This is a genomic window from Pseudomonas fluorescens (assembly GCF_018614775.1).
GTDB lineage: Bacteria > Pseudomonadota > Gammaproteobacteria > Pseudomonadales > Pseudomonadaceae > Aquipseudomonas > Aquipseudomonas fluorescens_BY.
The window spans coordinates 1-56935 of sequence record NZ_JAGGOF010000107.1 but is presented as its reverse complement, the minus strand read 5'-3'; the positions used below and the strand labels follow the sequence as shown (position 1 = coordinate 56935).

Annotated in this window: 55 protein-coding genes and 1 pseudogene; 32 read left to right on the top strand and 24 right to left on the bottom strand. The window is 58.4% G+C overall.

The window, feature by feature from the left end:
• Nucleotides 1-445: 445 nt before the first annotated feature.
• Nucleotides 446-1693, top strand: a complete 1248-nt coding sequence (locus tag J7E36_RS23785) for a ribonucleotide-diphosphate reductase subunit beta (protein WP_215008547.1) — start codon at nt 446-448, stop codon at nt 1691-1693.
• Nucleotides 1694-1772: 79 nt separating this feature from the next.
• Here J7E36_RS23785 and J7E36_RS23780 read toward each other — a convergent pair whose 3' ends face one another.
• Entirely contained in the window at nt 1773-3500 is a 1728-nt protein-coding gene (locus tag J7E36_RS23780; protein ID WP_331275358.1) for a DNA cytosine methyltransferase, read from the bottom strand.
• Here J7E36_RS23780 and J7E36_RS23775 point away from each other — a divergent pair.
• From J7E36_RS23775 to J7E36_RS23740, 8 genes are all read left to right on the top strand, one after another.
• Complete coding sequence (locus J7E36_RS23775) at nt 3466-3948, top strand: very short patch repair endonuclease (protein ID WP_215008545.1); 483 nt, start codon at nt 3466-3468, stop codon at nt 3946-3948. The genes J7E36_RS23780 and J7E36_RS23775 overlap by 35 nt on opposite strands.
• Nucleotides 3949-4224: 276 nt before the next feature.
• Nucleotides 4225-7035 (top strand): Z1 domain-containing protein, encoded by a 2811-nt coding sequence (locus J7E36_RS23770; protein ID WP_215008543.1) that lies wholly within the window; start codon nt 4225-4227, stop codon nt 7033-7035.
• Nucleotides 7036-7038: 3 nt separating this feature from the next.
• Nucleotides 7039-9099 carry a hypothetical protein gene (locus J7E36_RS23765; protein WP_215008541.1) on the top strand — a complete coding sequence of 687 codons (2061 nt, stop codon included), beginning with the start codon at nt 7039-7041 and terminating at the stop codon, nt 9097-9099.
• Nucleotides 9092-10063 carry a hypothetical protein gene (locus J7E36_RS23760; protein WP_215008539.1) on the top strand — a complete coding sequence of 324 codons (972 nt, stop codon included), beginning with the start codon at nt 9092-9094 and terminating at the stop codon, nt 10061-10063. Before J7E36_RS23765 ends, J7E36_RS23760 begins: the two co-directional genes overlap by 8 nt.
• Nucleotides 10064-10762: a hypothetical protein gene (locus tag J7E36_RS23755; RefSeq protein WP_215008537.1), complete on the top strand. Its 699-nt coding sequence runs from the start codon at nt 10064-10066 to the stop codon at nt 10760-10762.
• Nucleotides 10763-11674 carry a PD-(D/E)XK motif protein gene (locus J7E36_RS23750; protein WP_215008535.1) on the top strand — a complete coding sequence of 304 codons (912 nt, stop codon included), beginning with the start codon at nt 10763-10765 and terminating at the stop codon, nt 11672-11674.
• Nucleotides 11675-12131: 457 nt separating this feature from the next.
• Nucleotides 12132-12647, top strand: coding sequence for a BRO-N domain-containing protein (locus tag J7E36_RS23745; protein WP_215008533.1), 516 nt, complete (start codon nt 12132-12134; stop codon nt 12645-12647).
• A gap of 288 nt (nt 12648-12935) precedes the next feature.
• On the top strand, nt 12936-13796 hold the full coding sequence (locus J7E36_RS23740) for a DUF5677 domain-containing protein (protein WP_331275357.1): 861 nt from the start codon (nt 12936-12938) through the stop codon (nt 13794-13796).
• A 98-nt stretch (nt 13797-13894) separates the two neighbouring features.
• Here J7E36_RS23740 and J7E36_RS23735 read toward each other — a convergent pair whose 3' ends face one another.
• The 4 genes from J7E36_RS23735 to J7E36_RS23720 form a co-directional block, all read right to left on the bottom strand.
• Nucleotides 13895-14254: a helix-turn-helix domain-containing protein gene (locus J7E36_RS23735; RefSeq protein WP_215008529.1), complete on the bottom strand. Its 360-nt coding sequence runs from the start codon at nt 14252-14254 to the stop codon at nt 13895-13897.
• A complete protein-coding gene (locus J7E36_RS23730) occupies nt 14251-15567 on the bottom strand; it encodes a type II toxin-antitoxin system HipA family toxin (protein WP_215008556.1) in 1317 nt (438 codons plus the stop codon). Before J7E36_RS23730 ends, J7E36_RS23735 begins: the two co-directional genes overlap by 4 nt.
• A gap of 222 nt (nt 15568-15789) precedes the next feature.
• Nucleotides 15790-16161 carry a type II toxin-antitoxin system VapC family toxin gene (locus tag J7E36_RS23725; protein WP_231286376.1) on the bottom strand — a complete coding sequence of 124 codons (372 nt, stop codon included), beginning with the start codon at nt 16159-16161 and terminating at the stop codon, nt 15790-15792.
• 11 nt (nt 16162-16172) lie between these two features.
• Nucleotides 16173-16418 (bottom strand): type II toxin-antitoxin system Phd/YefM family antitoxin, encoded by a 246-nt coding sequence (locus tag J7E36_RS23720; protein ID WP_215008525.1) that lies wholly within the window; start codon nt 16416-16418, stop codon nt 16173-16175.
• Between the two features lie 206 nt (nt 16419-16624).
• Between J7E36_RS23720 and J7E36_RS23715 the strand changes: the two are divergent.
• Both J7E36_RS23715 and J7E36_RS23710 read left to right on the top strand, forming a co-directional pair.
• Nucleotides 16625-17613, top strand: a pseudogene (locus tag J7E36_RS23715) (hypothetical protein).
• Nucleotides 17614-17740: 127 nt separating this feature from the next.
• On the top strand, nt 17741-18058 hold the full coding sequence (locus tag J7E36_RS23710) for a helix-turn-helix domain-containing protein (protein ID WP_215008523.1): 318 nt from the start codon (nt 17741-17743) through the stop codon (nt 18056-18058).
• A gap of 18 nt (nt 18059-18076) precedes the next feature.
• On the opposite strand, the gene J7E36_RS23705 is transcribed toward J7E36_RS23710, so the two are convergent.
• Nucleotides 18077-19135, bottom strand: coding sequence for an MBL fold metallo-hydrolase (locus tag J7E36_RS23705; protein ID WP_215008521.1), 1059 nt, complete (start codon nt 19133-19135; stop codon nt 18077-18079).
• Between the two features lie 186 nt (nt 19136-19321).
• On the opposite strand from J7E36_RS23705, the gene J7E36_RS23700 reads away from it, so the two are divergent.
• On the top strand, nt 19322-19930 hold the full coding sequence (locus tag J7E36_RS23700) for a TetR/AcrR family transcriptional regulator (RefSeq protein ID WP_215008519.1): 609 nt from the start codon (nt 19322-19324) through the stop codon (nt 19928-19930).
• A gap of 74 nt (nt 19931-20004) precedes the next feature.
• On the opposite strand, the gene J7E36_RS23695 is transcribed toward J7E36_RS23700, so the two are convergent.
• Both J7E36_RS23695 and J7E36_RS23690 read right to left on the bottom strand, forming a co-directional pair.
• Nucleotides 20005-20526 carry a DUF1003 domain-containing protein gene (locus J7E36_RS23695; RefSeq protein ID WP_231286375.1) on the bottom strand — a complete coding sequence of 174 codons (522 nt, stop codon included), beginning with the start codon at nt 20524-20526 and terminating at the stop codon, nt 20005-20007.
• Nucleotides 20527-20631: 105 nt separating this feature from the next.
• Entirely contained in the window at nt 20632-21579 is a 948-nt protein-coding gene (locus J7E36_RS23690; protein ID WP_215008515.1) for a LysR family transcriptional regulator, read from the bottom strand.
• Nucleotides 21580-21593: 14 nt separating this feature from the next.
• Between J7E36_RS23690 and J7E36_RS23685 the strand changes: the two genes are divergently transcribed.
• Entirely contained in the window at nt 21594-22304 is a 711-nt protein-coding gene (locus J7E36_RS23685; RefSeq protein ID WP_215008513.1) for a CTP synthase C-terminal region-related (seleno)protein, read from the top strand.
• Nucleotides 22305-22590: 286 nt separating this feature from the next.
• Here the strand turns inward: J7E36_RS23685 and J7E36_RS23680 are convergent, their stop codons facing one another.
• Nucleotides 22591-22917 (bottom strand): DUF2025 family protein, encoded by a 327-nt coding sequence (locus J7E36_RS23680; protein WP_215008511.1) that lies wholly within the window; start codon nt 22915-22917, stop codon nt 22591-22593.
• A gap of 231 nt (nt 22918-23148) precedes the next feature.
• Here J7E36_RS23680 and J7E36_RS23675 point away from each other — a divergent pair, with 231 nt between their 5' ends.
• The 3 genes from J7E36_RS23675 to J7E36_RS23665 all read left to right on the top strand — a co-directional run bounded on the left by J7E36_RS23675 (nt 23149) and on the right by J7E36_RS23665 (nt 25912).
• Nucleotides 23149-24276: a glycerophosphodiester phosphodiesterase gene (locus tag J7E36_RS23675; protein WP_215008509.1), complete on the top strand. Its 1128-nt coding sequence runs from the start codon at nt 23149-23151 to the stop codon at nt 24274-24276.
• Between the two features lie 139 nt (nt 24277-24415).
• Entirely contained in the window at nt 24416-24721 is a 306-nt protein-coding gene (locus tag J7E36_RS23670; RefSeq protein WP_215008507.1) for a PepSY domain-containing protein, read from the top strand.
• A gap of 168 nt (nt 24722-24889) precedes the next feature.
• Nucleotides 24890-25912: a transporter gene (locus tag J7E36_RS23665; protein ID WP_215008505.1), complete on the top strand. Its 1023-nt coding sequence runs from the start codon at nt 24890-24892 to the stop codon at nt 25910-25912.
• Between the two features lie 52 nt (nt 25913-25964).
• Here the strand turns inward: J7E36_RS23665 and J7E36_RS23660 are convergent, their stop codons facing one another.
• On the bottom strand, nt 25965-27590 hold the full coding sequence (locus J7E36_RS23660; RefSeq protein WP_215008503.1) for a methyl-accepting chemotaxis protein: 1626 nt from the start codon (nt 27588-27590) through the stop codon (nt 25965-25967).
• 336 nt (nt 27591-27926) lie between these two features.
• Between J7E36_RS23660 and J7E36_RS23655 the strand changes: the two genes are divergently transcribed.
• The 3 genes from J7E36_RS23655 (at nt 27927) to J7E36_RS23645 (ending at nt 29640) form a co-directional block, all read left to right on the top strand.
• Nucleotides 27927-28070 carry a hypothetical protein gene (locus tag J7E36_RS23655; RefSeq protein ID WP_215008501.1) on the top strand — a complete coding sequence of 48 codons (144 nt, stop codon included), beginning with the start codon at nt 27927-27929 and terminating at the stop codon, nt 28068-28070.
• Between the two features lie 36 nt (nt 28071-28106).
• Complete coding sequence (locus tag J7E36_RS23650) at nt 28107-28337, top strand: hypothetical protein (RefSeq protein WP_215008499.1); 231 nt, start codon at nt 28107-28109, stop codon at nt 28335-28337.
• A 103-nt stretch (nt 28338-28440) separates the two neighbouring features.
• Complete coding sequence (locus J7E36_RS23645; RefSeq protein ID WP_215008497.1) at nt 28441-29640, top strand: MFS transporter; 1200 nt, start codon at nt 28441-28443, stop codon at nt 29638-29640.
• Here the strand turns inward: J7E36_RS23645 and arfB are convergent.
• From arfB to J7E36_RS23630, 3 genes are all read right to left on the bottom strand, one after another.
• On the bottom strand, nt 29637-30050 hold the full coding sequence (arfB, locus tag J7E36_RS23640) for an alternative ribosome rescue aminoacyl-tRNA hydrolase ArfB (RefSeq protein WP_215008495.1): 414 nt from the start codon (nt 30048-30050) through the stop codon (nt 29637-29639). The genes J7E36_RS23645 and arfB overlap by 4 nt on opposite strands.
• 218 nt (nt 30051-30268) lie before the next feature.
• On the bottom strand, nt 30269-31681 hold the full coding sequence (locus J7E36_RS23635; RefSeq protein WP_215008493.1) for an amino acid permease: 1413 nt from the start codon (nt 31679-31681) through the stop codon (nt 30269-30271).
• 313 nt (nt 31682-31994) lie between these two features.
• Nucleotides 31995-32315, bottom strand: a complete 321-nt coding sequence (locus J7E36_RS23630) for a hypothetical protein (RefSeq protein ID WP_215008491.1) — start codon at nt 32313-32315, stop codon at nt 31995-31997.
• Nucleotide 32316: 1 nt separating this feature from the next.
• Between J7E36_RS23630 and J7E36_RS23625 the strand changes: the two genes are divergently transcribed.
• Together J7E36_RS23625 and J7E36_RS23620 are read left to right on the top strand one after the other, a co-directional pair.
• Complete coding sequence (locus tag J7E36_RS23625) at nt 32317-32454, top strand: hypothetical protein (RefSeq protein ID WP_003178782.1); 138 nt, start codon at nt 32317-32319, stop codon at nt 32452-32454.
• Between the two features lie 92 nt (nt 32455-32546).
• A complete protein-coding gene (locus J7E36_RS23620) occupies nt 32547-33512 on the top strand; it encodes a leucyl aminopeptidase (RefSeq protein WP_215008489.1) in 966 nt (321 codons plus the stop codon).
• A gap of 271 nt (nt 33513-33783) precedes the next feature.
• Here the strand turns inward: J7E36_RS23620 and rluB are convergent, their stop codons facing one another.
• The 5 genes from rluB to J7E36_RS23595 all read right to left on the bottom strand — a co-directional run bounded on the left by rluB (nt 33784) and on the right by J7E36_RS23595 (nt 38593).
• Nucleotides 33784-35019: a 23S rRNA pseudouridine(2605) synthase RluB gene (gene rluB, locus J7E36_RS23615; protein ID WP_215008487.1), complete on the bottom strand. Its 1236-nt coding sequence runs from the start codon at nt 35017-35019 to the stop codon at nt 33784-33786.
• Nucleotides 35020-35305: 286 nt separating this feature from the next.
• Complete coding sequence (scpB, locus tag J7E36_RS23610) at nt 35306-36244, bottom strand: SMC-Scp complex subunit ScpB (RefSeq protein ID WP_215008485.1); 939 nt, start codon at nt 36242-36244, stop codon at nt 35306-35308.
• Between the two features lie 11 nt (nt 36245-36255).
• Entirely contained in the window at nt 36256-36954 is a 699-nt protein-coding gene (locus tag J7E36_RS23605; RefSeq protein ID WP_215008554.1) for a segregation and condensation protein A, read from the bottom strand.
• A 132-nt stretch (nt 36955-37086) separates the two neighbouring features.
• A complete protein-coding gene (locus tag J7E36_RS23600) occupies nt 37087-37716 on the bottom strand; it encodes an L-threonylcarbamoyladenylate synthase (RefSeq protein WP_215008483.1) in 630 nt (209 codons plus the stop codon).
• 13 nt (nt 37717-37729) lie between these two features.
• Entirely contained in the window at nt 37730-38593 is an 864-nt protein-coding gene (locus J7E36_RS23595) for a PHP domain-containing protein (protein WP_215008481.1), read from the bottom strand.
• An 87-nt stretch (nt 38594-38680) separates the two neighbouring features.
• Between J7E36_RS23595 and J7E36_RS23590 the strand changes: the two genes are divergently transcribed.
• The 11 genes from J7E36_RS23590 to J7E36_RS23540 all read left to right on the top strand — a co-directional run bounded on the left by J7E36_RS23590 (nt 38681) and on the right by J7E36_RS23540 (nt 51057).
• A complete protein-coding gene (locus J7E36_RS23590) occupies nt 38681-39277 on the top strand; it encodes a septation protein A (protein WP_215008479.1) in 597 nt (198 codons plus the stop codon).
• A 1-nt stretch (nt 39278) separates the two neighbouring features.
• On the top strand, nt 39279-39578 hold the full coding sequence (locus tag J7E36_RS23585) for a YciI family protein (protein WP_215008477.1): 300 nt from the start codon (nt 39279-39281) through the stop codon (nt 39576-39578).
• Nucleotides 39579-39685: 107 nt separating this feature from the next.
• Complete coding sequence (locus J7E36_RS23580) at nt 39686-40096, top strand: translation initiation factor 2 (protein WP_215008475.1); 411 nt, start codon at nt 39686-39688, stop codon at nt 40094-40096.
• A 7-nt stretch (nt 40097-40103) separates the two neighbouring features.
• Complete coding sequence (locus J7E36_RS23575) at nt 40104-40781, top strand: response regulator transcription factor (RefSeq protein ID WP_215008473.1); 678 nt, start codon at nt 40104-40106, stop codon at nt 40779-40781.
• A 199-nt stretch (nt 40782-40980) separates the two neighbouring features.
• A complete protein-coding gene (locus tag J7E36_RS23570; protein WP_215008471.1) occupies nt 40981-41418 on the top strand; it encodes a Spy/CpxP family protein refolding chaperone in 438 nt (145 codons plus the stop codon).
• A gap of 66 nt (nt 41419-41484) precedes the next feature.
• A complete protein-coding gene (locus J7E36_RS23565) occupies nt 41485-42825 on the top strand; it encodes a sensor histidine kinase (RefSeq protein WP_215008469.1) in 1341 nt (446 codons plus the stop codon).
• Nucleotides 42826-43096: 271 nt separating this feature from the next.
• Entirely contained in the window at nt 43097-44524 is a 1428-nt protein-coding gene (locus J7E36_RS23560) for a di-heme oxidoredictase family protein (RefSeq protein ID WP_215008467.1), read from the top strand.
• Between the two features lie 26 nt (nt 44525-44550).
• Nucleotides 44551-45615 carry an imelysin family protein gene (locus J7E36_RS23555; protein WP_215008465.1) on the top strand — a complete coding sequence of 355 codons (1065 nt, stop codon included), beginning with the start codon at nt 44551-44553 and terminating at the stop codon, nt 45613-45615.
• A gap of 2 nt (nt 45616-45617) precedes the next feature.
• Entirely contained in the window at nt 45618-46715 is a 1098-nt protein-coding gene (locus J7E36_RS23550; RefSeq protein ID WP_215008463.1) for a DUF1513 domain-containing protein, read from the top strand.
• 153 nt (nt 46716-46868) lie between these two features.
• Nucleotides 46869-48017, top strand: coding sequence for an efflux RND transporter periplasmic adaptor subunit (locus J7E36_RS23545; RefSeq protein WP_215008461.1), 1149 nt, complete (start codon nt 46869-46871; stop codon nt 48015-48017).
• Nucleotides 48018-48030: 13 nt separating this feature from the next.
• The gene (locus J7E36_RS23540; protein WP_215008459.1) at nt 48031-51057 is read left to right on the top strand and encodes a multidrug efflux RND transporter permease subunit; all 3027 of its coding nucleotides are present in this window, start codon (nt 48031-48033) and stop codon (nt 51055-51057) included.
• Nucleotides 51058-51191: 134 nt separating this feature from the next.
• On the opposite strand, the gene J7E36_RS23535 is transcribed toward J7E36_RS23540, so the two are convergent.
• The 6 genes from J7E36_RS23535 to J7E36_RS23510 all read right to left on the bottom strand — a co-directional run.
• Complete coding sequence (locus J7E36_RS23535; protein WP_215008457.1) at nt 51192-51464, bottom strand: hypothetical protein; 273 nt, start codon at nt 51462-51464, stop codon at nt 51192-51194.
• Between the two features lie 2 nt (nt 51465-51466).
• Nucleotides 51467-51730, bottom strand: a complete 264-nt coding sequence (locus J7E36_RS23530; protein ID WP_215008454.1) for a PAAR domain-containing protein — start codon at nt 51728-51730, stop codon at nt 51467-51469.
• A 95-nt stretch (nt 51731-51825) separates the two neighbouring features.
• Nucleotides 51826-53106: an SEL1-like repeat protein gene (locus tag J7E36_RS23525; protein WP_231286374.1), complete on the bottom strand. Its 1281-nt coding sequence runs from the start codon at nt 53104-53106 to the stop codon at nt 51826-51828.
• Entirely contained in the window at nt 53103-54380 is a 1278-nt protein-coding gene (locus J7E36_RS23520; RefSeq protein ID WP_331275355.1) for an SEL1-like repeat protein, read from the bottom strand. Before J7E36_RS23520 ends, J7E36_RS23525 begins: the two co-directional genes overlap by 4 nt.
• On the bottom strand, nt 54380-56275 hold the full coding sequence (locus tag J7E36_RS23515; RefSeq protein WP_215008452.1) for a phospholipase D-like domain-containing protein: 1896 nt from the start codon (nt 56273-56275) through the stop codon (nt 54380-54382). The genes J7E36_RS23520 and J7E36_RS23515 overlap by 1 nt, the downstream gene beginning before the upstream one ends.
• On the bottom strand, nt 56272-56935 hold a 664-nt coding region (locus J7E36_RS23510; protein ID WP_215008450.1), incomplete at its 5' end, for a DUF2345 domain-containing protein. The genes J7E36_RS23515 and J7E36_RS23510, both read right to left, overlap by 4 nt.

The following is a 56935-nucleotide window of genomic DNA, read 5'->3' as shown; positions in this document are numbered from 1 at the left end:
CTGGTTGTGTCTGAAGACCTTAAAACCCCTTGCAAAACACAACATGTAGTGTAGAAACGCAAAAACAGCTCATTTTTTGATCAAAAAAACCCCGCATCCGAATCCTGCAAAAAAAATCTTCTACGGCCAAAGCCTTGTAAATCCTCGCTCCCACGCGGATATGCCACCGGCCACCTCCCCCGTGGGCGATTTCGCCGCACCACGTAGGCAAAAAAGTCCTTATAATGCCGCCTTAAACGGGCCTGCAATATTCCCTTACAGGGATCCGCCAGCCTGAAGCCCACGCCGAGGCCAATCGCCGCCTCGCGTTCACAGCCGCTTCAGCATGACCCGTACATTTTTCTGTTTATTGCCTGCGTCAGCTGCAACGAACGATTTTCCAAGATCCACCGCCGCCAGCAGGCCTTCACCAGGCTTCTGGCCCTCACGCAGGAGACGACACGTCATGCTGAGCTGGGACGAATTCGACAAAGAAGACGGCGAAGTCGCTGTAAAAGGCGCCAACGCCGGCCACGCTTCTGAAGCCAACATGGACCGCCTCGACAGCGCCGGCGGTGCCGCCGCGCTCGAAGCCCGCGCCGTGACGGCCAGCGACTCGGCCGCGATCATTCGCGCCAAGGCCGCCCTAGACAAACTCGACGTCGCCGAAGGCCTCGCCGAACTCGAAGGCGCCGCCGCCCGTGTCGCCGTCGATGAAAAGCGCATGATCAACTGCCGCGCCGACCTCAACCAGCTCGTGCCATTCAAATACGACTGGGCCTGGCAGAAGTACCTGGACGGCTGCGCAAACCACTGGATGCCGCAAGAAGTCAACATGACCGCCGACATCGCCCTCTGGAAAAACCCGGAAGGCCTGACCGACGACGAGCGCCGCATCGTCATGCGCAACCTGGGTTTCTTCTCCACCGCCGACTCCCTGGTTGCCAACAACCTGGTCCTGGCCGTGTACCGCCTGATCACCAACCCGGAGTGCCGCCAGTACATCCTGCGCCAGGCCTTCGAAGAGGCGATCCACACCCACGCCTACCAGTACTGCATCGAATCGCTGGCCATGGATGAAGGCGAAATCTTCAACATGTACCACGAGATCCCATCGGTCGCGAAAAAAGCCGCCTGGGGCCTGAAATACACCCGCTCGATCTCCGATCCGAAGTTCGAAACCGGCACCCCGGACACCGATAAAGAGCTGCTGCGCAACCTGATCGCCTACTACTGCGTCCTGGAGGGCATCTTCTTCTATTGCGGCTTCACCCAGATCCTCTCCATGGGCCGCCGCAACAAAATGACCGGCGTCGCCGAACAGTTCCAATACATCCTGCGCGACGAATCCATGCACCTGAACTTCGGCATCGACGTGATCAACCAGATCAAAATCGAAAACCCGCACCTGTGGGACGCCGAAATGAAGGAAGAAGCGACCCAGATGATCCTGCAAGGCACTCAGCTGGAAATCGAATACGCCCGCGACACCATGCCCCGCGGCGTGCTGGGCATGAACGCGGCGATGATGGAGGACTACCTCAAGTTCATCGCTAACCGTCGGTTGTCGCAGATTGGGTTGAAGGAAGAGTACCCAGGGACGACGAACCCGTTCCCTTGGATGAGCGAGATCATGGACTTGAAGAAAGAGAAGAATTTCTTTGAGACTCGGGTGATTGAGTATCAAACCGGTGGTGCGCTTAGCTGGGATTGATTCTTGGTTTACGAAAAAGGGCCGCTCATTGAAGCGGCCTTTTTTTGAAACTTTAAACCCACTAACCAGCTTGTACAGTTCAGGCGGTAGCAGTCAGGACCGTCGATGTAGCTCTGCTTTCCCGCAGTTCATCCTTCTCCTTCGCCTGAATTTTCTGACAGGCTACCGCATACACAACTGAAGCAATTTTATTTGCCAGCAGTGGCGGCACAGCATTTCCAACCTGATGGAACTGCTGGGTTCGGTTACCTTGAAAAAAGTAGTTGTCTGGAAACGTCTGAAGACGAGCAGCCTCTCTAACTGTCAGGCTTCGGCACTGCTTAGGATCGTAGTGGATGAAATAATGACCATCTTTGGATATATGACTTGTGATTGTCGTTGAAGGAAGATCCTCCAATTGCACTCGGAAGCGATCACTGAACTTACCGCTTTCCCAATTCTTATGAGCAGGTGCGAGGCCCGAAAGCGAAAATTGCAGATGCCCTTTCGGAGACGTTTTGTAGGCCCGAGCATACACACTGGCAAACATGTATCTACGCAGATCTGAAGGCATATGCCCTCGGGCATCGTGATTCAGCCAATACGCCAGATTGTCATCACGATACCATTGGTCCAGAACATCATCTCTCGTTTTCCCGTCACCTTGGCGGCGAGGGACTCGAAGCGCGCCAACGTCGAGGGAGCCCGACAATAGAGAATCACGAGCGATCCGCATCGCAGAATCGAGCTTTGGCTCGACCCGAACATCGACTTCCGATCTGAGCTCATCGAGCTGATTTGCAACCTCTTTGTACCAAGCCTCACCGTCATCACGCTGCTTAGTCAAGCGGCTACGCAGTTCTGGTAGATCGCCAAGGACTTGCTTTGTGCTGACTCGCTCATTTACCTCGGGAATACTTCCGTGCTCAGGAACATTTCCCTGTTCGTCCAAAGCAATACCCAAAAGAATGACCCGATGCCTCGCCTGAGGAATGCCATGCTCTTCTGCCTTGATGATGAAACCGCGAGGATCTACCTTGCTCACATCATCATCAGGGCCGAACGACTGACCGGTGACCAAGGAGCAGATGCGGTACCTTGTACCCGGCGAGGGGTCACCGAGGGCTTTGTTAGGGTCAGTAAGATCCTGCAATATCTGCGTGAAAATACTCGCACCCGCGACCTTCGAAGACAGAATACCTTTTACGTTTTCCATCACGAAAACTGTCGGTTTTCTCTCCTTGATGATTCTCAGGTATTCCTTGTAGAGAAAATGCCGGTGATCGTTCTCAGCGTTGTAATCGGCTTTAGCTTGATTGCGTGCCCGCCCGACAATTGAATAGGCTTGGCAAGGAGGACCACCAATCAGCACCCAGGGACGATCCTGAAGGCGAGCCTCAAGAATATCATCAAGCTCTTGATCACCCTTTTCTGAACCCAAGGTGATGCATCTAGCCTCTTTTTCGGCCTCGTCCCATAGGATTTTGCTCATATCGCTGAACGGCTGATCACTACGACCATTGCAAAAATCGTAGTAATCGCACAATCGGTCAGGCTTTTTACGCTTGAGAAGCCTGTAGAACGCTCTCAGTTGGAGCGTTTGGCGAGCAATTGGGTCCATTTCAGCAGAGACCACAATTTCGAACCGAGTTCCGTTACCGAACGAAGCGAACCCCTCGCCGAGGCCTCCAGGGCCCGCAAAGAGATCGACGATTTGGATCGGCCTTGAAAGCTCGGTATCACATTCGCTGGCGGTATCTCGGCCTAACGGTAAATTCATCTGGGATTCAGTCATGGACATAGTCAGTAAAGAAGTCAGGTCGCGCATGATGGCCGGCATTCGTGGTAGCAACACGTCTCCCGAGATGAAGGTCCGAAAGCTGCTTCATCGGCATGGCTTCAGGTATCGACTACATTCTCGAAAACTTCCAGGTCGGCCGGACCTAGTGCTTCCTCGCTACAACGTCTGTATTTTCGTCCACGGGTGCTTCTGGCACAGACACCGTGGATGCAGATATGCCACAACCCCTCGAACCCGCGAAGAGTTCTGGCGATTAAAATTCGACCAGAATGTTAAACGGGACCTGAGAAACAAGACCGAACTGTTCGAACAGGGATGGCGCGTCTTCGAGCTTTGGGAGTGCGGTATCCGTGGACCTGAGGCAGAAATGGACTGGCTTCTGGAGGCTGTGCCGGATTGTAATCAAAAATACGTCTCCTGGCCCGACATTCCTACGTATGGAGCGGCCTGTGAGCTCTCAATGCCCGATCGTTAGAAACCCGTGAGTTTTTGCCAAACTCAAGCTGAATATACAAGTCGGCGTCGGTCTTTAAAAGTAACGTATCCTATCGAAGGCTCCCGACGGTCAGACCCTTACAATTACCCCAGAAATCAAGCCTACCAATGCAGGCGATCGATTTGCTCATCACGCCAATTTGGCCAATCGCGAATTCCACCGCTTTGCATAGCTACCGGCCCTATGCCACCATTCAGCGCATACTACAGTGCCTTGAGACGCCCTGACCATAAATTGCCAAAAGAAAGGAAGCTAATGACCGACTTCAATATTGATCCTGCATATGATCCCTGCCGATCCTTTATCGAAAGGTGGCGCCAGCGAGGCAAAAGCTGGGAGGATCTCTACCACTTAGGAAAGACTTCCGGAGATTTGGATAGGTGGTTTCAGGATCAAGAGGACCTGCAAGGTTGGCCATCGTTCGGTGTCAAGCCTGAAGCACGTTTACAGTGCTGGCACGACATTATCAAGGCAAAGCAGCTCGCTGAGCAAAGGTCCGTAGTCGCTACTCGACCGCTAGTGGTAGTAGGGGCCGAGGAAGCAGAGCCAGGCGTACAAGTACCCAGCGACCCACATAGTGCATGGCAGCTTTATCAAACACACCTTCATAATCAAGCGTGGGGAAAAACCGCAATTAAAAACATCGAGAACTCGGCCCTTAGAGTTCTTCGCTATCTTCGAATGGACACCAGCGATCGGCGACCTGTAAAGGGTTTAGTAGTGGGTCATGTGCAATCTGGAAAAACTGCGAATATGGCAGGTCTGATTTCCATGGCTGCCGATCATCGTTGGAATCTATTCGTCGTATTGACAGGAACCTTGGAGAATCTGCGGATCCAGACAGGTAAGCGCTTGATCAAGGATCTCTTCCGTCCAGGAAACTTGAACTGGAAATCGATCGATCATCCCTCCAAGGCCAGCCCCTACGGGAACAGAGCCGAAAACATGCAGTTTGAACCGGGGAGACCGGATCGACACATGATCGTTTGCCTGAAAAATCCATCTCGCCTAAAACATCTCATTGAGTGGATCGAAGCTCACAAGGTCGCAATGAAGCAGATGCGATTGGTAATAATCGATGATGAAGCTGATCAAGCTGGTATCAATACCGGACAGGTCTCTAAAGAAGAACGCTCAAAAATAAACAAACTCATTCTTCGACTTGTTCACTTGCCGCTGCAGAGTGTCAATTACGTGGCATACACAGCAACTCCGGCAGCAAACTTCCTAAACGAAGGGCCTGGAAAAACACTCTATCCTGAGGACTTTATAGTAGCGCTTGAGCAAGCAAATGAGCATTTTGGACCCGTTCAGATCTTTGGCCACCTAGAAGCACACCGGGAGCCGCTTGGTATTGTCTATGACGTACCGAAAGATGACTTGGAAAAAATAGGAGAGTTGCATCACTCAGAGCAAACCAAGCTACCTGGCACGCTTGAGCAAAGCTTGCTGTGGTTCCTTTGTTGCGTAGCGGTAATTCGTGTATCTGGGGCGTGCAAGCCTGTCAGTATGCTTGTGCATACCAGTTCAAAACAGTTGCACCATAAAAATATGGAGAAAGCAGTACGGAAATACTTAAAAGCTTGTGCAGGGACATATATTGCTAATGAGGCTGATTTCCGATCTCAATGTGAGCTGATTTGGACCGCAGTAACCTCTGATCTGGACAAAGTTGATTTCGCGGATAGATTTCCAAACTACGGCCGGCTTGACAAGCTCAACGAACTCCCACCATTCGACATTATATTTCCGGAAATCAAGACTCTTCTTTCGAAAGTCACCGCAATTGAGTTGGATGATCAACAGGACCGGACTTATCACCAAGGAATCCATATTTGCGTAGATAACTGCGCAAATAACGGAGTGAGTGATGAGAATGAAGTTCGGCGTCTTTTTTATCCGGAAAACCCAGATGACCTTGATTTTTCACCTGCTTTCATTGTGATTGGAGGAGGCACCCTATCACGAGGATTGACCATTGAAAATTTGGTCAGCACTTTCTTCCTACGAGCTTCCGCTCAAGCTGATTCTCTGATGCAAATGGGGCGATGGTTCGGATACAGACGAGGGTATGAACTCTTGCCCCGGATATGGATGCCGAGCGAAACCAAGGAAAAGTATGAGTTCATGACGATCGCCGAAGAAGACCTACGCGACGATCTAGAGAAATTCATGCATGGTGGAACCCGACCTTCCGAATTCGGCCCTCGAGTGCGCGTGCATCCTAGGATGGCTTGGCTCAGACCCACCGCCCCAAACAGGATGCAACAGACTATCACGGCGGACTTCGATTTTTCCGGCATCAACCGTCAAACGACTCTTTTTCACGACGGAGCCGACGCTAAAACCATTCTGAATAAAAACCTCACTCTTACGGAAACTTTCATTAAAGGTCTAGGCAAAGACGGTGAAAAGGGCAATTGGAACAGTCTCGTCTGGAGAGGTGTAGGTGTTGACACTGTGGCTAGCTTCTTAAATAGTTTTGAGTTTCACTCAGGAAATCAGTTTTTCTCAGATATATACCCATTTTTGACATGGCTAGAAGAACACGCGATTAATGCTGGCTACGACAAGTGGAACGTGGTGGTCGCGGGAAACTCCGGAAGCAAGAAGGTCTGGGAACTCCCTGGAGGAACACCTGGCTTAGTGAACCGTAGTCGCATCGCAACGGTTCGTTCGGATGACGGAGTATCTATCGGCGCGCTACGGGATCCAAGAGACCTGCTGGCGGATGCCAAGTTTTCCGAAAAAACCAATACATCAAGCTCCAATTTCGATAATAGTGAGATTGATAATTTGAGAGCTATGGGCGGGGTCGGTCGTATCCCGCAGCTTCTTATCTACCTTATCGATAGCGACAGTAGGTATAGCCGTAATGCATCCTCGTCAAAACCCAATAAACGTCGTGACTCACTCCACGCCAAATCCGACATCGTAGGCATCAGCCTATGGCTCCCCGGAGGCGAGGTAAAAAGCAGGTCCTACATAACGCATCTCACGGTAAGAATACCGCCTTCACTTGTCGCGACAGACGACGACTTGGCTGACACTGGAGCCGAGGCGTAGCAGATGAAATACTATGGCCTTCCACTGCAACCAATGCAGGAATCTGGGGCATTTCTTCTCCGGGCGATGCAGAACGAAGAAATGCCTCGGCTCGACCTGCTCGTTCGAGAGTCAGTTCAGAACTCGCTAGATGCGGGAAGTAAAAGAGTTAATGGAGAACCGATATGCGTAGATATAAATCTGCATGAATGCTCTACCGAAACCCTTGCATCAATATTCAACCAAGGTATTAATTCATCGGCGCTGTATCATCGATACCCTCACAAAACGACAACTCTTGAAATTCGTGATTCTCTAACAGAAGGTCTGACCGGACCATTAACCTTCGGCGCGACTTGGGATAATGCATCTCATGGTAATCTTCTAAAGCTGGTGTTCGAAATTGGTCGAACACGGAGTGATAACACTGCCGGCGGATCTTGGGGGCTTGGTAAAACCTGTTACTTTCAAATGGGCGCGGGCTTAGTTATCTACTATAGCCGCATCAAATTTGGTGATGGTTTTCAAGAGCGTCTAGTCGCCAGCTTAGTAGAAGATGAAACGCAGCCTGATCGACTACAACAGACAAGCCGAACCGGAATCGCATGGTGGGGAGCCGAAGAAGAACTACGCCCCATAACGTCATCCGAGGAAATTCATCGCATTCTTGATCAACTCAGCATCGAGCCCTTTTGCGGAGAAGAGACGGGAACTTCCGTTCTCATACCATTTCTTAGAAAAGATCTAATCCCAGCATTTGACAGAGAAAATGGACCGCGTCCGTGGTGGTACCAAAATTACGAGTCATACCTCCGCATCGCCTTGCAACGATGGTTCTGCGTACGCATAGACAATCCATCCTTTACAGGAGGACCCTATCTTTCCGTAAAGGTTAATGGCCAACCCATCCTCGAACGACAGATGCTACCTATTTTTCGCGTGACACAATCGCTCTACAATCGCGCATTATCCGAAGATGCGCCCACGAACGACTACTTTACCCAGCAAGGCGTTCAATCAGCGGACGTGATTCGAAAACATATTTCTCTGCGCAAGGAGTTTCTCAACGGGGGTTCTGCCGGCCTACTAATGGCGACGGTATTGAGTCAGGAACAGCTGGGTATGGGCGCACCTCACAACATCCCAAGTCCCAGCTTATGCGTGCTCGGATGCTTGGAACATTCGGCTCCGTTCCGTCCCATTGTGACTTTTATGCGGAAGCCCGGGATGAGCATATGTTGGGATGATAGTACAGAGAACCGAGGCTGGGCGGGAGGATTCTCGGGCTCGCCAGACGGGTTGTATATGATTGCCTTATTCGTTCCCCAGCATGACAGACTTCTGCTTATTTCAAATCAAAATGATCACATTAGAGCAGAGTTGTCCTTGGAAGGATATTTGCGGCGCTGCGAGCGGGCCGACCATGCCACATGGGTTGATATCAATGGTATGAGAATTATTGAAAAGATCCGTACTGCATGCGGCAAAACCCTTAAAGACTTCGGCCTGCGACCTCCGGCGAACATAAGGATTAAGCCATCAATTCGTATGGCAAGAAATCTTGCCGACCTCCTACTCCCTGCGCGCGGGTTTGGTTCAGATGGCAGAGGAGGAAAGACCGCGCCTTATGCAAGGCATGTAGGTCAAGAGAGTAAGCTGTCTCGAACCTTACCACTCGCTCCCGTCCTTGATATTCATGAGGTAGCATATGCAGCAGGTAGTCTATCGATCAATTGGACGCTTTTATGGGGAACGGAAAATCAAGAATCCCCAAGGGAATTTTTTATTGAAGTAGATTCAGAGTCTGGCCCTATATCAAGAGATACATGGAAAGAAAGTGGCCTAGGTCCTTTTCCCTTCCATCTATCGGCAGCCCGTCTGGCATCGCCCACTGATAGTGCAACCAAACTTAAATTTACCGATACAAAAGACATGGATAAACTGCTCATTTATAAAAATCACCCCGAGCAGACTTCAATACTGAAAGGCCATCTCGTGATAGAGATCGTTAACGATGCGGGAAGGACATTGCGTCCGATACTTCGCGTAAAAATATCAAGGGAGTCGGAGGTAGGCTGTGAGTAGTTCATTGTCACCCTACCGCACATTACCGACCAACTTTTCTGAAAATCACCAACTGAATACTCGCTACGAATTTACATATGGTAGCGGATGCAATCCTGGCGCCAAGTTGGTTTCCGAAAACCAATATACACTTGGCACCGATAGTGACTGGAGTGCGGACACGCATGACCTTGTTGTTCGCTGTATTATTGAAAGCACTCAAACGCTAAAACCATTATTCGAGGAGGAGGGCCTAATTGCAAGCGATGGTGAGCTGATTTTGGCCTTAGAGTGGGCGTCGGCCGACTCCTGTTGGCGTACTCTTAGTGAACCGTTTGTCCTAACAAAAAAAGACATCTCCTTGTCATTGGGTGAAGATACAGCTGAAATTAACTTACATCTGCCTATCGGCAGCATACGAGGAAATGGGCTGGTAACCATTCAACTGATATTGGGCGATCCTGGGAGCTCCTGCAGCGTTATTGGGCTGGCAAGCCAACGCGGTTCTCGCTTGGGATCACTGGCTCCATCAGTTGAAATAGCCATTGATGGAGATGGCTCACTATTTCCGATTCAGGAGGAGGCTTTGGGCGCAGCGAGTCCTCTTTGGGAAATGAGGGCCACTTGGAGTGACCCACGGGACGAGCCATTTACGTGCAGCTATGTGGCATTAATATTGAACAGGGATCACGAACTTTTCGAGCATCTACAGGAGCGTCGTACGGGATCGAATCGGCAGAGCCCATTGATGAGACAGATTGTATCGTCTTGGATTGCACTTGTTGTTCACCAAGTCAAAATCGATCTGGGATCCGACTTCGACTCCATTCTAAATCAATATGGATATACCGAGGAGTTTTCGAGTGTCGCAGATGCTGTCGCCGCTTTCATCCGCTTAGGTGAACTGGACACATCCTCTCTCGGCGCCCTCTTTACCTCGACGCAACAATGGCTCGATCGCCGGATCCGTGAAGTGGAGATTTAGATGACTTTTCCTACGTTAAATTTGACTCTATCTCGACGTCGTCATTATGAAATGGAGGAAAATAGCGAATACTTCCCTACGGGATTAACGGTCGAACAGCAACGACTTCGAGAACTGCTATTAGCAGAAATCCCTTTTTATAACGAAGTCAGAAGTAAACAATTAGGACCCAGCCTCTACGACATCCAGGTTGGCATCGCTATATACAAAATTCTCGCTCTAGAGGGCATGAACATACGCACTGCAGCGGATGATGGTTTCTGGCGATTCCTGTCTTTGAAGATCATACCCGACCTAGTGAAAAGCCGCTGGAGTGACGGTTCTGCGGTTCGTTTCTGGAAGGGGCGCAGCCGCATTTGGCTTCGAGCGATGTGGTGGACTATACACCTCACATGGCAAGGAACAGAAGAGGCAACAAAGGCAGTACTCAAAACCGTAACAACAGACACGGTGGTGCAACTAGTGGAGCGTCCAGGCAGGGCCGGCTTCAGAATAGAACTTACGCGCGCGCTCTTTATGGAGCGCATTACGAGAAAGCCAACTCAAGATCAGTTTCGTGCCGTAATGAAGCTGAACACGGCAAAAGTTTTAGTAATCGAGCCCTCATGTTACTTAGGAGGAATTGAAGGCTATGCCAAAGCGTTGTTTACAGAAGCAGGCTGCCTAGATACCAGACTTGACCATACAACGGAGGCGTAGATGGATTTGCTTGATGAGATACGTCAGGGATTCGCAAATCTTGATCAGAATGGCCGCATGCTGCCTATAAATGCCCTACCCAATGCCTGCCCCGCGTGGATATTTAGAGAAGGTGAACTTTTTGGTGTCGCAATTGAATTACATGAATATATAAGTATATCCGAAGGATTTTCAGGAGCTCACTTGAGAACGGTTGAGCGCCTTATCAACGGACAGCTTCGTCGGTTCCTGAGACTGGAGTCTTCAACTGAGTGGTTACGAAATGAGTTCGGGGTAATCTGCGAGCATATGGTTGCAGTTGGAAAAAACAACGATGCAAGAAAGAAACTTATTGAAAACCCTCTCGCCTGGTGGGAACGTTGGCGGCATCTGTTGGGAAATGCATTAGTTAATCGCAGCAGCTACGAAACGCTGGCAGAACTGCTTGCCATAGAACGTTTGGTGCAACTGGGATTGAGTTTTGAGTGGCGCGGTCCGTTCGGTGGAACAATAGACATACATACGGATGCAGAAAATTATGAAGTTAAGTCAACAATTAGCCGCTACGATTCGCGCATACACGTGGCAGGGCAATTCCAGCTAGCGCTTTCCTTGGGCAAACCGCTCAACTTACTCCATTATCGTTTTGAGCCTGCGGCTTCGGGAGAGTCCATTGATTTTGTATGCAACCGGCTGATCGCCGCGGGAGTATCGACCAAGTCGTTAGAGAGCGCCTTACTGCGTTGCGGCCTTGAGGCAGGTTGCTCTGCTCGAAAGGAGTCGTTCAACCTTTTGGAGGTACGTCTGTTCCCCGTGGACGTAGACTTCCCCAAGATCACTCCTGAGAGTTTTCTTGGAGGAGTTCTTCCTGCAGGAGTAGTCCACGTGGAATACCAGGTGGATTTAGCGGGGCTGACACATCAACCATTTTGAGCGGCCGGCCTCGTCTGAGCGAAGGGTCTCTTGGAGGTCCATTTTGGAAAACTATCATTGCGAATGTTTAAGGCTAAGACACTGCGGCAGAAAAATGATGACATAGTTTGAGAGGTTGACCGCACTACATTGTCCCCCTAGGCTCTCTACTCGGCGCCTAAGAAACGCCTCAACCAGAGCGGTCCTCCGCACCCGACAGCCAGCGGCTTTTTTTCGCCTGCGGTTTCCCTACGCCTGCGAAAATGCCCGTTATGTCGGGAGTGGGCGAATACAAGACCCGAAAGGGGAATATGTCCGGCCCGTCTCTGGTGGGTTTCTTAGCTCCCGACACCCATAACGAATGCCCTAAGAAAGCAGCCAGAGGTAAAGGATATGCCTGTAAACCTGACCTTCACGATGAAGGTAACCAGCCCTACCCGCTCGCCAGCTCATGCACAGCCGCTTCTGGAGGTCTGTCATGTCTGAGCCGCTGATCCCTACTCAATTTATTCGTCACAGTATTCCTCTGCACGCCCTTCTGGTTGAAAACCAGGCTTGGTTCAGCGCTTCCGATTTGGGGCGCTTGATGAGCAAGCACCTGGACGAACGCATGACGCGCAAGCTTGACCCTGACCAGCGCCGAATGATGTTTGTGCATATCCAAGGGTTGACCGAAGAACGTCTGATGTTGAGCGAGTCGGGCCTTTATGCGTTGCTGATTTATCACTACTGTCCCGAGTATCGGTTGCTGCGTGAGTGGATCACCCATCAGGTGGTGCCCACGCTGCGTGATGAGCGCTTCTCACATAGGGTAGAGCGTCCCACGTTGAGTGTGCTGGATTGGCCGAAGATGTCTCTCTGCATGCTGCATTGGCAGGATGAGCCGTGGATTCGCTTGCGGGATATGCCGGCGGTGCTGGTGGATGATCCGTTTAACCAGCATGAACCTTGGTGGCGGAGAGCGTCGCGGGTTTTGCGAGGTTTTTGCCATTGAGATGCCCTCGCCCTCACTCGATCGAGGTTTTATTGCCTATAGAAAGTTTGGAGCTGCTTTGAACATGTAGGTCCCCTAGCCGCAGCTATCTTTACGGAGGAAGCTTTCCATGCTTAGCTGGTCAACTGATGCATTGAAGAGGCTTCCTCAGGAGGGGCTGATGAGCTCTACAAGGGAAATGATAAAATGTTCGGCGGCTCAGGCTATTGCAGAAGAAGATCATAGATGACGAAATAATGGAGCCGAATTCCCCCCACATACCATTCACAAAAAATCTTAGGGATTAATATGCAGCACCTCATTCATGCATCCCTAGACGTATACTCCCAACTAAGAGATGAATTGCAGCAGGTCATTAAGAATTCGAGAGAAATCGATCCTAAATATTCCTCACATTCGGGAATGGTTTTGCACTACTACTCGGAGAGATGCCAATCCATAAACCTCCTTCTTCAGGATTGGAGGCTTTGGGACTGCGACATCATAATGCGGACTGCACTCGAGTGTGCTACTCGATTCTTATTTGTAAGTATCGCACCTCCAGAAGAACGTGGCTTACGTATAGACGAATACGCCGTGTTATTGAATGAAATCGAGGACCTTCAGAGGTCGGAGAGGGCGAAACCCTTTGCTGCCGGGTCAGATAATCAAGACACTCAGATGCTCATTGGTGGTGTTATTCTTGATCCCGACCATGAGGCTGAGCTCCGTGCAAAATGGCCAAAATCCAAGCGGAATTCCCTTAAACAAAAGTGGTCATTTAGCGAAATGGCCCGAGTTCTTTGTGATTTTCACAAAAATGGACTTGATTTACGAGGATACAAATCGTTTTTACATGGTTATGGTATGAGCAGTCATCTTATACACGCAGACCAGACGGCAATGGACCTAATCAGAGATCGGTCGACAAGAGAACCACAAGAAAGAGCACTTCTTGAGCGCGCACATTTTGCAGGCCTAGCCACAGAGCCGGTTTCAATTTTATTCCTTTGCTGGCGAGCAATGGTGTATGCAACAGGTGTCGAGTCTTCGAAAAAAGATATCGTTCAGAGCGTCTTGGCACTGAATGAGCAAGCAGATATTTATCATCGGGAATTCGCTGAGTCGCAGGTACATCGCTATAAGCAATCGGACGACCCTACAACTTAGTCTTGAGCTGACCTCTCCGCCCCCTGCCTTGTTTTTTTCACCATTGCTCAATCAGCAAGGCCATCCTTGCCCTTCCGGTAGCTCGCAGAGGAGTCGCGCTACTGCGCTGGTTTGCGCCGAGGCCTAACGCCACGAATCGGCGCGTTAGCGGAAGTCTTATGCGAGTCAGGCGGCGGCGCATAAATGGGTTGATTCGCCATGGTCAGCCCTAGGCGAAGACCGAACTTCCGCAAAATGGATTCGATGGTGCTGAGGGTCGGATTACCCTTGTCCTTCTCGATCTGGTACAGGGCTTTAGTCGACATCTTGCACATCAGCGCAAAGGTGTCCTGGTCCAGACCGGTTACCTCGAGCCTTAGTCGGCGAACAGCGGTTCCGAGGGTTTCCTTCCCCATCGCGTGCTGCATCGCGATGTCTTCGATGATTTCCTTGCGCCGTTCGGGGGCGTTATCGTTCATCGAAGCCCCCACTCAGCCAGGCGGTTGTCCAGATTGTTCATCGGAATGGACTGAGCACGCCTCACTTCCTCTGGAACATCGACCAGCAGATCCGGCAAAGCCCGAAACGTCTCAGCTGCTCCACGCAGACGCTCGAAGAGCACGTCAGGGCTTACCAAGTCCTGGAAGTATCCGCAGATCGTTCTCCAGTCTGGACTTCCCATGTGCTCAGACTCCCACTTAGTGGCTCGCGTAACGCCTTCCGGATCGAGCACCATTGGCGCGAGGTCGTAGATCGGCGCCAGCTCGAACTTGTTCTGATATCTGAAAATGGCCATGTTGCGGCCATGATTGTCCGAGTTCCCAAGGATGCGGTTGAGCAGGTCACGGCGCAGGTACTCGAACACCAAGTCCTCAAGCTCTACGTCCTGCCCGTTCATGCGCCACAGGCTCTCCAGGCGGCGGAGCACGTCCTCATGGTTCATCCTCGAACCCGGTTCGGTGTTCCCGCACACCGAATAAATCGACTCGACCGGAATTCTTTCTACCGCGCCGTCAGCGACTCGCCGATCAAAGCGCGGCATCCACAGGCTCGGCTTGTCGGCTTCTTCGAGCACAAGTCCATCTGTGGCTATGGTGTTCAAACCAAGCTGAGAGATTGCTTTGTAGTAGTGGTATTCCGTTCGCAGGATGTTTTTGTCGCGTTCAGTGGCCTGGTTGCGAGCAAACTTCACCAGCCAATGACGGCGCGCATGCTCGTCGGCAAGCATGGCGTCGGCATACAGGGCGCCATCTTCGCCTTCGACCATAATCAGCTTCGGCGCTTCGCCCTGGGCGCCCGTGGCACCGCCCAAGGCCGCGCCAGATTCATAGGCGTATTCGAGAAAGTCACTGGTCCGGTCTACAACCTCTTTGCGGGCAAAGGCCTCCTTGCGAGTCTGATCGATTTGCTCGAAAGACTCCTTCACGCGCAAGTGTCCGATGGGTGAAGGGGTGCAGCGGCTCAGAAGGAAGAAGCCCATGTCCATCCCCTCCGGCCGTTCTCCAGCAAATCGCCGCTGCAACGACTTACGGGCGGCACCGGCCGGTATGATGTCGTACACAAACGGGGGATACCCTTTGCTGTCGACTGAGTTCCAGCTCAGCGGAAGGTTTACGCTGATGGCAGGCTCGAAGAGCGTTTCGAGACTGTTGATGAATTCGACCAGAAAGTGCTGGTCGTAAGAGGCGGCGCATCGCGACTCATCAACCTTCTGGGAGTCCGATACCGAGAGCACCATTGCGTCGTGCCAATGGCCTTTGATGTAGGTCTGGATCGTGAACTTGCCTGACATGATGTGCCATAAATCGGAATTATGATGCCGGTAACTGTGGCTCATACGGCGTTTTTCAGCAATATAATTCCGACTAGCGACGTCTATGCGGACTTAACCAGCATTATGATGCCGATTCAGAGACTTTTCGTAATTGGGATCATGCTGGAACTGCTTCGCAATCCAACGGGGATAAATCCCGTCGCCACAGGATTGTGCGCGCGTTTGGGTGTCGAGTGCTCCTCACAACCGTGCCGAAACCACCCGTACCCCGTACTGCGGGATGATTCCATCGGCGGTGACTAACTCCAGTCCCTCTGCTTGAGCCTGGGCAATCAACATCCGGTCAAATGGGTCGCGATGGATTTCCGGTAACTTACCCGCTTGCTGTCCATGGAACAGCGAAATCGGCAGCTTAGTGAAACCCTCATCTTCAACCAGCGCCTCAAGATCCTCTGGCGCCTCAAGCATTCCTTTAGCCTTTTTGATGGATATCTCCCAGATCGAGGCGGCGCTTACCAGGACCTGATTGCGTGGTTCCGCCATCATCTGTCGAGCATCGGCGCCCAATGCTGGGTCATCATATAGCCACCAAAGCAACGCATGAGTGTCCAATAACAAGCGCCTCATAGGCTGCCCTCGAATCCATCAATTATGTCTTCGGGGGTTTTGTCAAAATCAGCAGACATACGAATTTTGCCCTTCAATCGCCCAGGCTTGCGAACACGAGGGGTATCAACATGGGGCAGCAGATCCAGATACGGCTTGCCTGCCTTGGCAATCACCACCTTGTCGCCTTGCCATGCACGCTCAGCCAGTTGGGAAAGCTGGGACTTGGCTTCGTGCATGTTTACTTGCACCAGTTCATTCATAGGACACCTCCACCTGATTAGCTAAGCTAGCCTAAGTCCAAACAAGCCGTCGAGCAAGATGTCGAGCTGACCGCCTGTCAGCATGGTGTTCTGCCCAGTCCTTGAAAAATCATCGCGGAAATTTGCGCATGATTGAAAACATTCAGTGCAACCCACCCCACCGCCCGCTATTAATACCCATCCCACTCAAGGACCCGAGCCCTAACATGAAATTCGACCTCGCCTACTGCCGCAGCCTCGACGACAAGCTGTCGATCTATGACGTGCGCGATTTGAATTTCGACGAGACGATGGACTTCGATTCCGCGAAGGAGCATTTCCAATGCCCCAACGATGCCTGTCGGGCGGCGTTCGAGGCGGCGAATGTGTTGGGGACGTTCAATGCCAAGAATGTGAATTACGTGCGCACGCCGCATTTCAAGAACATTCCCAGCACCCGGCATGTCGAGGGTTGTCCTTATGCCAGCCTGAAAACGCCGGCGACCGGCCTGGACGCGGACGTCGCGGAAACGGATGACGGTCGGGAGGAACATTTCCCCTCGGAGTTGTTGCTGACTCGGCGGGCGTATGCGCGAAAGCCTTCCAACCCGGCGGTGGCGGCGGACGTTATAGATGGTGAACGAGCGCCTTCAGCCACCAATCATGTCGAGCACCCGGGCCGTGACTCGGCACCGGACAAGACCAGTGTCTTCGCTCACCCGGTGGAGTGTTTCGTCTCGAACTTCGCCGACAAGGATTTGCTCAAGCGCATGCCGCTGAAGATTGGCGAGCACACCGCGCCCTATGCATCGTTCTTCAAGAAGATCGAGTTTCTGCTGGACAACAAGGGGCTGATCTACTGGGGCAAGATCAAGAAGATCGAGGATTACCACAGCGCCAGTTTTCGCGTCGCTTCGAGCAGAAGGTCTGGGTCAAGCTACCCGGCGAGGCGAAGAAGAAGCCTTACTCGGTCAACGTTTACCTGAGCAAGAAGCTGATCGACAGCTACCGCAAGCGCAAGGCGTTTCTGGAAGAGATCAAGCACGCCGCCGAGAGCGAACGGGATTTGTATTGTTTCTTTTATGGTGTGACGCCGGAGCTCAAGCAGGTGCCGAGCAAGAAAAACCCCGAGCAGACGTTCGGGGTGTTCAGCGTCAATATCGAGAACCTGGATCACTTCATCATTCGTGAAGCGCCGGGGTTGGCCGATAACTGATTTCGTCTCAGCGTGACGGTACTGGGGCTGACCACTGGTCACCCATCAAAAAAATGAGATTGATCCGGCCTCAAAACAACTGTACAAAAACACAGTATTTTTGAATCCACCGCTTTGGAGAACTCCCATGGCCTCGCTCGCAATCAAGACCACCCTGGAACGCATCGCTGTCTATCAATTTACCCCTGCCCACTGTGCGCAGGCCCGAGCCATGCTGGGTTGGAGTGTCGAGGAGTTGTCCCGGCTGTCCGGCGTCTCGGTCCAGGCCATCCGACGCTTCGAAGCCGGTGGTGACCTGCTCGATGTGACGCGGCTGGCGCTGGCTTTTCGCTTTGAAGCCGAAGGACTGGTGTTCTTTCCCGGCTTTGCACCGGGGCGTGGCATGAACATCAAGGGCGCCACGCCGGACCCGATGGGACGGGCCGACTACGCGATGATCGAGTAGTCGGCGTTGCAGGAGGCGTCAGGCCGCGCCGGTCTGGTTCTGGTAGGCCGAGGCCTCCACGTCCAGCCACCAGGCCCGGCCACATTGCGGTTGGGCCAGGGTGAAGGCTTCGCCCATTTGCGGCGTGGTGATGGGCACGTTACGCTCCCAAGCCAGGGCCAGGATGCGATCGAAGGGTTCATACCAGGCGTGCATTGCCAGGTCGAAGGTGCCGTTGTGGATCGGTAGCAGCCAACGCCCCTTGAGGTCGATGTGAGCCTGGAGGGTTTGCTCCGGCTGCATATGGACATGGGGCCAATCGACGTTATAGGCACCGGTTTCCATCAGCGTCAGGTCGAAGGGACCGTAACGCTCGCCGATGCGTTTGAAACCGTCGAAGTAACCGGTATCGCCGCTGAAGAAAATCCTTGTGCCGCCGTCGATCATTACCCATGACGCCCAGAGGGTGCTGTTGCCATCCAATAGGCCTCGACCGGAAAAGTGTTGCGAAGGTGTGGCAATGAACTCGATGCCGTCCACCTCGGTACCTTGCCACCAATCCAGCTGACGGACCTTGCTGGCCTCGACACCCCATCTGACCAGGGTGTCACCCACGCCCAAGGGCGTCAGGAAATGCCGGGTCTTGGAAGCAAGCTTGAGGATGGCCTGGTAATCGAGGTGGTCGTAATGATCGTGGGAAAGGATCACCGCTTCGATGGGCGGCAGGTCTTCCAGACTGATGGGCGGCTGATGAAAACGCTTGGGCCCGGCCCATTGCACAGGAGACGCGCGCTCGGAGAACACCGGGTCGGTGAGCCAGAATTTGTCACGCAACTTGAGCAGCACGGTGGAATGGCCGAGACGGAAAACGCTGTGGTTCGGTGCCGCGAGCAACTGCGCGCGCGTTAGCGACTGGACCGTGATGGCGCCCGCAGGACGTGTGGTGCGCGGTTTGTGGAGGAGCATGTTCCAGATGATACGCATCATCTGGCCGAACCCTTCCCGCGGGGTGTGGGCGTGATTGCGATACTTCCCCTGTTCACGTTGAGAGGCAGGGTTGGCGGCCGCGTTGTCAGTCGCAGAAGAAGGAATGCTCATGGTGCGGTAACTCCAAGGACGTCGTCGTCATTGCGCTTCGTCGTTGTGGAACGCTGGATGGCTGCGAAATGCACCCTCAGTCATCCGCCTCAAAACTACACCACTCGGTGTAGTTTCTAGATTGCATGAATCCCCGGAGCAAGTAAACTACCGAGTGTAATTTCTCTCTTCTCACCGACGATGCCCATGACCGTACCGCAACGCCTCACCGAGCGAAAACGCGAAGCCATCCTCCAGGCCGCAATTGCCGAATTTCGCAGCAGCGGTTTCGAGGTCACCAGCATGGACAAGATCGCGGCGACTGCCGGTGTGTCGAAACGTACGGTTTACAACCACTTCCCAAGCAAGGAAGCGCTGTTTGCGGAAATCCTGAGCCGGTTGTGGAGCAGCATCACGGCAGAACAGGACACCGCCTACCGCTCGGATAAGCCCCTAAGGGAACAGCTTCAGGCGTTACTGCAGGCTAAACTGCGCATGCTGGCGGACGAGAATCTGCTCGACCTGGCGCGCATCGCCATCGCTGCCACAATTCATTCCCCCGAACGGGCCCAGGACATGGTCGCGCGCATGGGCGAACGCGAAGAAGGCTTGACCGCGTGGATACGTCTGGCCCAGGCCGATGGCCGGTTGCAAACCGTAGAGCCCGCGTTTGCCGCCCAGCAGTTGCACGGGCTGCTCAAGACGTTCGCCTTCTGGCCGCAGATTTCCATGGGCCAACCGAGCCTGACCGAGGCTGAACAGACCCGGGTGATCGAATCGGCGCTCGACATGTTCCTGGCTTACTACCAAACCTGAGCACGAGTACCACCGGGTTCGGGCCCTACTGCTCGTAGATTTCATCAGCAAACATGACGCGACGGACGAAAGGGCTACTGCTGCGATACGTTGTGCACAACTTTCGTATGCATCTCAGTGGTCAGGTTGTCGATACGCTCGGTCAATGCCTTGGTCATTTCCGTCAGGCGGGTGTTCTGCTCCAACAATTCAAGCAACTGCGCCGTATTCTGCGCGGCCGTGGCCTGGCGCTCACTGTTAGCGACCGCCAAGGCTTCGCGATGTTGGGCATCGGCTTCCGCCTGGGCTTTGTCGCGCGCGGCCTGACGAGTTTGCGCCAGCAGGATCAGCGGGGCGGCATAGGCTGACTGCAGGCTGAACGCCAGATTGAGCAGAATGAACGGGTAAGCATCGAAATGAACGATACCCGACAGGTTCAGGCCTACCCAGATCAACACGATCACGGTTTGCGCCCCGAGGAACATCGGCGTTCCGAAAAAACGCGCGAACGCCTCTGCCCGCAGCGCAAATCGGTCATTGCCGAAAGTGGGGCCCAAATGCGCGTGGGGGCGGTGAAAACGCAGGTGGTCAACAGCGTTATCGGAAGTGGGACGCAAGGGGTTCACCATTTTGATGCTCTCTGCCTGGGACGGATGCTCGAAGCACTATAACCGTCGTAGGGCATCGTCCTTTGATGCCGAGCGTATTCTGCTCGTTAAATGTCAGCCGCACCGCAGGTTGCGCCCCAACTCATCGAACAAGGTCACCACCGAGCGCAGCGCGCGGCAGTCCGGGCGGGTCAGGAGCCAAAGCGCCGTGTCATAGCCCGCTAGCGATTCGCCAATCGGCATGAGCCCCTGGTTTGGGTCGATCAGAAAGTCCGGCAGCGCGGCCACCCCCAAACCAGCCCGCACCAGTTCGGTGACCGAAAGCATGCTGTTGCAGCGATAAGCCGGCACCACACCGGGAAGGTGCTGGCGGCGCCAGGCCACGGAGGGATGATCGGGGAGGAAATCGTCTGGGGCGATCCAAGGCAAGGACATCAGATCATCCGAGTTCACCGAAGCCAGGTAAGTCGGGCTCGTGCACACCCGATAAGCAACACTGCCAAGATTTCGCCCCACCAGGTGTTCCGGCGGCGTGCGGGTCAAGCGCAATGCAATGTCGGCATCGCGGCGGCTCAGGTTGGCGAAGTCATTTGAGGTGCACAGCTCAAGGGTCAATGCGGGATAAGCGGGCATGAACCGCGCCAGCGCCGGCAGCAGCAAGGCTTGCAGGACCGAGTCGCTACAGGTCAGGCGCACGGTGCCGCTGACCACTTCACCGCCCTGCTCCACGCCAATACGTGCCGCCTCCAGGGCCTGCTCGGCGCGCTCGGCTTGTTCGGCCAGCGCCTGGGCCAGGCTCGTGGGCAAATACCCGGAACGGCTTTTTTCGAACAATGGCTGGCCGAGCGCTGCCTCCAGCCGGCGTATTGAACGAAAGACCGTGGACACGTCCACTTTCAGCAACTGGGAAGCCCGGGCCAGCGAACCGCCACGGACCAGCGCCAGGATCAGCGAGAGATCAGGGTAATCCAGACGATAGTGCGTCGCTGCATTGAGCACTTGGGTAAACGCCCATATTGATTGCGTGAACGCCAATCTATAGTGACCACCAGCAATCAACAAGCGGCGAGGCTCCCATGGAAAACCAGCGTCCTTTGCACATCGCTCTGGTCGGCGATCACGACCCACAGATAACGGCTCATCGGGCGATTCCTATCGCGCTGGCGCTTGCCGGGAAAAATACCGGCCGTGAGATTCGTTTCCAATGGGTGGCGACTGACCTCATCGCCGACAACGCGTTGCTGAATGATTTCGACGGCGTCTGGTGCGTACCGGGTAGCCCCTATCGGGACGAAGGCGGCGCATTGCAAGCCATTCGTTTTGCCCGCGAACAGCGTCTCCCTTTTCTCGGCACCTGCGGCGGCTTTCAGCATGCCGTGCTGGAATACGCCCGTAACGTGATGGGCTGGGACGATGCGGCACACGGCGAGACGTCTCCCGAGGCCGAACGGGTTCTGGTGACGCCATTGAGTTGTGCCCTGGTTGAAACCATCGATAGCCTCCAGCTCAGCGCGGGCTCATTGATTGCCGAGGCGTATGGGCGCCAGGCGGTTTTCGAGGGTTATCACTGCCGATTTGGGGTTAATCCGGATTTTGAAGACGAGCTGTTGAGTGAACGCTTGCACGCCGTAGCTCGGGATTCGGCCGGCGAGCTGCGGGCCGTGGAGCTGCGCGATCATCCATTCTTTGTCGCGACGCTGTTTCAACCGGAACGGGCGGCGTTGGAAGGTCGTGTGCCGCCGCTGGCGCGGGCGTTTGTGGAGGCCTGTGCAAAGTCCCGACTTTGAGCGCACCGCCCCATGGAGCACCACAAATCCCCTGTGGGAGCGAGCTTGCTCGCGATAGCGGTGGGTCAGTTTGCATCCATGCTGAATGTGAATCCGTCATCGCGAGCAGGCTCGCTCCCACAGGGGTTCTCGGGTGGTCGCAAGATCTTTGGAGCACTGCAAATCCCATGTGGGAGCGAGCCTGCTCGCGATTGCGGTGGGTCAGCTTGCAGCGATGTTGAATGTGCCGCCGCCATCGCGAGCAGGCTCGCTCCCACAGGTTTCCGGTTCAAGTCGAGATCGTGGCTCAGCTTTCCACCCGTTGCCGCACCGCAACGATCTCCGGCACGTCGCTGCGCGCCATGTACACCCGCAACGGTTCGGTGAGGTTGATGCGGTCGTCAATGTTCTGGTCCAGCAGCAGCTGGATCCGCTCGCGCTTGAGGGTCATGGTGCCGTCCTTGACAGGGGCCCAGACAAATTCGCAGGCGGGAATGATGCCGTCGTCGGCCACGTCCATGCCGAAGGCGTCTTCGCTGAAGCGCACGATGTATTGGCCGGTCTTGCGGTTCAGGCCGACAAAACCCTTGAGCTGGTCGGCGGCCTGGCAGATGAGTGTCGAAGTGGTGTGCATGGTAAACCTCAGAACGTCTGATTGATGGTTTACACGCAGGGCAAGCGAACACAGGATTTAAGGTCTCCCTCTGCCGGGGAAACTGGTGCGGCCAAGGGTACTGCAAAGCGTCCTGAAATTGCGTGGGAAAAATCTGCTTTGCACACGTTTATGTCGGTATGGCGATAGCGCTGGCGGCGCTCAGTTGTTAAAAGATAGGTTTTTGCAGAAACCTACGAAAGGATCTCGAGCATGCCTGTCACCTTCACCCGCAGTGCCTTGATGTTGAGCCTGTTGCTCGGCCTCGGCCAGGCACACGCCAGCGAAGTAGCGAGCCCCAAGGCCCTGGCGGCCCTTCAGGGCATTCCTCATCCGGCGGTCATTGCCCACCGTGGCGCCTCGTTCGACGCACCGGAATCCACCGCCGCCTCCTACAAACTGGCCCGCGACCTGGGCGCCGACTACCTGGAGCTGGACCTGCAACGCAGCAAGGATGGCGTGTTGTTCGTCCTGCATGACGACAACCTGCTTCGCACCACGGACGTTGCGACCAAATTCCCTGAGCGCAAGGACCGCTCCGCCAATGAGTTCACCATGGCCGAACTCAAAACCCTCGATGCCGGCAGCTGGTTCAACACCGCTTACCCGGACCGCGCCCGTCCTTCGTTCTCGGGCCTGAAAATCCTGACCCTCGATGAAGTGATCAACATCGCCGAAGGCAACCCGCAGCACAAACCCGGGCTGTACATTGAAACCAAGGAGCCGAAGCTGTTTCCCGGCATCGAACGCGACCTGAAGGATAAATTGCAGGACCGCGGCTGGCTGAGCCCCTCCGGCTCCAAACTTGCCAAAAGCGCTACCGGTGTAGGCCAAGGCAAGGGCAAAGTGGTCTTGCAGACCTTCGAAAAGAGCAGCCTCGAACTGCTGCAAAAAGAGATGCCGAAAGTGCCGAAGATCCTGCTGTTGTGGGTCGGCGAAGGCAACATCGAGCCCAAGTCCAAGGTGCCGTTTGCCGAATCCGGCGAAACCGACAAGGCGGCCTATTACGCCAGGCAGGAACCCAAGGACAAGGCTGAATTCGAGAAATGGGTCCAGTACGCCAAGGCACTGGGAGCCGCCGGCACCGGGCCATCCGCGGCATTGACCCACGGCGGCAGCCAGAGCTACTCGGACCTGGTGCAACCGTGGATGAACCAATACACCCACGACCAGGGGCTACTGGTGCACGTCTACACCGTGGACGAGACCGTGGACTTCAAGAAAGTGCTGGATGCCGGCGTCGATGGCATCTTCACCAACCGCGCCAGTGAACTGCTCAAGTACTTCAAGCGGCCCGCGACTGGCACTGTCGCGCAGTTGCTGGAGAAGAACGGTTATTGAAACCGGACACGCCCGTGGGGAACTACGGGCGTGTGTGTGCATTCCAAGTTGTTACAAATTAAGGGTGAATTAAGTTGCCAGCGTTAGCCTGAACCCACTTAAACGAATCACCCCCTTAATGACACCAAGGAAAGCACTTATGAAAACATTGACTGCCCTGTTTACCGCTGCTGCCCTGACCCTTACCGCTGGCCTGGCCCAGGCGGACGTGCGGGTTGACCAGATTCCGCAACTGGTCAAGGAAGGCAAGATCAAGTCCCTGGAATCGATGAACGAAGAAGCCCTGAAGTTGCACCCGGGCGCCACCATCACCGACACCGACCTGGACAACCACTTCAACGGTTATGAGTACGAAGTTGAACTGAAAACCGCCGATGGCAAAGAGTTCGATGTCGACTTCGATGCCACCACTGGCAAAGTCCTGAGCGACAAGCTGGACACTTGATTCATCCGTAAAGAGCCGCGCAACGTTCAAGTTGCGCGGCTCTTTTTTTTTGTGGGAGAAAGCCGTCGACCGCTGCGTCTCCCGTCACAAAACCTTCAAAAAACCTTGCCATGATCTCGTCCAAGTGAACCTGTAGCCAGCGCAGGCACTTCCCGCCAGCGAGACGTCATGAACCACAGCATCGATCAAAGCCACCGCGATCCGGACCTGTTTGGCCTGCTCTACGGGTTTCGCTTTCGCCCCGGCGAGCGTGGACGGGAGATCGATTCGGCCCAAGCGTTGCGAAGCCTGCAGCAGCCGCAAGACGACGATGAGTTCCTCTGGCTGCACCTGAACCTGGCCCACGCGGCTTGCGAGCGCTGGATGAAGAGTCATCTGGCCTTGCCCGAGGAGTTTTTCGAAGCCCTGCACGAAGGCTCGCGCTCGACCCGCATCGAACACGTGGATTCGGCGTTGCTGGCAGTGGTGAACGATGTGGTGTTCAACCTCAGCAGCCTGGTGTCCTCGGATGTGTCGACGTTGTGGGTGTGTGTTCACAGCCGATTGATCGTCAGCGCGCGCCTGCAACCCCTGCACTCGGTCGACAAGCTGCGCTCATCGGTCAAGGCCGGCGAACACTTTCGCTCACCACTGGAATTGCTCGTGCATCTGCTGCGCGACCAGGGCGAAGTGCTGACCCAGATCGTGCGCAAGACCAGCCTCAGTGTCGATCAGATCGAAGATCAGTTGCTGTCGTCACGGCTGTCCACCAATCGCGCCGAGCTGGGCAGCCAGCGCCGGGTCCTGGTGCGGCTGCAACGTCTGCTGGCGCTGGAGCCGGGTTCGTTGCTGCGCCTGCTTAACCGTCCGCCGCAATGGTTGCAGAAAGAAGACGTCAAGGAACTGCGCAAATCCACCGAGGAGTTCGCCCTCATCATCAACGACCTGACCGCGCTGGGTGAACGGATCAAGCTGTTGCAGGAAGAGATCGCCGCCAACCTCAACGAACAGAGCAACCGCACCCTGTTCACCCTGACCCTGGTCACGGTGCTGGCCCTGCCCATCAACATCATTGCCGGTTTCTTTGGCATGAACGTCGGCGGCGTGCCACTCGCCACTGACCCCGAGGGTTTCTGGATCCTCGTGGCGCTGGTGGTGACCTTCACCGTGATCGCCGGCCGCTGGGCGTTTCGCAAGCGACGGGATTACTGATCGGCTGCTCTTGTCTACCTGCTGGTCGGCGTGCCCCTCACCAAGGTGCCAGTCAGGCACTCAACCGCGCCGTCACGTCATTCAACTGCCCCGACAGACGATGCAAATTGCCACTGGCTGCTTCGGTGCGCTGCACATTGTCCAGGTTGGTGCTGGCAATGCTGGTGATTTCGGTGAGGTTGCGCGAGATGTCTTCGGCCACCGAGGTCTGCTCTTCCGCAGCCGTGGCGATCTGGCGGTTCATGTCACGGATCGCTTCGACGGCCTCGGTGATGCGCTCGAGCATCGCGCCCGCTTGGGTCACCTGCTCCACACTTTCTTCACTGCGCGACTGGCCGCTTTCGATGGCCTGGGCTGCGTCGACCGCACCGGTTTGCACTGTCTGGATGATCTGGTTGATCTCGATGATCGACGCCGCCGTGCGCTGGGCCAGGCTGCGGACTTCATCGGCGACCACGGCGAAACCGCGACCCGCCTCACCCGCCCGGGCCGCTTCGATGGCCGCGTTGAGCGCCAGCAGGTTGGTCTGTTCGGCAATCCCGCGAATCACTTCCAGCACTTTGCCGATGCGCCCGCTGTCGGTTTCCAACTGACGAATAACCGTAGCGGTGTTGGCTATTTCGCCACGCATGCGGGTGATGGTGTGGATGGTCCCCTGCATGACCTTCTCACCCTGTTGCGCCGACTGATCGGCATCGTCGGCGGCCCTTGCCGCATCGGCGGCGTGGCGCGCCACTTCCTGGGCCGTGGCGGACATTTCGTTCATCGCCGTTGCCACCTGATCGGTGCGCTCGAACTGCTCGTTGGTGCCTCGGCTCATCAGGCTGGCAATGGCATTGAGCTCACCGCTGGCGCTGTCCAGATCCGTGGCGCTGCGTTGCAGGCGGGTAAAGGTTTCGGCGAGGAAATCACGCAGGGTGTTGGCGGCTACCGCCAGGTTGCCCAACTCGTCCTGGCGATTGCTGCTGACCCGCTCGGCGAATCGTCCGCGACTCAATTGGGTGACATAGTCGATCAGGCTCCGGATCGGCTGCACCAGGTTACGGTTGACCAGCCACAGGCTGAACAATCCGATCAGCAAGCCCGACACCAGCATCACCGCGACGCCGAGCATGATCGTGCGGTCGGCCCCGGCACTGATCGACACCGACTGGTCGCTGCCCAGTTTGTGCAGATCGACCACCAGCTCGCTCATCTGCTCACTGGTGGCACGGTCCATGCCCTTGACCGCCGAATCCCCCGCCGCTGCGTCACCGCCCGCCGCTACAAAGACGTCCCGCCCCTTCTGATAGGCCGAACCCAACTGGCGGTGTTCATCGCGCAGACGCTCGATGCGTGTCTTGATCTGGGCCGGGAGATCCTGGTGGCCAATCAGCTCACTCAAAATGCCTTGGACATCACCCTGACGTGCTTCGAACTGCTTCCAGTATTTTTCCCGTTCCGTGGGCTCCTTGCCCCGCAACAGAACGTTTTTCCATTCCTGGACCTGTGACTTGAATTGCAGGTTGGCTTCGTCGATTGCCTGGGAGGCGCGCAACGGCCCATCGATCAAGTTGCGATAGTTCTGTACACCATCGGAAAGGAAATGAAACGACGCCAGGGCGATCAGTAACATCGCCAGCAAACTCCCGCTCAGCAAAGCGAGAATCTGGGCTTTCAGGGATTTTTGCAGAAACATGGAGGAGGATCTCTACGAAGTAATGAAGCCGAGCCCACGGACCAATATGTCCAGACCTTCCATGTCGCGCGCAAACGGCGTTGAACGTGATTGCTGGGATACGTCTCGCCATCGGCCCGAGAGCCCCACTCTTGAGCGCCAGGGGCGACCGACCGTCGGGCCGTGAGCGTCCCCAGCGGCGTCACGAACGTTCGCCCTGACCTGTCAAGACAAACCCATCGGTCGGTGCGGCAGGATTTAAAAGTCTTTTTGTCATTTCTCCTGCTGTATCCTGCCCAGGCTTTTTAAAAGCGCGGATCAACCAGATCTACCCACAGACTTTGCGAGGAGCGCGATATGCACGAGATCCCTAATCTCCCCTTCCCAAGCCTGCACGACACTGAGCAGACGACCACGCTAAATGCCGGGGGGCCAGCAGACGCCCAGCAGCCCGAGCCGAAAGAAGCCACTGAACGCCGCCAGGCCGACAGCGAAGACTGATCCACTGCGTAACCAGACCGTGTGGAAAGCGCTAAGATGCGCTTTCCACACTGCCTGAATGTCGAACCTTTCATGACCGATGACACCCCCACCTTCAGCGAAGCCCAGGCCAGCGTACTGATCGGCACCGCCGAAAAAATGGTCGAGATCTGGACCCGCCTTTCGCCCGAGAAACAAGCCGCGCTGCTGGCGCGTTTCGGCACCGAGGAAAACGCCCTCGCCGCGTTGGTCACCACGCACCTGGTCGGTGGACAAAACGACCGCTGAGTCACCGTTCGGCAAATAGTTTTACTTTTGCGCGCTCTGCCACCACGGTCGCCGTTATCATAAGCAGCCTATCTATTCTTGCTGCTCCGTGGATCCTTTACTCATGTCAGATTCCCAGCGCCCCCTGGCGGTCACGCTGCAAGTGGTTTCCATCGTTCTGTTCACGTTCATCGGCTACCTGAATGTCGGTATTCCCCTGGCCGTGCTGCCCGGGTATGTCCATGGCGAACTGGGATTCGGCGCGGTGATCGCCGGATTGGTCATCAGCGTGCAATACCTGGCCACCTTGCTCAGCCGCCCGTACGCGGGACGGATCATCGATAACCTGGGGAGCAAGCGCGCGGTCATGATCGGTCTCGCCGGTTGCGGATTGAGCGGAGTGTTCATGCTGGTGTCGGCCTGGACCTCAAGCCTGCCGTCCTTCAGCCTGGTCAGTCTGTTGATCGGCCGGCTGGTGCTGGGCAGCGCGGAAAGCCTGGTGGGCTCGGGTTCCATTGGCTGGGGCATTGGTCGGGTCGGCGCGGCGAATACCGCCAAGGTGATTTCCTGGAATGGCATCGCCAGTTACGGCGCGCTGGCGATTGGCGCGCCACTGGGGGTGTGGCTGGTGAATGCGCTGGGGCTATGGAGCATGGGGGTCAGCATCATCTTGCTGGCGCTGCTGGGCCTGGCGCTGGCCTGGCCGAAGACCGCCGCGCCCATCGTTGCTGGCGAGCGCTTGCCGTTCATGCACGTGCTGGGACGCGTCTTGCCCCACGGCTGCGGCCTGGCCCTGGGCTCGATCGGGTTTGGCACCATCGCCACCTTCATCACCCTGTACTACGCCACCCAGCACTGGGAAAACGCCGTGCTGTGCCTGAGCCTGTTCGGTGCCAGCTTTATCGGCGCGCGCTTGTTGTTCGGCAATCTGATCAACCGTCTGGGTGGCTTCCGGGTCGCGATTGCCTGCCTGTCAGTGGAAGTCCTGGGCCTGTTGCTGCTGTGGCTGGCACCGGATGCGCATTGGGCCTTGGCGGGCGCGGCGTTGAGCGGTTTCGGCTTTTCCCTGGTGTTTCCGGCCTTGGGCGTGGAGGCGGTCAACCTGGTGCCGGCGTCCAGTCGTGGGGCCGCAGTGGGGGCTTATTCGTTGTTCATCGATTTGTCGCTGGGCATCACCGGGCCGCTGGCCGGGGCCATTGCGGCGGGCTTTGGCTTCGCGTCGATCTTTTTGTTCGCGGCATTGGCAGCCTTGGGTGGATTGATCCTGAGCATCTATCTGTACCGTCAGGCGCCGAGACAGCGCCAGGCACGGGACAGAAGCTAGAAGTCGATCTTGCCGCGCCCGGCCTTGATCGAACCGCGCTTGGTCTTGGACTCCAGCCGACGTTTCTTCGAGCCCAGGGTCGGCTTGGTCGGGCGGCGCTTTTTCTCGATCTTGGTGGCGCTGAGGATCAGCTCGGCCAGCCGCTCCAGCGCATCGGCACGGTTCTGTTCCTGGGTGCGGTATTGCTGGGCCTTGATGATCAACACACCGTCACTGGTAATACGACTGTCGCGCAGGGCCAGCAGCCGCTCCTTGTAGAACTCGGGCAAGGACGAGGCCGGGATGTCGAAGCGCAAGTGCACGGCGCTGGACACCTTGTTGACGTTCTGCCCCCCGGCACCCTGGGCGCGGATGGCCGTCAGCTCGATCTCGGCGTCGGGAATGTGCACGGTGTTGGAAATCGCCAGCATAAAAAGCGTCCGCTATCAGGACCCACAGAATACCCTGAATCCCCAGGACAACACCTACCCCCTGTGGGAGCGAGCCTGCTCGCGATGGCGTCGGGTCAGAAACATCAATGGTGGCTGGCACACCGCAATCGCGAGCAGGCTCGCTCCCACAGGGGTTCTATGAACTCTGGAGGCACCAACCCCGGCATTCAGCCGGGTTTGGTGCAGGTCAACGATGCCTACTTGGCAACCGCCGCCACACCCATCTCTCGCCGGGCACTGCGCTTGTTCTTGATCACGTAGCACACCCACATGAACACCAGCCACACCGGAATCGCGTACACCGAGACCTGGATGCCGGGAATCAGCAGCATCACGCCGAGAATGAACACCACGAACGCCAGGCAGACATAGTTGCCGTAGGGGTACCACAGCGCCTTGAACAGCGGCACCTGGCCAGTCTGGTCCATGTGCTGGCGGAATTTGAAGTGCGAGTAACTGATCATTGCCCAGTTGATCACCAGCGTGGCGACCACCAGCGACATCAGCAGCTCCAGCGCATGTTGCGGGATCAGGTAGTTCAACAGCACCGCCACCAACGTGACCGCTGCCGATGCAAGGATCGAACGCACCGGCACGCCGCGCTTGTCGATCTTTGACAAGGCTTTGGGCGCATCGCCCTGCTCGGCCATGCCCAGCAACATGCGGCTGTTGCAGTAGGTGCCGCTGTTGTACACCGACAACGCCGCGGTCAGCACCACGAAGTTGAGGATGTGCGCCGCCGTATTGCTGCCCAGCATCGAGAACACCTGCACGAACGGGCTGCCGCTGTAGGGGTCGCCCGAGGCGTTGAGGGTACTCAGCAGGCTGTCCCATGGGGTCAGCGACAACAGCACCACCAGGGCGCCGATGTAAAAAATCAGGATTCGGTAGATCACCTGGTTGATGGCCTTGGGGATCACGGTTTTCGGCTTGTCGGCCTCGGCGGCGGTGAAGCCGAGCATTTCCAGGCCGCCGAAGGAGAACATGATGATCGCCATGGCCATGACGAGCCCGCTGACGCCGTTGGGGAAGAACCCACCGTGGGACCACAGGTTGGTCACCGACGCTTGCGGTCCGCCATGACCGCTGACCAGCAGATAGCTGCCCAGGGCGATCATGCCGACGATTGCCACGACCTTGATGATCGCGAACCAGAATTCGGCCTCACCGAAGACTTTGACGTTGGCCAGGTTGATGGCGTTGATCAGGATGAAGAACGCCGCGGCCGAGGCCCAGGTCGGAATGTCCGGCGCCCAGTAGTGGATGTACTTGCCCACCGCTGTCAGCTCGGACATGCCCACCAGGATGTAGAGAATCCAGCAGTTCCACCCGGACAGGAACCCGGCGAAACCGCCCCAGTACTTGTGGGCAAAGTGACTGAAGGAACCGGCCACCGGCTCTTCGACGATCATTTCGCCCAACTGGCGCATGATCATGAAGGCGATGAAACCGCAGATGGCGTAGCCGAGGATCATCGACGGGCCGGCTGACTTCAGCACCCCGGCCGAGCCGAGGAACAGGCCGGTGCCAATGGCGCCGCCGAGGGCGATCAATTGAATGTGGCGATTTTTCAGGCCGCGTTTCAGCTCGCCTGTAGTTACAACGGTCATGCGTCACCTGTTTGTTTTTATCTGTGACGAAATCGAACCCGACACGCTTGTGGCGTGGCGGAGTGAACAAGGCGGATAGCCTTGAAAGTGCGTGGGTACGCGAAGGGTCACAGTAAAACGCGGGGCGCATTGTACACCGCTGCCCTTGCGCTGCCAGACACCCTTACAAGGCATGGGGTGCATCTGAACCTCCCCATGGATTGGAAACAAGCCAGCCAGCACCCACTGACACGACGCTCAGAGAGCCTACTGGAAGCTTTTTCTTACATTCACATGAAGGGCCGTTTCGGACCGAGTGCGGGCATGCTTTTCGTCAGTATTTCTTTACAGCGCGTAACGCATTTTTTCCATGTAGGAATTTTCTGTCATCTGTCTGGAAATTGACGGTAGGAAGCTTGCTAATGAATAAACCCGCCAGCCATTTGTTTATACAGGCAAAAAAAAGCCGGCAAAAATAGAACAAAAAGTTCATTTTAAAAAAATAAAATATTTTTTTGCCTTCTAAAAAACCCTCGACTAGGTTCTCAGGAACTTGCCAAGGCATCGTGCCGACAAGTTTTGCGGGGCCGTTTGCGGCCAGTTTCAATCGCCGCATCGACCCGCTTTTTCCGTAAAAGTCATCTAGGAGATTCACTATGCAAGCACTGGACAAAGACTTGGAAACCGAACTGCAACTGGACGAATGGTTTGAAGCGCCAACCCATGAAGCCGCTGTTGAAATGATGCAAGCCGACGCGGTCGTTCCGTTCGGCACGGCGATGTGGCCTCTGTAGGCACAGCCCGGCGGAGGCGGTCCGGCCGGTCGACTCCGCCACTTTTTGCCGTTGTCATGGAAGCTCACTACATCTGTCAGGGAAGAATAAGCATGGACACACAACGAGCCATCTCACATTTCCTTTACTACCTCGAACACCACCCTGCCCTGGCCGGCATCCAGCCCGCCAAGGTGTTGCTCGGTCATACCGCCGACTACGAGGCGCTGACCGGCGCCATCGCCGAACAGGCTGGCAGCGGATCACCTTTCCGGTTCAACGCCATGCGTCTGGACCTTGAACCCACGGAGCACCTGTCCAAGGCCATTGCCGACAGCGATCTGTACATTTTCTTCTACGACTCTTCCACCCTGCCCAACCCACGCCCCGACGGCCCGGACTTTGTCCGCGCGCTGCAAGGCGTGATGGCGGACAACTGGAAGAAATCGCTGCTGTTCAAAGACTACGGCGACTATTTCTACGACACGTTCAGCGTCATCCCCCAACGGATCGCCGGGCTCAACAGTCACCTGATCCGGCGCATGTCCCAAGCGACGACGTTGAGTTTCCAGGATGACCACGGCTCGTATTTCGACACGGCCCTGGGCAGCGTGAAAAAATGGACCGACATCAACGGCGTCGGCAACTACGACCTGGCGCCCGGGGAAATCGCCACCCACAGCGACACCATCAATGGCCGGGTGAAATTCGTCGGCACGTTCCTCAGCACCATTCCGTTTGCGCGCAAATACGGCGTGCTGCAATCGCCGCTGGAGCTGTGGATCAAAGACTCCACCATCCAGAAAATCGCCACCGACGTGCCGGGCCTGGAACACGATTTCAACAAGTACCTGGACGCTAACCCGTCCAACCGGCGTATCGAAGAGTTGGGGATCGGCACCAACGAAGGGGTCAAGAGCCTGTATGCCCGCAACGCCGGTTTCGAGGAGCGCCATTGCGGCCTGCACCTGGGGCTCGGCGGCGGGGCCAAGGGCAGTCATCACCTGGACCTGATCTTCGAGAGCGGTGTGCTGGCGCTGGATGATGAAGCGATGTTTGATGGGCGGTTTGTGTTTTAGGGGCAGCTTTGAGGGGCAAGCTTCAAGCGGCAAGCGAGGGGAGGCTGGAAGAAAGGGGCTGGGCTGCTGGCCTCATCGCGAGCAGGCTCGCTCCCACAGGGGAATGGCGCCGGACACAAATGCTTCATCCACTGAAAATCAACTGTGGGAGCGAGCCTGCTCGCGATAGCGGTCTAAGCTGCCCCACATCACCTAAGCCGAACAAAAAAAAACGCCAACCCTACGGTTGGCGTTTTTTCTTGCAGCTTGCAGCTAGAAACTCACAGCTGCCTCACTCCGGCTTACGACGCCCGAACCCCGGACGCTGGCCGGAACCGGCCGGTGCGCCACGGCGCTTGCCCGAGGGCGCGTCGCGATCGACCAGGACGATGCCCGGGCGTTTCTTCGGCGCCGGCTTGGCCGGACGCTTGGTGTCGGCTGGACGATCGGCCACTGGCGTACCGCGGCCAGCGGGCGCACCACGACCTTCGCCACGTTCAGTCCGACCGTTGGCCGGACGTGGCGTGCGCGGACCGCGCTCGCCGTCCGGGCGAGCGGCCGGCTTGCGGGCCGGACGTTCGCCTTCGATCTGCGGCTCACGGGAGGGACGTGGGCCAGTCGCTGCACCCTCGGCAGCCGGACGCAGCGTACGCACGCGCTCGGTCTTGCCCATCGGACGCGAGGACTTGCGCTGCATGCGTTCCAGCTTGTCCTTGCTCTTGGCGGTCATCTGCGGCATCGCCACAGGCTTGAGGCCCACCTCGGCCGCCAGGATGTCGACTTCGTACTGGCTCATTTCGCGCCAGCGGCCCATCGGCAGGTCGGAGTTGAGGAACACCGGGCCGAAACGCACGCGCTTCAGACGGCTGACCACCAACCCCTGGGATTCCCACAGGCGGCGTACCTCACGGTTACGGCCTTCCATCACCACGCAGTGGTACCAATGGTTGAAACCTTCACCACCAGGCGCCTGCTTGATGTCGGTGAAACGCGCCGGACCGTCTTCCAGCACGACGCCGGCCTTCAGGCGCTCGATCATCTCGTCATCGACTTCGCCACGCACACGCACGGCGTATTCGCGGTCCATCTCGTAGGACGGGTGCATCAGCCGGTTGGCCAACTCACCGTCGGTGGTGAACATCAACAGGCCGGTGGTGTTGATGTCGAGGCGACCGATGTTGATCCAGCGGCCTTCTTTGGGACGCGGCATCTTGTCGAACACGGTCGGGCGGCCTTCCGGGTCGTCACGGGTGCAGATCTCGCCGTCGGGCTTGTTGTACATGATCACGCGGCGCACCGTTTCGGCGGCCTCTTCACGCTTGATCACCTTGCCATCGATGGTGATGGCGTCGTGCATGTCGACACGCAGGCCCAAGGTGGCATCTTTGCCGTTGACCTTGATGCGGCCCTGGGTAATCCAGGTTTCCACGTCACGGCGCGAACCGACGCCGATACGGGCGAGGACTTTTTGCAGTTTCTCGCCGGCTGGGCCGATTTCCTGGCTGTCGTTGGGGTCTTGGTCTTTCATTCTGGGCACCTCCCGGTGTGGTCGGCCAGGCGTGGCCTGACGCTTTGAAAACAGGTCTTCGGCGAAGGGATCGCCAAAGGGTCGCGAATCATACGCCCGTTGAGGCGTTTGCGCATCAGAGACTAGCTGATGGATGGACGTTCAGTGGGTTTTCCGCTGATCGGTGGTAAACCGCCCTGCATTCCCCCTGTGGGAGCGAGCCTGCTCGCGATGACGGCAGCCTATCCAACATCGATGCAAGCTGAACGACCGCTATCGCGAGCAGGCTCGCTCCCACAAAGGCAGATCAATCATCAAACTGGCGACGCTCATTCTCGATCGCTTCGGCCAACGCCCGGGCCTCCGCTTCTTCATCGCTCAGTTCAGGCTCGGGCTCGGGCTCGCGCGGTTCAAGGGCAGCGACAGCGGCCAGCAGTTTCTCCCGGGCTTGGGCAACACCGAGGATGTCTTCCTCGGGCTCGACCGCAGGTTCAATTTCACGGTCAGGGGCCAGGTCTTCAGTACGCGGCTCGTCACGCAGCAAATCGTCGAAGTCGGTCTTGAGCCCCTCCTCCATGGTGTCCAACTCCAGCAGCAACGAATGGAAACTGGTCTCTTCCTTGGGTTCCTCCGGCTCGGCGCTGGCGTCGGCCAGTTCCTGCAGACCCTGGGGCACCGGCGCGTCGTCGAACTCCAACATGGGTTCGGGCTCGATCTCCCGCAGCTCGGCCAAGGGCGGCAGGTCATCCAGGTTCTTCAGGTTGAAGTGATCGAGAAAGGCCTTGGTGGTGGCGAACATCGCCGGTTTGCCCGGCACATCGCGATAGCCAACGACGCGAATCCACTCCCGCTCCAGCAGTGTCTTGACGATGTGGCTGTTGACCGCCACGCCCCGCACATCTTCGATCTCGCCCCGGGTGATCGGTTGGCGGTAGGCGATCAACGCCATGGTTTCGAGCATGGCGCGGGAATAGCGCTGCGGCCGCTCCTCCCACAGCCGGCCGACCCACGGCGCGAATTTCTCGCGGATCTGCAGGCGATACCCGGAGGCCACTTCCTTGAGCTCAAACGCCCGCCCCTCGCAGGATTTACCCAGCAGCGTCAGGGCTTTCTTGAACACGGCCGGCTCAGGCCGCTCGCCTTCCTCGAAGAGTTCGAACAGGCGCTCCATCGATTGCGGCTTTCCCGAGGCCAACAGGAAAGCTTCAAGCAAGGGGGCAAGCTCGCGGGGTTCAGTCAGGTTCATTGATTTGCTCGTTATTCGGCTCGTGCCCGCACGTGGATCGCTGCGAACGGCTCATTCTGCACCAGCTCGACCAAGGATTCCTTGACCAATTCCAACACCGCCATAAAGGTCACCACCACGCCCAAGCGTCCTTCCTCGGCGGTGAACAGCTCGACGAACGGCACAAAGCCGCCGCCCTTGAGCCGTTCCAGCACGTCGCTCATGCGCTCGCGGGTGGACAATGCTTCGCGGCTGACCTGGTGACTTTCAAACATGTCGCCCCGGCGCAGGACCTCGGCCATGGACATCAGCAACTCTTCCAGGCTGACATCCGGCAGCAACTTGCGGGCCCTGGCCTCGGGCGCATCCAACTTGGGCACCACTACATCGCGCCCGACCCGGCTCAAGCCGTCGATGCCTTCCGCGGCAGCCTTGAAGCGCTCGTATTCCTGCAAGCGGCGAATCAGTTCGGCGCGCGGGTCGTCTTCTTCTTCCTCGACCGCCGCCGAGCGTGGCAACAGCATCCGCGACTTGATCTCGGCGAGCATGGCCGCCATCACCAGGTATTCGGCCGCCAGTTCCAGGCGCACCGACTGCATCAGCTCGACATAGCCCATGTATTGGCGGGTGATTTCCGCCACGGGAATGTCGAGGATGTTGATGTTCTGTTTGCGAATCAGGTACAGCAGCAGGTCGAGCGGGCCCTCGAAGGCTTCGAGGAACACTTCCAGGGCATCGGGCGGGATGTACAGGTCCAGGGGCATTTCCAGGACCGCCTGGCCATAGACCATGGCGAACGGCAGTTCCTGTTGCGCGCCCGCCTGGCTGTCCGGGTTTTCCACGGGGGTTTGCACCGCGGACATTCAGGCCTCGGCCATGAACGGGGCCGGATCACCGCAGCCGACACGCACCACCTGCGGCTCGCCGTCGGCCAGGTTGATCACGGTGGAGGCCTTCAGGCCGCCAAAACCGCCGTCAATGATCAGTTCGACCTGATGTTCGAGCAACTGGCGAATCTCGTAGGGGTCGGTCAGCGGCTCGGTGTCACCGGGCATGATCAGCGACACGCTCATCAACGGTTCCCCCAACTCGGCCAGCAGCGCCAGGGCGATGGGATGGCTCGGTACCCGCAGGCCGATGGTGCGTTTTTTCGGGTGCAGCAACAGCCGCGGGACTTCCCGCGTGGCGTTGAGAATAAAGGTGTACGGCCCGGGCAAGTGAGCCTTGAGCAGGCGGAAAGTGCCCGTGTCGATCTTGGCGAACAGCCCAAGCTGCGACAGGTCGCTGCAGATCAATGCAAAGTTGTGCTTGTCGTCCAGTTGACGCAGGCGCCTGACCCGCTCAACGGCATTCTTGTCACCGATCTGGCAGCCAATGGCGTAGGCGGAGTCGGTCGGATAGACCACCACCCCACCACTGCGGATGATTTCGACAGCCTGTTTGATCAGGCGCGCTTGCGGGTTTTCCGGATGAATCTGGAAAAATTGACTCACGTGTTCTACCTGTTCAGACGGCGGCGGTAACGGGATCATGTTTGAATCTACACCATAGTGGTGGCAGATCTTCCGGCAACGGGCGATATTCGCCGATCTCGGACCAGCCCCCGGGAACATGGAAATCACTGCCGGCAGTCACCAGCAGGCCGAACTCACGGGCCAGGATCGCCAGGCTGCCGACCTGCTCGGCCGGCTGATGGCCGTTGACCACCTCGATGGCATGGCCCCCTGCTTGAATATAGTCGGCGACCAGGCGGCGGCGCTTGCTGCGGGTGAAATCATAGTGCCACGGATGCGCCAGGCTGACCCAGGCGCCAGCGGCTCGCAGGGTCTCGACGGTTTCTTCCAGCGTCGGCCAGTGCTGCTTGACGTCCCCCAGCTTGCCGGCCCCCAACCATTTGCGGAACGCTTCGGCGCGGTCCTTGACGAACCCTTCGCGCACCATCCAGTCGGCAAAGTGTGGCCGGGCCGGTGCGTTGCCGCTGTCGCCCAGTTCCTGCTGGACCTGCCGGGCGCCGTCCAGCGCACCGGGCATGCCCTTGACGGCCAGTTTGCGGCTGATTTCTTCAGCGCGTAGCCAGCGGCCATCGTGCAGTTGCGCGATGGCCTGGACCAGCGCCGGTGCATTTATATCAAAACCATAGCCCAGCACATGAATGGTTGCGCCACCCCAAGTGCAGGACAGCTCGACCCCATTGACCAGTTGCATGCCCAACGCGGTCGCAGCGCTACGGGCCTCGTCGAGGCCTTCGAGGGTGTCATGGTCGGTCAGGGCCAGGACTCGCACGCCGTGCTCGAACGCCCGCGCCACCAGAACCGCAGGCGCCAGGGCGCCATCGGAGGCCGTGCTGTGGCAGTGCAAATCAACATTCACGAGAGTTTGTTACCTCAAATCAGCTGGCCCTATCGCGGCCAAGGATGTTTGTTATTATGCCGCCACATCCTGCTTCTGGCTGCCATTGTGAAACAATTCATCGACTTCATCCCGCTGCTGCTGTTTTTCGTCGTCTACAAACTGGACCCTCGAACCGTGGACATCGCCGGTCATTCCTTGACGGTAGGCGGTATCTACAGCGCCACTGCGGTGCTGATCATCAGCTCCCTGGTGGTCTACGGCGCACTGTTCATCTCCCAGCGCAAACTGGAGAAGAGCCAGTGGCTGACCCTGATCGCCTGCCTGGTGTTCGGCAGCCTGACCCTGGCCTTCCACAGCGAAACCTTCCTCAAGTGGAAAGCCCCGGTGGTCAACTGGTTGTTCGCCCTGGCCTTTATCGGCAGCCATTTCATCGGTGACAGCCTGCTGATCAAGCGCATCATGGGCCACGCCCTGAGCCTGCCGGACGTGATCTGGACCCGGCTGAACATCGCCTGGATCGCCTTTTTCCTGTTCTGCGGTGCGGCCAACCTGTTCGTTGCGTTCACGTTCCAGGATTACTGGGTCGACTTCAAAGTCTTCGGCAGCCTGGGCATGACGCTGTTGTTCCTGATCGGCCAGGGCATCTACCTGTCCCGTCATCTGCACGATGCCGACACCACCACGCCAAAAACCGAGGACTGACATGCTCTACGCAATCATTGCCACTGACGTCGCCAATTCCCTGGAGAAACGCCTGGCCGCTCGCCCCGCGCACCTGGAGCGCCTGCAACAGCTCAAGGCCCAAGGCCGTGTCGTGCTGGCCGGCCCTCACCCGGCAGTAGACAGCAATGACCCGGGCGCCGCCGGTTTCAGCGGCAGCCTGATCGTGGCCGAGTTCGACTCCCTCGCCGCCGCGCAAGCCTGGGCTGAGGCCGACCCGTTCGTGACGGCCGGCGTCTATGCCAACGTCGTGGTCAAGCCGTTCAAGCAATCCATGCCGTAAATGTCCCCGACGCGATGAGCCTGCGCGGCTCATCGCGTTCAATCGCTCATTGTTCTCGTCTGCCTGCCGACAACCTGTCTAATCTCGATTGGAATTCAGGAGTTGCAATGCGCAAAGGTCCGTTGTGCCTGTTGTGGGTCACGTTGGCGATCGGGGCACCCGCCCATGGCGAAGAAAGCACCGAGGGCAGTCATTCGGCGCCCTTGTCACTGAGCGCCGGCAGCCAGATTGTCGAGCTGCAGCAACGCTTGAAAGACAGCGAGCGCCAGCGCGAAGAGCTGAGCAAACAACTGCAGAACGCCGACGGCGAACGCGAAAGCGCCTTGCTGGGCCGGCTGCGCCAGGAAAACCAGCGCCTGAAACTGCAACTCAAGGAAGCCCAGGCAAGCCCGTTGCCGCACCTGCTGACCGATCAACAGCAATGGTTCGTCGTGGGCGCCGGGGTAGCGCTATTGGCCCTGCTCTGCGGTATCTTTGCCAGCGGTGGACGTAGACAACGTCGGCAATGGCTAAATTGAGTGAGTCATGAGCGAGCTGTTACTGATAGACGATGACCAGGAGCTGTGTGAGCTGCTGGTGAGTTGGTTGGGCCAGGAAGGTTTTCAGGTCCGGGCCTGCCACGACGGCCAGAGTGCCCGCAAGGCGCTGGCCGAAACCGCCCCGGCGGCAGTGGTGCTCGATGTGATGCTGCCCGATGGCAGCGGCCTGGAACTGCTCAAGCAATTGCGCAACGATCATCCGGAACTGCCGGTGGTAATGCTCTCGGCCCGCGGCGAACCACTGGATCGCATCCTGGGCCTGGAGCTGGGCGCCGACGATTACCTGGCCAAGCCCTGCGACCCACGGGAGCTGACCGCCCGTCTGCGCGCCGTGTTGCGTCGCAGCCACCCGACGGCGGTGTCCAGCCAGATCGAACTGGGTGACCTGACCTTCAGTCCGGTTCGTGGCGTGGTCAGCATCGACGAGCAGGAACAGACCCTCACCGTTTCCGAAAGCCGCTTGCTCGAAGCCTTGCTCAAGCAACCCGGTGAGCCACTGGACAAGCAGGAACTGGCGCAGATCGCCCTGGGCCGCAAGCTCACCCTGTACGACCGCAGCCTCGACATGCATGTCAGCAACCTGCGCAAGAAAATCGGCCCCCATCCCGACGGTCGCCCGCGCATCGTGGCGCTGCGTAGCCGGGGTTACTACTACAGCCTCTGAACCGATCCCTCTGTGGCAAGACCGGGCTGCGGGAGCAAAGCTTGCTCCGCCAGAGTCAGGTGTTTGCCTTTTAAGATTTGTAAGCCCTGCCCCCAACGCTCTTTACCCAAGCTTTACCCAGCCCTGACCGCCGCTGACCTTGATCTCCGTAATCTGCACACATCCGGAACTGACCGGGAATGAGACAAGGAGATACACCATGCGCAAGACCCTTATCGCTCTGATGTTCGCTGCCGCCCTGCCTACCGTCGCCATGGCCATGCCTGAAGGTCCCGGCCCGATGGGCCCGATGGACGGCCCGCGTCATGGCGGCCAGATGCACGACAAAGGTCCGTACAGCCAACTGGATTTGAGCCGCGAACAGCGCCAGCAGATCCGCAAGATTATGGGCGAACAGCGCCACGAGCGCCGCGAACTGGTAGAAAAGTACCTGGCCAAACTGTCGCCTGCCGATCAGAAAGCCATGAAAGATGAAATGGCCGCCCGACACGAGAAAGTCGACGCCCAGATCCGCGGCCTGCTCAAGCCTGAACAGCAAAAAGAGTTCGACGCGATCCAGAAGAAACAGGCCGAACGTCGCGCCGAGTGGGCCGAATTCAAGGCCTGGAAGGCGCAACAGCCGCAAAAGGCGCAATAATGCGTTGAAGTGTCCCAGCCCAACGGCAAGCCACCGTTGGGCTTTCTTTGTTTTCGAGGATTTACCGTGCGTTCATTGTTCTGGCGCATCCTGGCCAGTTTCTGGCTGGCCATCGCCCTGGTTGCAGGGCTTTCGATTCTCATGGGCCACATGTTGAACCAGGACGCGTGGATCCTCAGTCGCCACCCGGGTCTCAACACCCTGGCCGAAGAATGGACGCAGACTTACGAAAACCAGGGCGAGGACGCCGCGCAGGAGATCCTGCAACAGCGCAAGCGCCAGTATCACATCGACGTCCAGGTGCTCAACGAAAGCGGCGACCCGGTGGTGCGCGGGACCTTTCCACGGCGTGCCGCCGCCTTCGAGGCGCGGCAGAACAACGATGATCGACGCCTGCCCTGGCGACGGCTGACCGACGAGTTCACCAGCACCAAGAGCGGCGACACCTACCTGTTCATTTATCGCATTCCCCACCCCGAGCTGGACGCCTGGCACCGCGAAAGCCTGCTCTGGCCCCTCAGCGCATTGGGGATTGCACTGGTGGTACTGACCCTGTTCAGCCTGTTGGTGACGCTCTCCATCACCCGCCCGCTGAGCCGCCTGCGTGGAGCAGTGCACGACCTGGGTCAAGCCACCTATCAGCAGAACAGCCTCGCCAAACTGGCCAACCGTCGAGACGAGTTCGGCGTACTGGCCACCGATTTCAACCGCATGGGCGCGCGCTTGCAAAGCCTGATCGGCAGCCAACGGCAACTATTGCGCGACGTGTCCCACGAACTGCGCTCGCCCCTGGCGCGGCTGCGCATTGCCTTGGCCCTGGCGGAACGGGCCAACCCCGAGGAACGTGAAAAGCTCTGGCCGCGCTTGACCCGCGAATGCGACCGCCTGGAAGCGTTGATCAGTGAAATCCTGGTCCTGGCCCGGGTCGATGCCGACAATGCCAGCGCCGAAACCATCGAGCTGAACAGCCTGCTGCTGACTCTGCAAAAAGATGCGCAACTGGCTTCATCGGAACAAAGCGTGCAGTTGAACGCCGAGCCGAACCTGACCCTCAGGGGTTGGCCGACCATGATCGAACGGGCGGTCGACAACTTGCTGCGTAACGCCCAACGCTTCAATCCTGCCGGCCAACCCATCGAGATGCGCGCGCTGCGCCAGGGGGAGCGGATCGTGGTCAGCGTGCGTGACCATGGGCCCGGCGTGGAAGCCGATCACCTGGCTCAGTTGGGCGAACCGTTCTACCGCGCCCCCGGCCAAACGGCCGCCGGCCATGGCCTGGGTCTGGCAATCGCCCGCCGCGCCGCCGAACGCCACGGCGGCACGCTGGTGCTGGCCAATCACCCCGAGGGCGGGTTCATCGCCAGCCTGGAGCTGCCGTTGGTGCCGGGGGCTGTGGTCCAGCCGTAAACCCGTAATCAGCGAGGTCAGCGGTACTGGCTGCTGGTCCCATGTGGGAGCGAGCCTGCTCGCGATAGCGATGGATCAGCCAGCATCAACGTTGACTGACACACCGCTATCGCGAGCAGGCTCGCTCCCACAGGGATTGTGGCCGCCTCAGGTCCTGCTCCCACATGAAACCGAACCAGCTTGCCAAAACCAAACGATAATCCCTCTTATTCAAAGTCCCCGGCCCTGTTAGACTCTGCGCCCTCGTTTCACTCTTCTCCCAGGTTGCCCGATGCCGTCGTTGCCTCTTCGTCTATGCGCACTGTTCCTGGCCCTGGGCCTGAGTGCCTGCGATGATGCCCCGCGCTTTACCCAGGCCGAACCCGGAGAAGCGCGGTCCGGTGGCGCTGCAACGGTACGCAAGACCGATCAGAACGCCTTTTCCCTGCCCTCGGCCAACCTGCCGCCCTCGCGGCGCGTGGATTTCAGTGTCGGCAACAGTTTCTTCCGCAGCCCTTGGGTGATCGCCCCCTCGACCACCACCGCCCGCGACGGCCTCGGGCCGTTGTTCAACACCAACGCCTGCCAGAACTGCCACATCAAGGACGGTCGCGGTCATCCGCCGGCACCGGACGCAACCACCGCCGTATCGATGCTGGTGCGCCTGTCGATCCCCGACGCACCGCCCTATGCCAAGGTCATCGAGCAACTGGGGGTCGTGCCCGAACCGGTGTACGGCGGGCAGTTGCAGGACATGTCCGTGCCTGGCGTCGCGCCCGAAGGCAAGGTGCGGGTCGACTACAGCCCCGTCCCGGTGCGCTTCAACGACGGCACCGTGGTGGAACTGCGCAAGCCGAGCTTGCAGATCACCCAGCTCGCCTACGGACCGATGCACCCGGACACGCGTTTTTCCGCCCGCGTCGCCCCGCCGATGATCGGCCTGGGGCTGCTGGAGGCCATTCCCGACGAAGCCATCCTGGCAAACGCAGAGGCCCAGGCGCGGGAGAAAAACGGCATAGCCGGACGTCCCAACCAGGTGTGGGATGATGCCCAGCAGAAAACCGTCCTGGGGCGATTCGGCTGGAAGGCCGGTCAGCCCAACCTCAATCAGCAGAATGTCCATGCCTTCTCCGGCGACATGGGCCTGACCACAAGCCTGCGGCCCTTCGACGATTGCACCGAGACTCAGGTCGATTGCAAACGCGCGCCCAATGGCAACGGCTCGGACGGCGAACCGGAAGTCAGCGACAACATTCTGCGCCTGGTGCTGTTCTACAGCCGCAACCTCGCCGTGCCGGCCCGACGCCAGGTGAATTCGCCTGAGGTGTTGGCCGGCAAGAATCTGTTTTTCCAAGCGGGCTGCCAGTCCTGCCACACGCCGAAATACACCACGGCCACCAACGCAGCCGAACCGGAACTGGCCAATCAGGTCATCCGCCCCTACACCGACCTGCTGTTGCACGACATGGGCGAAGGCCTGGCGGACAACCGCAGCGAATTCAAAGCCGGCGGCCGTGATTGGCGCACCCCGCCGTTGTGGGGCATCGGCTTGACCGAGGCTGTCAATGGCCACACTCAGTTCATGCATGACGGGCGCGCCCGCAACCTGCTCGAAGCCGTGCTCTGGCATGGCGGTGAAGCACAAGCGGCGCAGCGCCAGGTTTTATCGTTCAATGCCGAGCAGCGTGCTGCGCTGCTTACCTTTCTGAATTCCCTTTAACGCACGTTCCGAACCGGGAGCCCGACATGTTCCGTCCCAAGCTGTTGTTCACCAGCCTCGCCGCCATTGCCCTCGGTGCCTGCTCACCGCAGGACCCGCAAGCGGTCACCTCGGCGGCCATCGCCAAGCAAGTGATCCTGCCGACCTACAGCCGCTGGGTCGATGCCGACCGGCAACTGGCGAGCAGCGCCCTGGCCTTCTGCCAAGGCAAGGAAACCCTGGAGACCGCCCGCGCCGACTTCCTCAAGGCCCAAAAAGCCTGGGCCGAGCTGCAACCGTTGCTGATCGGTCCGCTGGCCGAAGGCAACCGCGCCTGGCAGGTACAGTTCTGGCCGGACAAAAAGAACCTGGTGGGCCGTCAGGTCGAGCAACTGGTCAACAGCGAGCCACAAATCGACGCCGCCGGCCTGGCCAAGTCCAGCGTCGTGGTCCAGGGCCTGTCGGCCTACGAGTACCTGCTGTTCGACGCCAGGATCGACATGGCTGACGCCGCGCAGAAAGCCAAGTACTGCCCGCTGCTGACCGCCATCGGCGAACGCCAGAAACAGCTGGCCGAAGAGATCCTGTCGCGCTGGAACACCAACGACGGCATGCTCGCCCAGATGAGCAAGTTCCCGAACCAGCGCTACGCCGATTCCCACGAAGCCATCGCCGATCTGCTGCGGGTCCAGGTCACCGCCCTCGACACCCTGAAGAAAAAACTCGGTACACCGATGGGCCGCCAGACCAAGGGCGTACCGCAGCCGTTCCAGGCCGATGCCTGGCGCAGCCAGTCGTCGCTGCAAGGCCTGGAAGCCAGCCTGAGCGCGGCCAGGACCGTCTGGGCCGGCGTGGACAACAAGGGGCTGCGCAGCCTGTTGTCCAGCGAGCAAAAGCCCCTGGCCGACAAGATCGATGCGGCTTACGATGCCTCGCTGAAACTGTTCGCCAGCAGCCAGCGCTCGCTGACCGAAATGCTCAACGACGATGCCGGACGCCAGCAACTCAACGATTTGTACGACAGCCTCAACGTTGTCCATCGCTTGCACGAAGGCGAATTGGCCAAGGCGTTGGGCGTTCAACTGGGCTTCAATGCCAACGACGGAGACTGATCATGTTTCGACGGCAGGCCTTGGCACTGGGCAGCTTGCTGCTCGGCGCCGTTACCCTGGGCGGCTGGACGCTGTTCAAGCAAAAGGACAAGAGTCCACTGCTGCTCTCGGCACGGGACGATGGCGATGGCAAGCACTACGCCGTGGGCTATCGATTGGACGGCACCCGGGCATTCGCCACCCAGGTCGGCCAACGCTGCCATGACATCATCAACCACCCGTCACAGCCGATTGCGTTGTTCGTCGCCCGTCGCCCAGGCACCGAAAGCTACCTGATCGACCTGCGCGACGGCACCCTGCTGCAAACCCTCACGTCGTTGCCGAACCGGCATTTCTACGGCCACGCCGTGATACACCGCAGTGGTGAATGGTTGTACGCCACCGAAAACGACACCACAGACCCCGGGCGCGGCCTGCTGGGCGTCTACCGCTTCGAAGGCCAGCGACTGATCCACAGTGGCGAAATCCCCACCCACGGCATCGGCCCGCACCAGGTGTCATGGATGCCCGACGGCGAGACCCTGGTGGTGGCGAACGGCGGCATCCGCACCGAGGCCGAGAGCCGGGTCGAGATGAACCTCAACGCCATGGAGCCAAGCCTGGTGCTGATGCAGCGCGACGGCACGCTCTTGAGCAAGGAAACCCTCGGCCAATCGATGAACAGCGTGCGCCACATGGGTATCGCCAGTGACGGCACCATCGTGACCGGCCAGCAGTTCATGGGTGACGCCCATGAGTCCTCGGAGCTGGTGGCGATCAAGCGCCCAGGCCAGCCATTCCAGGCGTTCCGGGTGCCCGAGCAGCAATTGCAGGCGATGGGGCACTACACCGCCAGCGTTGCCGTGCACAGCGACCTGCGCCTGGTGGCGTTGACTGCGCCCCGTGGCAACCGCTTTTTCATCTGGGACCTGGACAGCGGCGAAGTACGCCTGGACGCGCCGCTGCCGGACTGCGCGGGTGTCGGCGCCGTGGCCGACGGTTTCGTCGTCACATCGGGCCAGGGGCGTTGCCGCTATTACGATTGTCGACAGACACAACTGGTTGCAAAACCACTGGATCTGCCCGCAGGGCTCTGGGATAACCATTTACATCTGGTTTGAAGCCAACGTGCAGTGTACGGGCGCCAAGCGCCCGTAAACAGGAACAATCCCACACGACACAGCGCCCACGTCCGTCTGGAAACCCCGCCGCACTCGGAGTAATGTGCCCGCCTGATTGTCTTTTCTCTCGATTTTTTTCCAAGGAAGTGGAACATGCTGCGACGCCGCATGCTGATCATGTTGGGGATTGTCCTGCTGGTGGTGCTGTTGCTGGCCGGCTACAAGGCCTTCTCCGTCTACCAGCAGATCCAGATGTTTTCTGCCCCCAAACCTCCGGTCAGCGTTGCCGTGGCCAAGGCCGCCGAGCAACCCTGGCAGGCTCGCCTTCCCGCAGTCGGCAGCCTGAAGGCCCTGCAAGGCGTCGACCTGAGCCTGGAAAACGCCGGGACCGTGCAGAAGGTGCTGTTCCAGTCCGGGCAGAAGGTCAAGGTCGGCCAACCGCTGCTGCAACTGGACAGCGACGTCGAGAGCGCGCTGTTGGAAACCGCCGAGGCCGACCTTGGCCTGGCGCAACTGGATTTCGGACGTGGCCGGCAATTGGTCGGTAGCCAGGCGATCTCCAAGGGCGAGTTCGACCGGCTCTCGGCGCAAATGAAAAAGAACCAGGCCACGGTCAATCAACTCAAGGCCGCATTAGCCAAGAAACAGATCCTCGCCCCCTTCAGCGGCACCATCGGCATTCGCCGGGTGGACGTGGGCGACTACCTGGCCAGCGGCACGGTGATCGCCACCCTGCAAGACCTCAGCAGCCTGTACGCGGATTTCTACGTACCGGAGCAAACGGTGCCCAGACTCGCCGTTGCCCAGCCAGTCAACATCAGCGTATCGGCTTATCCCGGACAGACCTTCGTCGGCGCCATCAGCGCGATCAACCCCAAGGTCGAGGACAGTACGCGCAACGTACTGGTGCGCGCGACCCTGGCCAACCCCGACAGCAAGCTGCTGCCCGGGATGTTCGCCGACCTGCAGGTGATCCTGCCGAATGTGGCCACTGGCATCGTCGTGCCGGAAAGCGCCGTGACCTACACGCTCTATGGCAACTCCATGTACGTGGTGGCGCAGAAGAAAGCGGCCGACGGCAGCATCGAGAAGGACGACAAGGGCCAGCCAGTCCTGATCGCCGAGCGGCGTTCCGTCGAGACCGGTGAACGTCGTGACGGACAGGTACTGGTTGCCAAGGGCGTGCAGAGCGGTGAACAGGTCGTGATAGCGGGCCAGATCAAACTCGACAACGGCACGCCCATCGCCATCAGCGACGACAAGACCCTGAACGAACAGAACAGCCCGCCGCGCGCGGACTGATCAAGGAATCCCCATGGCTTTTACCGATCCGTTCATCCGTCGTCCGGTGCTCGCCACCGTGGTCAGCCTGCTGATCGTGCTGCTGGGCTTCCAGGCCTGGAGCAAGCTGCCCCTGCGCCAGTATCCGCAGATGGAGAACGCCCTGATCACGGTGACCACCGCCTACCCCGGGGCGAACGCCGAGACCATCCAGGGCTACATCACCCAGCCGATGCAGCAGAGCCTGGCCAGTGCCGAGGGCATCGACTACATGACCTCGGTCAGCCGCCAGAATTTCTCGGTGATATCGGTCTATGCGCGCATCGGCTCCAACAGCGACCGCCTCTTTACCGAACTGCTGGCCAAGGCCAACGAAGTCAAGAACCAACTGCCCCAGGACGCCGAGGACCCGGTGCTCAGCCGCGAGGCCGCCGACGCCTCGGCGCTGATGTACATCAGTTTTTTCAGCAAGGAACTGAACAACCCGCAGATCACCGACTATCTGTCGCGGGTGATCCAACCCAAACTGGCGACGCTGCCGGGCATGGCGGAAGCCGAGATCCTCGGTAACCAGGTCTTTGCCATGCGCCTGTGGCTCGACCCGGTCAAGCTCGCCGGTTTCGGCCTGACCGCCATCGACGTGACCAACGCCGTGCGCCAGCAGAACTTTCTCTCCGCGGCCGGCGAAGTGAAAGGCGAGTACGTGGTCACCAGCATCAACGCCAACACCGAACTGAAGTCCGCCGAGGCCTTCGCCGCGATCCCGCTCAAGACCGACGGCGACAGTCGCGTGTTGCTGCGGGATGTGGCCCGCGTGGAAATGGGTGCCGAAAACTACGACACCATCAGCTCCTTCGGCGGCACGCCCTCGGTGTACATCGGGATCAAGGCCACCCCAGGCGCCAACCCGCTGGATGTGATCAGGGAAGTGCGCAAGCTCATGCCGGAGCTGGAGGCCCAGCTACCGACCAACCTCAAGGCCGAGATCGCCTACGACGCCACTCTGTTCATCCAGGCCTCCATCGACGAGGTGGTGAAGACCCTGTTCGAGGCGGTGCTGATCGTCATCGTCGTGGTGTTCCTGTTCCTCGGCGCCCTGCGCTCGGTGCTGATCCCGGTGGTGACCATTCCGCTGTCGATGATCGGCGTGATGTTCTTCATGCAGTTGATGGGCTACTCGATGAACCTCCTGACGCTGCTGGCCATGGTGCTCGCCATCGGCCTGGTGGTGGACGACGCCATCGTGGTGGTGGAGAACATCCACCGGCACATCGAGGAAGGCAAGACCCCGTTCGACGCCGCGCTGGAAGGCGCACGGGAAATCGCCATGCCGGTGGTCTCGATGACCATCACGTTGGCCGCGGTGTACGCACCGATCGGCCTGCTCGAAGGCCTGACGGGCGCCTTGTTCAAGGAGTTCGCGTTGACCCTGGCCGGGGCGGTGGTGATTTCCGGGATCGTCGCCCTGACCCTGTCGCCCATGATGTGCGCCATGCTGCTGCGCCACGACGAAAACCCCACGGGAATGGCCCACAGGCTGGATATGGTCTTTGAACGCTTGAAGGGCCGCTACCAGCGCATGCTCCACGGCACGCTCAACGCCCGGCCGGTGGTGCTGGTGTTTGCGGCGATCATCCTGTTGCTGATCCCCGTGCTGATCATGTTCACCAAGTCCGAACTGGCCCCCGACGAGGACCAGGGCATCATCTTCATGATGGCCAATTCCCCGAAGACGACCAACCTGGATTACCTGAACGCCTACACCGATCACTTCATCACGATCTTCAAGGAATTCCCCGAGTACTATTCTTCGTTCCAGATCAACGGCTACAACGGCGTGCAATCCGGCATCGGCGGGTTCCTGCTCAAGCCGTGGAATGAGCGCAGTCGCACCCAGATGGAAATCCTGCCGCAAGTGCAGGCGAAGCTGGAAAGTATTCCCGGCCTGCAGATCTTCGGCTTCAACCTGCCTTCGCTACCGGGCACCGGCGAAGGCCTGCCCTTTGCCTTCGTCATCAACTCGCCGAAGGACTACGCCACCCTGCTGCAAATTGCCGAACGGGTGAAAAATCGCGCCATGGCGTCGGGCAAGTTCGCCTTCATGGACATTGACCTGGCGTTCGACAAGCCCGAGGTAGTGGTCGATATCGATCGCGCGAAGGCAGCCCAGATGGGCGTTTCGATGCAGGACCTGGGCGGCACCCTGGCGACGTTGCTTGGAGAAGCCGAGATCAACCGCTTCACCATCGAAGGCCGAAGCTACAAAGTCATCGCCCAGGTTGAACGGCCGTTTCGCGACAATCCGGACTGGCTGAACAATTACTACGTGAAAAATAACCAGGGCGAATTGCTGCCGCTGTCGACCCTGATCAAGGTCAGCGACCGGGCGCGACCACGGCAATTGAACCAGTTCCAGCAGCTCAACGCAGTCACGATCTCGGGCTTCCCGGTGGTGAGCATGGGCGAAGCTATCGAGACGGTTCGCCAGATCGCCCGGGAAGAAGCCCCGGCAGGGTTCGCCTTCGACTACGCCGGGGCTTCGCGGCAGTTCGTCCAGGAAGGCAGCGCGTTGTGGGTCACCTTTGCCCTGGCCCTGGCGATCATCTTCCTGGTACTGGCCGCCCAGTTCGAAAGCTTCCGGGATCCGCTGGTGATTCTGGTGACGGTGCCGCTGTCGATTTGCGGCGCGCTGATTCCCCTGTTCCTCGGCTGGTCGAGCATGAACATCTACACCCAGGTGGGCCTGGTGACGCTGATCGGCCTGATCAGCAAGCATGGGATCCTGATCGTCGAGTTTGCCAACCAGTTGCGCAAGGACCAGGGCCTGACACCACGGGAAGCGGTGGAACAAGCCGCGTCGATCCGCCTGCGACCCGTGCTGATGACGACGGCGGCGATGGTGTTCGGCATGGTGCCGCTCATCCTCGCCACGGGTGCCGGGGCGGTGAGTCGCTTCGACATCGGCACCGTCATCGCCACCGGGATGTCGATTGGCACCCTGTTCACGCTGTTCGTGCTGCCCTGCGTCTACACGCTGCTGGCCAAGCCGGATAAATCCTGAGGCCACCGAGCCCTCTGAGCACCGGGGCCCCTGTGGCGAGGGAGCTTGCTCTTGCTGGGCTGCACAGCAGCCCAGCAAGAAGCCTTTTCACTTATCAGTACGCCTCGGGCAACGCTCGATCAGGTGGCGCATGCTTATTTCTTCCGAGGGGCGCCACCCTCGGCCAGGAATATCTGCTGCGGCAACCTGAAGCCGCGCAGCTTGAGCAGTGCCAGCGGCCCGGCATCCAGCTCGGTGCGCAGGTGCCAGATCATGTTCGCGCCGTCGGGGGCCTTGATCACCATGCGGTAGTGGCTGCTCCCAGCCCCCGCAAGCAAACAGAGCGCCAGCAAACCCAACCAGACCCACACGCACGGTCGGACGGGGCGAGGCGCCAGGCAAGGGACCTGATCAATTCTGACCGGCATGACTAGCTCGCCCCCGCGTCGGACAACGACGAAATCAGCGCGCAGCCACAAGCGCAAAGATGCCCGTCAAAAGCAACGGGCACGCCGTTGTCATTGAATGTAGGGTGACCTTCGGCAACGACTGTACGGCCATGGCCGGGAACCGGACACTTCACCGGATCGCCTTCCCGAGCCACCCCGATACCGTCGAACTTCATGACGGCGGAGCCTGACTGAACCGTGCCGCCTCCGGTTGTTTTGTCGCCGATTCGGATGATGTTTTTCATGTTCTCTCCTTGTTCAAGAAACCAACTCCATTTCTAGCTGGATGATTATTCTTCGATTCCCACAGGTCCCACTCGATGTAACCCGTATCGGTACGTCATCCGAGAATTCTCCACTCGACCTTCTCCTCACCGACCGTCTTCAGGTCAGGCAGCAGGAAACGCTGCCGATAGCGTGTCACCTGCTGCGTCGGCATGAGCTCGCCCTTCTCGAAACGGTGAGGATCGCCCTGGGTCCAGGCGTGGTCCCTGTCGATACAACTGGCCTTCCAGTAGCCGGTCTTCGGGCAGGGCTGGCCGCTGTAGCAGCGCGGCACGGACGCGGCGTTCTTGATGAAGGCCGGCGACTGCGGCGTGGGTTTGCCGGTGGCGGGTTCCAGGTGTTTGGCCTTGGCCAGCTCGCCGATCAGCTCCTCGTCGGGTTTGGGCGGCGCCACGTTGGCCAAGCGTGCTTCGAGCCATTGGAGCTTGCCGTCCCAAGGCGGAAGCTTGGTTGGTGGCAGGGGGAGGATGTCGTTGATTTCGGGGACGGTGGGGTTGGCGTAGGAATAACGTCCCACAATCCGTCGGATTGTTTTGTAGCGTTCGGCGCGTTCGAGGTCTTCGTCTTGACCGAGGTAATACAATTCTTCAGTCGGCGGCGGTCCACGAAAGCCTTTTTCCAGAAACGAGGTGGAGGAGCTATCACCGGCTGCAGCCCCTAGTTGAAATGCTTCTAGAGCCTCTTGATACAACCCCTCTATCTGTAAGCTGACGCCAAGCGCTACTGCCGCCTTCCCTTGGCCCTGTTCTGCGGCACAACGATACAGTTTTCGGGCGGCCTCTGGAGCAATGCTGATAGGTGCCAGCTGGTCGCCCACATACGCCTGAGCCTGGGCACTACCTTGATCAGCCGCCTTGCGAAAATACCCCAACGCTGTCTCGTGATCTTCAGCCAGCCCCGCAGCCCCCTGTTTCAGAAACACTCCGATCAGGTAATAACCTGTCGCCACGCCGGCATCGATCAAGCGCTGGCTCAGGTAAAGGTATTCCTCGCCATCGAGCGAGAAGCGCCCGCGCATCCCGCCGTTTTGCAGATTGATATTGGCCTTGTGATGGTCATGCGCGGCGGCAATGCGGTACAGCCGTTCGATTTCGGCATCGACCTTTTCATCCGGCTTGAGCTGATTGTTCTTCTGCAACCAGCGGGCGTACTGAAACAACACGTCGCTCTGCGCCGAGGGCGCGGGGATCGCTTCATGTTTGCAGGTGAAGGCATTCAGTTTGGCTTTGATCTCGGGGAGCGAAGGCAAGACGGCAACTTCGGGGCGAGTGCTTGAGGCATCACAGCCCAGCAACATCGCGCCCAACAGTCCAAACAACCCGTATCGATACGTCATCCGAGAATTCTCCACTCGACGTTTTCCTCACCGACCGTCTTCAGGTCAGGCAGCAGGAAACGCTGCCGATAGCGTGTCACCTGCTGCGTCGGCATGATCTCGCCCTTCTCGAAACGGCGAGGATCGTTCTGGGTCCAGGCGTGGCCTTTGTCGATACAACTGGCTTTCCAGTAGCCGGTTTTCGGGCAGGGCTGGCCGCTGTAGCAGCGCGGCACGGATGCGGTGTTCTTGATGAAGGCCGGCGACTGCGGCGTGGGTTTGCCGGTGGCGGGTTCCAGGTGTTTGGCCTTGGCCAGTTCGCCGATCAGCTCCTCGTCGGGCTTGGGCGGCGCCACGTTGGCCAGGCGTGCTTCGAGCCATTGGAGCTTGCCGTCCCAAGGCGGAAGCTTGGCCGGGGGCAGGGGGAGGATGTCGTTGATTTCGGGGACGGTAGGGTTGGCGTAGGAATAGTTCGCCAGGATTCGCCAGATTTTTTTATAGCGTTCGGCGCGTTCAAGGTCTTCTTCTTGGGCGAGATAGTGCAGTTGATTATCTGGTAGAGGACCGCGAAAGCCTTTATCCAGATAGCCGGGTGCACTTTCCTCACCTGCGGCTACTCCAAGTTGGAAGGCTTCGAGCGCCTCTTGATATATGCCCTGTCTTTTTAAGCTGACGCCCAACGCTACCGCTGCCTTCCCATGGCCCTGTTCTGCCGCACAGCGGCGCATCTTCCGAGCAGCCTCTGGGGCAACGCTGATAGGTGCTAAGTGCTCCCCCAGATAGGCCTGTGCCTGAGCGTTGCCCTGATCAGCGGCCTTGCGAAAATACCCCAATGCCGTCTCGTGATCTTCAGCCAGCCCAGCGGCACCCTGTTTCAGGAAGACCCCGATCAGGTAATAGCCTGTCGCTACGCCTGCATCGATCAGGCGCTGGCTCAGATAGAGATACTCCCCGCCATCGAGCCGAAAGCGTCCACGCATCCCGCCGTTCTGCAGGTTGATATTGGCCTTGTAATGGTCATGCGCAGCGGCGATGCGGTACAGCCGCTCGACTTCTGCATCGACCTTTCCGTCTGGCTTGAGCTGGTTGTCCTTCTGCAACCAGCGGGCGTACTGGAACAGCACATCACTCTCCGCTGATGGCGCAGGGATCATTTCGTGTTTGCAGGTGAAGGCGTTCAGTTTGGCTTTGATCTCGGAGATTGAACTCACGTCGGGGACCTTGGTAGCAGGAGTAAAGGAGCTGTTGGCATCGCAGGCCACCAACAACAGACATGACAGGAAGATCTGGCGCATCAGTCCAGGTCCTTCAGGGTGGGTTTGTCGTAATAAAACTCGACGAGAGGGGCATAGGGCGTCATCTCGGTTTGTTGGCAATCTTTGTTTTCATTGATAATTTCCTGCCAGGCTTCAAACGCCTCCCCCGCATCATCCTGCACCCCCATCCCCGCCGTATGCAGATTCCACAACCGCCGCCGCAACGCCTGGGTCACGCTCATCCACTCATGGGCGATGTTGAGTTCGCTGTCGACCTGCATGCTGCGGGTGTTGATGTTGGCCGAGCCGTGGGTGGTGAACACGTCGTTGACGATCATCAGCTTGGAATGGATGTAAACCGGCATCCAGGACCACCTCGAGGAGTCCGGGGCGACCAGGGAGCAGATGTGCACCTTCAGGTTGGGAATGGCCTCGATATCGACGGGCGCGTTTTCGATTTGCTTGATCTGATGTCCGAGGTCCAGGCGTACCGATTTGAGGTTGTCCTGCCTTTGCTGGCGGGCCTCCCTGGCCTTGTCACTCAGGTCGCTGCCGCTCACCGCGTCGATGGCGCGGGTCAGGGCGCCCAATGCCTGTTCTTCCAGCAGGCTCGCCAGGTCCGGTTCCTGGGCGGCTGCGTTGATCCGGAGTCTGTCGATGCGGCGCAGTTTGGTGATGGCCGGGATGGTGTCGCCGCGCCCCAGGCTTTCCAGCATGCGCTGGGTGTTGACCGTGCCCGCGCCCACGCCGTCGTCGGTGGCGTTGGTGATCACGAACAGGTGCAAGGGCCCATACACGCCGGGGTCGCGCCCGTCTGCGGCCTGCTTGGCGGCGACGGACTTGATCAGTTCGGCCAGCGGCGGCCAGCGGAAATACTGGTTTTCGATGTAGATGAACTGGGTGGCGTTGCTGACGGCTTGCAGGTAGAGCCGCTCGATGTCGCGTTTATACACCTGCGGCTGGGTCCGCAGGATCTGGGCCATCTGCGGCATGCCCAGGGTGCACAGTTGCGGCCCCACCGTCATGGCCTGGCGAGAGGCGATCAGGTCCTCGCCGGTTTCCTTGCGCCAGGCGGTAGCGAAGTTGTGGTGCAGGTGTTCCACAATCGGCCCGCTGACCTGGCTGGAAATGTCCTGGCGCGGCGTATCGCCACGCGGCCCGCGATCGGGCGCCGGCTTGTTGTCTTTGCCGCGATTGAGTGCCGAGTGGCGGTCGCAGTCCCAGTACTCGTCGAGCATGTTATGGCCCATGACGAACCCCACGGCCTTGTCCGGCACTTCGTAATCGATCAGCACACTTTTTTGATGGTGGGTAGCCGTGGCTGTCAGGGTGAGGTGGGTGGCGGTGCTGAGCTCCCGGTCGAGGCTTTTGTATTTCACCTGCCGGGCGATTTCTGCTCTTTCGAATACGCTGAAGCCGCGACCGACGAACACCGGGACGCTGCGATGGGCGCGAAAAGCCGCGGCCATGTTGCCGGGCACGGCACAGTTGGCAAACCACTGGCGGTCGTAGGCGTACTGATCTTCGGTGGAAGGCTGCAAGGCTCGATCCGCGATGCGTACGACCGGGCCCTTGCCCGGCAGATTGGCCTCGCCCGCCACGCCAGCGGTATTGAATGGCATTTCCCAACCCAGCACGCGCACCTCGACCCCTTCCTGGGCCTTGGCCACCAGCAGTTCGCCGATGCTCGGAGCGCCGCTGCCATCACGAATAAAGTACATCGATGGCTGGAAACCCCAACAGATGATGTCGATGGTCCTGACGGCCTGGGCGATGGCCTGGTGCACGGCCCTGAAGGTTTCTTCGCCATTGACCAAGGCTTGATAACTGGCAACCGCCGGAGGGTATTCCGTGTGGCAGACATACCAGGGCGTGCAGCATGTGGCCTCTTGGGTGTGCTGCAAGGCGACGGGGGTGGTGATGTTACGTGTCATGGGGTTTGGTCTTCCTTGGAGGCAGGGCTGTCGAGCAAGGAGGCGTACGACGAGCGGTGTTGCTTGTGCGAGGCCGGTTGGCTCACCTCGGGGTCCGTTTTCGAGGGGTGGTTTTGCAGGCCACGGTTGGCCAGTTGCGCCTGATCGACATCGCGGTATTCGGTAGGGACGACCAGGTTGTAGGACACACCGTTGCTCATCACCAGGCGATAGCCCCGGGTGATGACCTGGTGATCGATCAGCAGCTGTCCGCTGTCATCGAGTACACCCTGCTGGAGCGGCATGCCGTCGGCGTACAAGGTGTAGGGCATGCCTTTCCAGCCCTGACCACCGGCGTTGGGGGCCTGGGGCATGCGCAGGCGCAACGGTTGCCTGGACTGGCTCTGCGGGTAGTCGGGGTGCGTGGCTGTCATGCTGGCAGCGCCCTTCAGATAATCGAAAACCGCCGACCTGACGGTGTAATACCCCGGCGTCCCCGACTCGATGCCGCCCGCCTCCAGCGTGATGTAGCTGCCGCCCGCGTTGAGGGTGATTTTCTTTTTCGCGACGATGCTGATTTCGTCTTCGGTGCTGGTGATCTCCAGTCCATGCCGGGCCATCAGTTGCAGGGTGTCGTTCTGCGCTTGCACCGTCACCGGTCCCTGGTTGGCGATCAGCTTG

Excerpts from the sequence above, each read along its gene's own strand:
- J7E36_RS23785 (WP_215008547.1), top strand. The coding sequence starts at position 446 with ATGCTGAGCTGGGACGAATTCGACAAAGAAGACGGCGAAGTCGCTGTA.
- J7E36_RS23775 (WP_215008545.1), top strand. The coding sequence starts at position 3,466 with ATGGACATAGTCAGTAAAGAAGTCAGGTCGCGCATGATGGCCGGCATT.
- J7E36_RS23780 (WP_331275358.1), bottom strand. The coding sequence starts at position 3,500 with ATGCGCGACCTGACTTCTTTACTGACTATGTCCATGACTGAATCCCAG.
- J7E36_RS23770 (WP_215008543.1), top strand. The coding sequence starts at position 4,225 with ATGACCGACTTCAATATTGATCCTGCATATGATCCCTGCCGATCCTTT.
- J7E36_RS23765 (WP_215008541.1), top strand. The coding sequence starts at position 7,039 with ATGAAATACTATGGCCTTCCACTGCAACCAATGCAGGAATCTGGGGCA.
- J7E36_RS23755 (WP_215008537.1), top strand. The coding sequence starts at position 10,064 with ATGACTTTTCCTACGTTAAATTTGACTCTATCTCGACGTCGTCATTAT.
- J7E36_RS23750 (WP_215008535.1), top strand. The coding sequence starts at position 10,763 with ATGGATTTGCTTGATGAGATACGTCAGGGATTCGCAAATCTTGATCAG.
- J7E36_RS23745 (WP_215008533.1), top strand. The coding sequence starts at position 12,132 with ATGTCTGAGCCGCTGATCCCTACTCAATTTATTCGTCACAGTATTCCT.
- J7E36_RS23740 (WP_331275357.1), top strand. The coding sequence starts at position 12,936 with ATGCAGCACCTCATTCATGCATCCCTAGACGTATACTCCCAACTAAGA.
- J7E36_RS23735 (WP_215008529.1), bottom strand. The coding sequence starts at position 14,254 with ATGAACGATAACGCCCCCGAACGGCGCAAGGAAATCATCGAAGACATC.
- J7E36_RS23730 (WP_215008556.1), bottom strand. The coding sequence starts at position 15,567 with ATGTCAGGCAAGTTCACGATCCAGACCTACATCAAAGGCCATTGGCAC.
- J7E36_RS23720 (WP_215008525.1), bottom strand. The coding sequence starts at position 16,418 with ATGAATGAACTGGTGCAAGTAAACATGCACGAAGCCAAGTCCCAGCTT.
- J7E36_RS23710 (WP_215008523.1), top strand. The coding sequence starts at position 17,741 with ATGGCCTCGCTCGCAATCAAGACCACCCTGGAACGCATCGCTGTCTAT.
- J7E36_RS23705 (WP_215008521.1), bottom strand. The coding sequence starts at position 19,135 with ATGAGCATTCCTTCTTCTGCGACTGACAACGCGGCCGCCAACCCTGCC.
- J7E36_RS23700 (WP_215008519.1), top strand. The coding sequence starts at position 19,322 with ATGACCGTACCGCAACGCCTCACCGAGCGAAAACGCGAAGCCATCCTC.
- J7E36_RS23685 (WP_215008513.1), top strand. The coding sequence starts at position 21,594 with ATGGAAAACCAGCGTCCTTTGCACATCGCTCTGGTCGGCGATCACGAC.
- J7E36_RS23680 (WP_215008511.1), bottom strand. The coding sequence starts at position 22,917 with ATGCACACCACTTCGACACTCATCTGCCAGGCCGCCGACCAGCTCAAG.
- J7E36_RS23675 (WP_215008509.1), top strand. The coding sequence starts at position 23,149 with ATGCCTGTCACCTTCACCCGCAGTGCCTTGATGTTGAGCCTGTTGCTC.
- J7E36_RS23670 (WP_215008507.1), top strand. The coding sequence starts at position 24,416 with ATGAAAACATTGACTGCCCTGTTTACCGCTGCTGCCCTGACCCTTACC.
- J7E36_RS23665 (WP_215008505.1), top strand. The coding sequence starts at position 24,890 with ATGAACCACAGCATCGATCAAAGCCACCGCGATCCGGACCTGTTTGGC.
- J7E36_RS23660 (WP_215008503.1), bottom strand. The coding sequence starts at position 27,590 with ATGTTTCTGCAAAAATCCCTGAAAGCCCAGATTCTCGCTTTGCTGAGC.
- J7E36_RS23655 (WP_215008501.1), top strand. The coding sequence starts at position 27,927 with ATGCACGAGATCCCTAATCTCCCCTTCCCAAGCCTGCACGACACTGAG.
- J7E36_RS23650 (WP_215008499.1), top strand. The coding sequence starts at position 28,107 with ATGCGCTTTCCACACTGCCTGAATGTCGAACCTTTCATGACCGATGAC.
- J7E36_RS23645 (WP_215008497.1), top strand. The coding sequence starts at position 28,441 with ATGTCAGATTCCCAGCGCCCCCTGGCGGTCACGCTGCAAGTGGTTTCC.
- arfB (WP_215008495.1), bottom strand. The coding sequence starts at position 30,050 with ATGCTGGCGATTTCCAACACCGTGCACATTCCCGACGCCGAGATCGAG.
- J7E36_RS23635 (WP_215008493.1), bottom strand. The coding sequence starts at position 31,681 with ATGACCGTTGTAACTACAGGCGAGCTGAAACGCGGCCTGAAAAATCGC.
- J7E36_RS23625 (WP_003178782.1), top strand. The coding sequence starts at position 32,317 with ATGCAAGCACTGGACAAAGACTTGGAAACCGAACTGCAACTGGACGAA.
- J7E36_RS23620 (WP_215008489.1), top strand. The coding sequence starts at position 32,547 with ATGGACACACAACGAGCCATCTCACATTTCCTTTACTACCTCGAACAC.
- rluB (WP_215008487.1), bottom strand. The coding sequence starts at position 35,019 with ATGAAAGACCAAGACCCCAACGACAGCCAGGAAATCGGCCCAGCCGGC.
- scpB (WP_215008485.1), bottom strand. The coding sequence starts at position 36,244 with ATGAACCTGACTGAACCCCGCGAGCTTGCCCCCTTGCTTGAAGCTTTC.
- J7E36_RS23585 (WP_215008477.1), top strand. The coding sequence starts at position 39,279 with ATGCTCTACGCAATCATTGCCACTGACGTCGCCAATTCCCTGGAGAAA.
- J7E36_RS23580 (WP_215008475.1), top strand. The coding sequence starts at position 39,686 with ATGCGCAAAGGTCCGTTGTGCCTGTTGTGGGTCACGTTGGCGATCGGG.
- J7E36_RS23575 (WP_215008473.1), top strand. The coding sequence starts at position 40,104 with ATGAGCGAGCTGTTACTGATAGACGATGACCAGGAGCTGTGTGAGCTG.
- J7E36_RS23570 (WP_215008471.1), top strand. The coding sequence starts at position 40,981 with ATGCGCAAGACCCTTATCGCTCTGATGTTCGCTGCCGCCCTGCCTACC.
- J7E36_RS23560 (WP_215008467.1), top strand. The coding sequence starts at position 43,097 with ATGCCGTCGTTGCCTCTTCGTCTATGCGCACTGTTCCTGGCCCTGGGC.
- J7E36_RS23555 (WP_215008465.1), top strand. The coding sequence starts at position 44,551 with ATGTTCCGTCCCAAGCTGTTGTTCACCAGCCTCGCCGCCATTGCCCTC.
- J7E36_RS23550 (WP_215008463.1), top strand. The coding sequence starts at position 45,618 with ATGTTTCGACGGCAGGCCTTGGCACTGGGCAGCTTGCTGCTCGGCGCC.
- J7E36_RS23545 (WP_215008461.1), top strand. The coding sequence starts at position 46,869 with ATGCTGCGACGCCGCATGCTGATCATGTTGGGGATTGTCCTGCTGGTG.
- J7E36_RS23540 (WP_215008459.1), top strand. The coding sequence starts at position 48,031 with ATGGCTTTTACCGATCCGTTCATCCGTCGTCCGGTGCTCGCCACCGTG.
- J7E36_RS23535 (WP_215008457.1), bottom strand. The coding sequence starts at position 51,464 with ATGCCGGTCAGAATTGATCAGGTCCCTTGCCTGGCGCCTCGCCCCGTC.
- J7E36_RS23530 (WP_215008454.1), bottom strand. The coding sequence starts at position 51,730 with ATGAAAAACATCATCCGAATCGGCGACAAAACAACCGGAGGCGGCACG.
- J7E36_RS23525 (WP_231286374.1), bottom strand. The coding sequence starts at position 53,106 with ATGACGTATCGATACGGGTTGTTTGGACTGTTGGGCGCGATGTTGCTG.
- J7E36_RS23520 (WP_331275355.1), bottom strand. The coding sequence starts at position 54,380 with ATGCGCCAGATCTTCCTGTCATGTCTGTTGTTGGTGGCCTGCGATGCC.
- J7E36_RS23515 (WP_215008452.1), bottom strand. The coding sequence starts at position 56,275 with ATGACACGTAACATCACCACCCCCGTCGCCTTGCAGCACACCCAAGAG.